This window comes from Sulfitobacter dubius (assembly GCF_027214245.1).
Lineage (GTDB): Bacteria > Pseudomonadota > Alphaproteobacteria > Rhodobacterales > Rhodobacteraceae > Sulfitobacter > Sulfitobacter dubius_A.
On sequence record NZ_JAPWHM010000012.1, the window covers coordinates 1 to 48,515 of the forward strand.

The 48,515-nt window shown below is 56.0% G+C and carries 54 protein-coding genes, 1 tRNA gene and 1 pseudogene; 36 read left to right on the forward strand and 20 right to left on the reverse strand.

The features are described from left to right. The first annotated feature begins 269 nt into the window (after positions 1–269). The 5 genes from O4H31_RS18475 (at position 270) to O4H31_RS18495 (ending at position 5,536) form a co-directional block, all read left to right on the forward strand. Positions 270–755 (forward strand): hypothetical protein, encoded by a 486-nt coding sequence (locus O4H31_RS18475; RefSeq protein ID WP_269348003.1) that lies wholly within the window; start codon positions 270–272, stop codon positions 753–755. A gap of 10 nt (positions 756–765) precedes the next feature. Next, positions 766–1,743, forward strand: a complete 978-nt coding sequence (locus O4H31_RS18480; protein WP_269348004.1) for a FlgO family outer membrane protein — start codon at positions 766–768, stop codon at positions 1,741–1,743. Positions 1,744–1,750: 7 nt separating this feature from the next. Continuing rightward, the gene (locus tag O4H31_RS18485; RefSeq protein WP_269348005.1) at positions 1,751–3,250 is read left to right on the forward strand and encodes a hypothetical protein; all 1,500 of its coding nucleotides are present in this window, start codon (positions 1,751–1,753) and stop codon (positions 3,248–3,250) included. Positions 3,251–3,312: 62 nt separating this feature from the next. Then, positions 3,313–3,795 (forward strand): hypothetical protein, encoded by a 483-nt coding sequence (locus tag O4H31_RS18490; RefSeq protein WP_269348006.1) that lies wholly within the window; start codon positions 3,313–3,315, stop codon positions 3,793–3,795. A gap of 271 nt (positions 3,796–4,066) precedes the next feature. Beyond that, positions 4,067–5,536, forward strand: a complete 1,470-nt coding sequence (locus O4H31_RS18495) for an FAD-binding protein (protein ID WP_269348007.1) — start codon at positions 4,067–4,069, stop codon at positions 5,534–5,536. A 400-nt stretch (positions 5,537–5,936) separates the two neighbouring features. On the opposite strand, the gene O4H31_RS18500 is transcribed toward O4H31_RS18495, so the two are convergent. Continuing rightward, positions 5,937–6,854 (reverse strand): metallophosphoesterase, encoded by a 918-nt coding sequence (locus O4H31_RS18500; RefSeq protein WP_269348008.1) that lies wholly within the window; start codon positions 6,852–6,854, stop codon positions 5,937–5,939. Between the two features lie 173 nt (positions 6,855–7,027). Here O4H31_RS18500 and O4H31_RS18505 point away from each other — a divergent pair, with 173 nt between their 5' ends. Genes O4H31_RS18505 through O4H31_RS18535 form a run of 7 tightly spaced genes read left to right on the forward strand, consistent with a single transcriptional unit; the run spans position 7,028 to position 13,753 of the window. Continuing rightward, the gene (locus O4H31_RS18505; RefSeq protein ID WP_269348009.1) at positions 7,028–8,470 is read left to right on the forward strand and encodes an MmgE/PrpD family protein; all 1,443 of its coding nucleotides are present in this window, start codon (positions 7,028–7,030) and stop codon (positions 8,468–8,470) included. A 3-nt stretch (positions 8,471–8,473) separates the two neighbouring features. Further along, complete coding sequence (locus tag O4H31_RS18510; protein ID WP_269348010.1) at positions 8,474–8,977, forward strand: MaoC family dehydratase; 504 nt, start codon at positions 8,474–8,476, stop codon at positions 8,975–8,977. A gap of 1 nt (position 8,978) precedes the next feature. Further along, positions 8,979–10,250, forward strand: a complete 1,272-nt coding sequence (locus O4H31_RS18515; protein WP_269348011.1) for an acyl-CoA dehydrogenase family protein — start codon at positions 8,979–8,981, stop codon at positions 10,248–10,250. Then, positions 10,247–10,756, forward strand: coding sequence for a MaoC family dehydratase (locus O4H31_RS18520; RefSeq protein ID WP_269348012.1), 510 nt, complete (start codon positions 10,247–10,249; stop codon positions 10,754–10,756). Before O4H31_RS18515 ends, O4H31_RS18520 begins: the two co-directional genes overlap by 4 nt. Further along, complete coding sequence (locus O4H31_RS18525; RefSeq protein WP_269348013.1) at positions 10,753–12,021, forward strand: CaiB/BaiF CoA transferase family protein; 1,269 nt, start codon at positions 10,753–10,755, stop codon at positions 12,019–12,021. Before O4H31_RS18520 ends, O4H31_RS18525 begins: the two co-directional genes overlap by 4 nt. 15 nt (positions 12,022–12,036) lie before the next feature. After that, the gene (locus tag O4H31_RS18530; RefSeq protein WP_269348014.1) at positions 12,037–12,951 is read left to right on the forward strand and encodes an HpcH/HpaI aldolase/citrate lyase family protein; all 915 of its coding nucleotides are present in this window, start codon (positions 12,037–12,039) and stop codon (positions 12,949–12,951) included. Position 12,952: 1 nt separating this feature from the next. Beyond that, a complete protein-coding gene (locus tag O4H31_RS18535; protein ID WP_269348015.1) occupies positions 12,953–13,753 on the forward strand; it encodes an SDR family NAD(P)-dependent oxidoreductase in 801 nt (266 codons plus the stop codon). On the opposite strand, the gene O4H31_RS18540 is transcribed toward O4H31_RS18535, so the two are convergent. After that, complete coding sequence (locus O4H31_RS18540) at positions 13,743–14,552, reverse strand: IclR family transcriptional regulator (RefSeq protein WP_269348016.1); 810 nt, start codon at positions 14,550–14,552, stop codon at positions 13,743–13,745. The two genes, O4H31_RS18535 and O4H31_RS18540, sit on opposite strands and share 11 nt — an antisense overlap. Positions 14,553–14,693: 141 nt before the next feature. Here O4H31_RS18540 and dctP point away from each other — a divergent pair, with 141 nt between their 5' ends. The 3 genes from dctP to O4H31_RS18555 all read left to right on the forward strand — a co-directional run bounded on the left by dctP (position 14,694) and on the right by O4H31_RS18555 (position 18,042). Next, complete coding sequence (dctP, locus tag O4H31_RS18545; RefSeq protein WP_269348017.1) at positions 14,694–15,743, forward strand: TRAP transporter substrate-binding protein DctP; 1,050 nt, start codon at positions 14,694–14,696, stop codon at positions 15,741–15,743. A gap of 117 nt (positions 15,744–15,860) precedes the next feature. Further along, entirely contained in the window at positions 15,861–16,664 is an 804-nt protein-coding gene (locus tag O4H31_RS18550) for a TRAP transporter small permease (protein WP_269348018.1), read from the forward strand. Continuing rightward, positions 16,654–18,042: a TRAP transporter large permease gene (locus O4H31_RS18555; protein WP_269348019.1), complete on the forward strand. Its 1,389-nt coding sequence runs from the start codon at positions 16,654–16,656 to the stop codon at positions 18,040–18,042. Before O4H31_RS18550 ends, O4H31_RS18555 begins: the two co-directional genes overlap by 11 nt. Before the next feature lie 57 nt (positions 18,043–18,099). Here O4H31_RS18555 and O4H31_RS18560 read toward each other — a convergent pair whose 3' ends face one another. Both O4H31_RS18560 and O4H31_RS18565 read right to left on the reverse strand, forming a co-directional pair. Then, positions 18,100–19,605 (reverse strand): 3'-5' exonuclease, encoded by a 1,506-nt coding sequence (locus tag O4H31_RS18560; RefSeq protein WP_269348020.1) that lies wholly within the window; start codon positions 19,603–19,605, stop codon positions 18,100–18,102. Next, positions 19,602–20,558, reverse strand: coding sequence for a hypothetical protein (locus O4H31_RS18565; RefSeq protein ID WP_269348021.1), 957 nt, complete (start codon positions 20,556–20,558; stop codon positions 19,602–19,604). The genes O4H31_RS18560 and O4H31_RS18565 overlap by 4 nt, the downstream gene beginning before the upstream one ends. A gap of 650 nt (positions 20,559–21,208) precedes the next feature. On the opposite strand from O4H31_RS18565, the gene O4H31_RS18570 reads away from it, so the two are divergent. From O4H31_RS18570 to O4H31_RS19700, 5 genes are all read left to right on the forward strand, one after another. Beyond that, positions 21,209–21,299: transfer RNA gene (locus tag O4H31_RS18570), tRNA-OTHER, on the forward strand. Positions 21,300–21,328: 29 nt separating this feature from the next. After that, on the forward strand, positions 21,329–21,646 hold the full coding sequence (locus O4H31_RS18575) for a hypothetical protein (RefSeq protein WP_269348022.1): 318 nt from the start codon (positions 21,329–21,331) through the stop codon (positions 21,644–21,646). Next, positions 21,636–22,139 (forward strand): hypothetical protein, encoded by a 504-nt coding sequence (locus tag O4H31_RS18580; protein WP_269348023.1) that lies wholly within the window; start codon positions 21,636–21,638, stop codon positions 22,137–22,139. Before O4H31_RS18575 ends, O4H31_RS18580 begins: the two co-directional genes overlap by 11 nt. 508 nt (positions 22,140–22,647) lie before the next feature. Continuing rightward, complete coding sequence (locus O4H31_RS18585) at positions 22,648–22,998, forward strand: metallophosphoesterase (protein WP_419723616.1); 351 nt, start codon at positions 22,648–22,650, stop codon at positions 22,996–22,998. A 696-nt stretch (positions 22,999–23,694) separates the two neighbouring features. Next, positions 23,695–24,072: a DUF6634 family protein gene (locus O4H31_RS19700; RefSeq protein ID WP_419723617.1), complete on the forward strand. Its 378-nt coding sequence runs from the start codon at positions 23,695–23,697 to the stop codon at positions 24,070–24,072. 417 nt (positions 24,073–24,489) lie between these two features. On the opposite strand, the gene O4H31_RS18590 is transcribed toward O4H31_RS19700, so the two are convergent. The 4 genes from O4H31_RS18590 to O4H31_RS18605 form a co-directional block, all read right to left on the reverse strand. Beyond that, complete coding sequence (locus O4H31_RS18590; RefSeq protein WP_269348025.1) at positions 24,490–24,807, reverse strand: nucleotidyltransferase family protein; 318 nt, start codon at positions 24,805–24,807, stop codon at positions 24,490–24,492. 27 nt (positions 24,808–24,834) lie between these two features. After that, positions 24,835–25,047 (reverse strand): hypothetical protein, encoded by a 213-nt coding sequence (locus O4H31_RS18595; protein WP_269348026.1) that lies wholly within the window; start codon positions 25,045–25,047, stop codon positions 24,835–24,837. 304 nt (positions 25,048–25,351) lie between these two features. Further along, on the reverse strand, positions 25,352–25,756 hold the full coding sequence (locus O4H31_RS18600; RefSeq protein WP_269348027.1) for a DNA-binding protein: 405 nt from the start codon (positions 25,754–25,756) through the stop codon (positions 25,352–25,354). 161 nt (positions 25,757–25,917) lie between these two features. Beyond that, complete coding sequence (locus tag O4H31_RS18605) at positions 25,918–26,388, reverse strand: MarR family winged helix-turn-helix transcriptional regulator (RefSeq protein ID WP_269348028.1); 471 nt, start codon at positions 26,386–26,388, stop codon at positions 25,918–25,920. Between the two features lie 252 nt (positions 26,389–26,640). On the opposite strand from O4H31_RS18605, the gene O4H31_RS18610 reads away from it, so the two are divergent. The 6 genes from O4H31_RS18610 to O4H31_RS18635 all read left to right on the forward strand — a co-directional run bounded on the left by O4H31_RS18610 (position 26,641) and on the right by O4H31_RS18635 (position 30,422). Next, a complete protein-coding gene (locus O4H31_RS18610; protein ID WP_269348029.1) occupies positions 26,641–27,198 on the forward strand; it encodes a hypothetical protein in 558 nt (185 codons plus the stop codon). Positions 27,199–27,328: 130 nt separating this feature from the next. Beyond that, a complete protein-coding gene (locus O4H31_RS18615) occupies positions 27,329–27,577 on the forward strand; it encodes an AbrB/MazE/SpoVT family DNA-binding domain-containing protein (protein WP_269348030.1) in 249 nt (82 codons plus the stop codon). Beyond that, positions 27,574–27,987 carry a type II toxin-antitoxin system VapC family toxin gene (locus tag O4H31_RS18620; protein ID WP_269348031.1) on the forward strand — a complete coding sequence of 138 codons (414 nt, stop codon included), beginning with the start codon at positions 27,574–27,576 and terminating at the stop codon, positions 27,985–27,987. The genes O4H31_RS18615 and O4H31_RS18620 overlap by 4 nt, the downstream gene beginning before the upstream one ends. Positions 27,988–28,079: 92 nt before the next feature. Then, on the forward strand, positions 28,080–29,261 hold the full coding sequence (locus O4H31_RS18625) for a glycosyltransferase (RefSeq protein ID WP_269348032.1): 1,182 nt from the start codon (positions 28,080–28,082) through the stop codon (positions 29,259–29,261). Beyond that, positions 29,258–29,938 (forward strand): hypothetical protein, encoded by a 681-nt coding sequence (locus tag O4H31_RS18630; protein WP_269348033.1) that lies wholly within the window; start codon positions 29,258–29,260, stop codon positions 29,936–29,938. The genes O4H31_RS18625 and O4H31_RS18630 overlap by 4 nt, the downstream gene beginning before the upstream one ends. Further along, on the forward strand, positions 29,880–30,422 hold the full coding sequence (locus O4H31_RS18635) for a glycosyltransferase (RefSeq protein ID WP_269348034.1): 543 nt from the start codon (positions 29,880–29,882) through the stop codon (positions 30,420–30,422). The genes O4H31_RS18630 and O4H31_RS18635 overlap by 59 nt, the downstream gene beginning before the upstream one ends. 118 nt (positions 30,423–30,540) lie before the next feature. Here O4H31_RS18635 and O4H31_RS18640 read toward each other — a convergent pair whose 3' ends face one another. Genes O4H31_RS18640 through O4H31_RS18655 form a run of 4 tightly spaced genes read right to left on the reverse strand, consistent with a single transcriptional unit; the run spans position 30,541 to position 34,155 of the window. Beyond that, the gene (locus O4H31_RS18640) at positions 30,541–31,299 is read right to left on the reverse strand and encodes an SDR family NAD(P)-dependent oxidoreductase (protein ID WP_269348035.1); all 759 of its coding nucleotides are present in this window, start codon (positions 31,297–31,299) and stop codon (positions 30,541–30,543) included. Further along, positions 31,296–32,612: a TRAP transporter large permease gene (locus O4H31_RS18645; protein WP_269348036.1), complete on the reverse strand. Its 1,317-nt coding sequence runs from the start codon at positions 32,610–32,612 to the stop codon at positions 31,296–31,298. Before O4H31_RS18645 ends, O4H31_RS18640 begins: the two co-directional genes overlap by 4 nt. Continuing rightward, the gene (locus O4H31_RS18650; RefSeq protein ID WP_259986425.1) at positions 32,605–33,096 is read right to left on the reverse strand and encodes a TRAP transporter small permease; all 492 of its coding nucleotides are present in this window, start codon (positions 33,094–33,096) and stop codon (positions 32,605–32,607) included. The genes O4H31_RS18645 and O4H31_RS18650 overlap by 8 nt, the downstream gene beginning before the upstream one ends. Before the next feature lie 54 nt (positions 33,097–33,150). Next, the gene (locus O4H31_RS18655) at positions 33,151–34,155 is read right to left on the reverse strand and encodes a DctP family TRAP transporter solute-binding subunit (RefSeq protein ID WP_269348037.1); all 1,005 of its coding nucleotides are present in this window, start codon (positions 34,153–34,155) and stop codon (positions 33,151–33,153) included. A 134-nt stretch (positions 34,156–34,289) separates the two neighbouring features. On the opposite strand from O4H31_RS18655, the gene O4H31_RS18660 reads away from it, so the two are divergent. The 5 genes from O4H31_RS18660 to O4H31_RS18680 all read left to right on the forward strand — a co-directional run bounded on the left by O4H31_RS18660 (position 34,290) and on the right by O4H31_RS18680 (position 39,128). Then, complete coding sequence (locus O4H31_RS18660) at positions 34,290–35,105, forward strand: IclR family transcriptional regulator (protein WP_259986423.1); 816 nt, start codon at positions 34,290–34,292, stop codon at positions 35,103–35,105. 2 nt (positions 35,106–35,107) lie between these two features. Continuing rightward, the gene (locus O4H31_RS18665; protein WP_269348038.1) at positions 35,108–36,277 is read left to right on the forward strand and encodes an acetyl-CoA acetyltransferase; all 1,170 of its coding nucleotides are present in this window, start codon (positions 35,108–35,110) and stop codon (positions 36,275–36,277) included. After that, positions 36,277–37,842, forward strand: a complete 1,566-nt coding sequence (locus O4H31_RS18670; protein ID WP_269348039.1) for an acyl-CoA synthetase — start codon at positions 36,277–36,279, stop codon at positions 37,840–37,842. Before O4H31_RS18665 ends, O4H31_RS18670 begins: the two co-directional genes overlap by 1 nt. Before the next feature lie 115 nt (positions 37,843–37,957). Continuing rightward, positions 37,958–38,650: a hypothetical protein gene (locus tag O4H31_RS18675; protein WP_269348040.1), complete on the forward strand. Its 693-nt coding sequence runs from the start codon at positions 37,958–37,960 to the stop codon at positions 38,648–38,650. Between the two features lie 190 nt (positions 38,651–38,840). Further along, on the forward strand, positions 38,841–39,128 hold the full coding sequence (locus O4H31_RS18680; RefSeq protein WP_269348041.1) for a hypothetical protein: 288 nt from the start codon (positions 38,841–38,843) through the stop codon (positions 39,126–39,128). A gap of 88 nt (positions 39,129–39,216) precedes the next feature. On the opposite strand, the gene O4H31_RS18685 is transcribed toward O4H31_RS18680, so the two are convergent. From O4H31_RS18685 to O4H31_RS18715, 7 genes are read right to left on the reverse strand one after another with little or no spacing between them, the layout of a single operon-like run. Further along, positions 39,217–39,948 carry a GNAT family N-acetyltransferase gene (locus O4H31_RS18685; protein ID WP_269348042.1) on the reverse strand — a complete coding sequence of 244 codons (732 nt, stop codon included), beginning with the start codon at positions 39,946–39,948 and terminating at the stop codon, positions 39,217–39,219. Further along, entirely contained in the window at positions 39,945–41,093 is a 1,149-nt protein-coding gene (gene menC / locus O4H31_RS18690) for an o-succinylbenzoate synthase (protein WP_269348043.1), read from the reverse strand. Before menC ends, O4H31_RS18685 begins: the two co-directional genes overlap by 4 nt. Before the next feature lie 30 nt (positions 41,094–41,123). Continuing rightward, complete coding sequence (locus O4H31_RS18695) at positions 41,124–41,882, reverse strand: ABC transporter ATP-binding protein (RefSeq protein ID WP_269348044.1); 759 nt, start codon at positions 41,880–41,882, stop codon at positions 41,124–41,126. Continuing rightward, positions 41,879–42,613, reverse strand: a complete 735-nt coding sequence (locus O4H31_RS18700) for an ABC transporter permease (RefSeq protein WP_269348045.1) — start codon at positions 42,611–42,613, stop codon at positions 41,879–41,881. The genes O4H31_RS18695 and O4H31_RS18700 overlap by 4 nt, the downstream gene beginning before the upstream one ends. 1 nt (position 42,614) lies before the next feature. Then, positions 42,615–43,322: an ABC transporter permease gene (locus tag O4H31_RS18705; protein ID WP_269348046.1), complete on the reverse strand. Its 708-nt coding sequence runs from the start codon at positions 43,320–43,322 to the stop codon at positions 42,615–42,617. Between the two features lie 30 nt (positions 43,323–43,352). Next, positions 43,353–44,138, reverse strand: a complete 786-nt coding sequence (locus O4H31_RS18710; protein WP_269348047.1) for an ABC transporter substrate-binding protein — start codon at positions 44,136–44,138, stop codon at positions 43,353–43,355. Then, complete coding sequence (locus tag O4H31_RS18715) at positions 44,128–45,075, reverse strand: MurR/RpiR family transcriptional regulator (protein ID WP_269348048.1); 948 nt, start codon at positions 45,073–45,075, stop codon at positions 44,128–44,130. Before O4H31_RS18715 ends, O4H31_RS18710 begins: the two co-directional genes overlap by 11 nt. A 181-nt stretch (positions 45,076–45,256) precedes the next feature. Here O4H31_RS18715 and O4H31_RS18720 point away from each other — a divergent pair, with 181 nt between their 5' ends. Continuing rightward, positions 45,257–45,682 (forward strand): LysR substrate-binding domain-containing protein, encoded by a 426-nt coding sequence (locus O4H31_RS18720; protein WP_269348049.1) that lies wholly within the window; start codon positions 45,257–45,259, stop codon positions 45,680–45,682. Here the strand turns inward: O4H31_RS18720 and O4H31_RS19665 are convergent. Beyond that, on the reverse strand, positions 45,659–45,967 hold the full coding sequence (locus tag O4H31_RS19665) for a nucleotidyltransferase domain-containing protein (protein ID WP_331283706.1): 309 nt from the start codon (positions 45,965–45,967) through the stop codon (positions 45,659–45,661). The two genes, O4H31_RS18720 and O4H31_RS19665, sit on opposite strands and share 24 nt — an antisense overlap. A 248-nt stretch (positions 45,968–46,215) precedes the next feature. Between O4H31_RS19665 and O4H31_RS18730 the strand changes: the two genes are divergently transcribed. The 4 genes and pseudogenes from O4H31_RS18730 (at position 46,216) to O4H31_RS18745 (ending at position 48,329) form a co-directional block, all read left to right on the forward strand. Beyond that, positions 46,216–46,926: an IS6 family transposase gene (locus O4H31_RS18730; protein ID WP_269348050.1), complete on the forward strand. Its 711-nt coding sequence runs from the start codon at positions 46,216–46,218 to the stop codon at positions 46,924–46,926. 46 nt (positions 46,927–46,972) lie between these two features. Continuing rightward, a pseudogene (locus O4H31_RS18735) lies at positions 46,973–47,176 on the forward strand (SMC-Scp complex subunit ScpB); the annotation flags it as partial. Positions 47,177–47,240: 64 nt separating this feature from the next. Next, a complete protein-coding gene (locus O4H31_RS18740) occupies positions 47,241–47,954 on the forward strand; it encodes an IS6 family transposase (protein ID WP_259985885.1) in 714 nt (237 codons plus the stop codon). Positions 47,955–48,152: 198 nt separating this feature from the next. Continuing rightward, positions 48,153–48,329, forward strand: coding sequence for a hypothetical protein (locus O4H31_RS18745; RefSeq protein ID WP_269348051.1), 177 nt, complete (start codon positions 48,153–48,155; stop codon positions 48,327–48,329). Positions 48,330–48,515 lie beyond the last annotated feature (186 nt).

The window sequence follows — 48,515 nt, forward strand, 5'->3', positions numbered from 1 at the left end:
AGATCAGACATATCACCGCTCCGTTTTCGGACGGTGAATCATGCGGCTCCACGATAATCAATGGGTCCTGAGCCTAGCCCCAGCTTGGGGCGGTGGATCAGGGCAATACACAACTCGTGGCACTCTCAGTATGTGCAAAACCCCCGCCTCTTGGCAAGGGCACCGCGAGTAGAGCTCCTTTCCCTTTTCTCACGCCGAACAGATCGATCTACAAAATACTTGCCTCTGAAGGGAGTATGGGGCGAGAATAGTCGTGTTAGGGGCGGGTCATGGATAAAAAAAAAGCTCATAAAATCGCATCTCATGTTGCGGCGAGCTACGTGTCACGGGAGCTGGACAGGGTCTGGCTTGACCGGTTGATGACAACAAAGGTTGGAAAAAAACTAAAGGCATTGTCCCGAACAGAGCAAAGAGCCTTCGAACTCATCGCATATCTTTCCTCTGCTTACGTGGTGTACCGCGAACCTGATCCGACTGCTCTTCGCAGTTTCTTGAACAGTGTTCTTTCTGACATTCCGCCCGAGCTCGCAAAACGAATGATGTCGGAAGATAAGCCCCCAGACCCCCAAACAGCACTATTGCTGTTAGAGCATCTGGATGACATCGAATTAAAAACGATAAGTGAAGATAAAACAGAAGAAAATAATATCTATTCAGAGAATTCGCTAGCGGTAAAACTGCGGAAGAAAATAGATATGTCTCGAAAGAGCATGGTTCAGAACCGGAAAATAATTGGACGCCACAGTGATAATTAAAGGAATAACTATGAAGTTGTTAGAAGGTAGCCGCGCCATCCTGTTGTTGGTCGCTATAGCGCTTCCCATTAGCGCAAGTTCTCAGAGCATTGACGAAGCTATTGGATCTTTAGCCAAGAAATTGGGGACGCAGCTTGGTGAAGAGGGAACTGAACGCCTTGCAATTTATGGTTTTTCAGACCTGAATGGATTTGAATCAGCGCTTGGTGACTTTATATCCGAAGAATTAACCACATCGCTTTTTGGCGCGGGCGACTTTGATATTGTGGAGCGAAATGAGTTCGAACGGGTGCTCCGCGAGCATGAGCGATATGCATCTGACATCTTCAACTCCGAGACGATTGCGGACCTTGGCGAGTTTTTGGCTATCGAAGCACTTATTACCGGGTCCATTACGCAGTTTGAAGACAGTGTCCGGATCAATGCTCGCGCAATCGATGTAGAAACTGCCCGAGTTTTCGCAGCTGCCTCAATCAGCGCCACCCGAGACAGCATGGTTGATAGCTTAACCAATCAAAGGTCTCGCGCCAACAGCGACGCTTTAAACGCGGTCCCTGGAGTAATTGCCCAACAGGCAGATGTTGGCTTCCAAGACAGTCGATTGCGAATGGATATCACATCAGTATTGCTATGGGAAAATCGCGAAGGCGTTACTGTTACTACCGAACTGCACAATATGACCAATGAGCGAATCTACGTAACAGCAGGAAGTCGCCAAGGCCGAGATTTGTACGCTACGACAAAGCACGGGGACAATTTCCGGTCAGTGACCCTTTCTCAATCAATATACCAATTCGTCAATGACCCAGAAACAGATGAAGTTACAACCCTCGACCCCAACAGGCCACTCACCATAGTTTGGAAGGCGAGTAAAAGGGGGCAGCCAATAGTTGGGAATCGCCTTGTTCTACAAGGTATATTTTACACTCTCATCAACGGGTCTTTTGAAAGATCACAAATAATACTTGATAATATATCCTTGGAATAGTGGTCGTATGAAAAAGTTTGAAGAGTATGTCGATCTTCTGTTCTCCCTTCTCGGTGGATCGATTGATGTCGCAGTTTCGGCTGTGGACAAATATATATGGATAGTCGGGAAAACGTTCAGGTTATCAATAATCGCCTTGGTCGGTGTCCTCGGGTTTGCACTTCTAAATAGCATCAGCGGCGCTTCTGCGTTCCTTGCTTTCGCTGTAATCCTCACCGGAGCGGTTATTGCAGCGTGGTCAGTGCTCGTTTTTCCGATAATCCTTATTATCGATCTAGGTGCCCGCTGGGAACCAGTAAGAAGACAACTTCGCACCTTGGGATTTATTATCGTCGCAACAACCGCTTTCGCCTTCCTTGCATTGCGCCTCCCCGGGGGATTTGGCGGCGCATCAATCCTCTTCTCATTGATTTTGTTGTTTCTCGGTTTGGCTGCATTTGGTTTCCGTCCAACAAGAACGACACTTGGAGTCCAAATGGTCTTAACAGCGGTTTTTTCCATTTTTGCAGTGATTTTTCCTCAAACGTCTGGCCTACTTGGTTCAGTGGCAGGGGCACTAGACACCGAGGTTTCACGGCGGTTCTCACAAAGCCCACCTGAACTAGAAATGTCGATTAACGTGTTGACGGCACAGGGAGAGAACGCGCCTGCCTTGTTTAAATTGCATGATGGATCTCCGAACTGGTGGTGTCGCCCGGATACCATCAGCGCGGCCGGATATCGTTGCTTCGGGCAGCCAGGCCGCGATCAAACTACGCAAAAAGAACTCGTTCCAATCACGCCTGATATCGTGCAAACCGCTATCTTAAATTTGCAAACGGTCGAAAACGCCCGCCTCGGCGAAGCAAAGCAAAGGGAACAAGAGAGGCTTGCAGAGAACGCGGAACGTGTAAGGTTAGAAGCTGAAAAGCTAGCCGCGGAGAAAGCAGAAAGGCAACGCCAAAAAACCATTGCTGAGGAGGCAGAAAGACATCGTCAAGCGGAAGAGGCCCGCCGATTAGCCGAAGAAGCTGAACGCATACGCGTTGCCTACATAGACAAGTACATCGCTGCAGTTGCGGTCTCAGACGCGCCAGTCTGGTCATTTTTTGGAGATCAACCTCGCACAACCAATGATTTGGGGAGGCTCTTAGGTGGTGTTGTTAACGACTATAGGCCGTTTCTTCGCAACGCCGCACTGACTGATGGTGTCTTCGATAGACTTCTTACAGGCAACGCCAACGAGATAGATCGTCTCGATTTATCACAGCTTGCTCCGGTGATCATTCTAGGGCGGATGTCGGAAAGAAATGAGGCCTTGGACGCATTGCAAGATGGCCAAAAATCCATACGCACGCTAACAATTTCCGTGGTCGGCACCAGCGGGCAAGGTGTTCTTCACTCCCAGGTGCTTTCTGCGGAGGCCCTTGGACAGAACGAAAACATAGCGCGCGGACGATCACTAGACCGACTAAATGACCAACTGTTAGAGTTCGTCCAAAATACTGTCTCTACATTGGTATATTAGTTAGTGAAGCATGGTTTACTTCAGCATACCCTTTGTGCCGTTACAGCAATTAGGATAATTAAATGACCGTTGATAAGAGAATTATAGACGAGCAGAAAAAAATCCTTGATAGAAAGATAATTCACCAAAAAAATAAAGAGGATTCTTATAAGTTTGCTTTATCCCAAAAGGATTATATAAAAGAGATTGTTAAAAAGTACAAATTCAAAGTCGATTTAGAAACAATAAATGACGACCATACGATTAAAGTGCGTGACTCTCTTGGAGGTCGAGGCGCCGAAATTGTTTTTTATAAGAGTTTAGAACGAAACTATCTTACTGTAAGTGATGGAAGGCACTATTTCGTATTTAAGGAATTTGACCGATCTGAAGAGGAGATACGGGCTTTTGGAAAAATTGCAAATAAGGCCTTACTTAGAAAAGGCCTAGAGGCGATGATCGTTGAAGTCAGAGCGCGATACCCACAACCTAAGATCCCGAAATATATGGTTGTCTTTATCGTTTTTGTATTGCTAAGTTTTTTTCTACTCGCGAACTTCACTTAGGAATGGGTAAAAATGCGCCTAGTTCTTTGAGTACTGTTCATAGTGCCCTACAGCCCTCACCTGAAGATTGTATGCCTCGAAACAATGATAACAACCAGTAGTGTTAATGAATTACGATGGAATTTTGCGAGCAAACTACGCCATAATCAAGACTACTAGATACAAGCAACCGGTCCGCATGGGCAGGCGATATGCACTTCTCTTAAACCACCGTTTTAGGCCTATTACGCAAAGCTTCCCGTTCATGTTCAGCGCAGCCTAACGCAGGTTTGTGAGCCTTCATGCATCAACTACGCCCAGCCTGCTCCTGCGCTTTCTGGAGACAGGACCGAAGGCGCTTGAGTTCCTAGAAGCTAAAACGCATCTGAAATTCTCGATGCGTCCGGTTGCGCCCGACTATCACCCCGATCAGCCCGGTGGCACCCTTGGCTACCGCGTACTGGACCCGCTAGATTTTGACGCACGGGTGATGGGCGACAAGCTGGCCTTGATCAGACCGCCGATCCCGGAATTCACAGTGTTTGGCGGCATGATGGTAGGTCGCAAGGATATTCCACACATGTTCAGCATGCTGCGCAGCCCGACTTCCGCGCTCCATGCTGCGGGTATTTTGGCCCGCCACGCGCGGGACCGCTTGCTCCATGGCCGCGCCACCCGCCTTGTGCTGGGTTCCGCAATGGCCGGACGGCTCGCCCATTCAGTGTTCCAAGCCGGAATTGAGCTTGTAACAGAGGCCGCCGCCGAAGACCTCTGCGTTGAAGAAGGCCGTGTCACCGGCCTGACCTTGCGTACAAAAGAAGGCACACACCATGTTTCAGCGCGCTGCGGTGTGGTGCTGGCGGCGGGCGGCGCAGCTCGAGCAAGCATACTGGAAGATACTTTGCACCCCCATGGCGACCATTGGTCGATGTCCCCCGAAGGCAGCACCGGCGACAGCCTCGTCATGGCGGCATCGCTGGGGGTCGCGCCTGCACAGGGCAATATAGCGCCGCTGTTCTACGCGCCTGTGTCGTTGCTCCCGCAGCAAGACGGGTCGGTGCGACCCTTCCCACACCTGTTTCTGGGCCGGGCGAAACCGGGCGTATATGCGGTTGACGGTACCGGACAGCGGTTCGTCAATGAGGCGTCCAGCTACCATGACTTCGTGCGCGCCATGCTAGGTCACGGAACCGGGCGCGTGCCTGAGGGGTCGATCTGGCTGTTGGCCGATCACATAACGCTGCGCCGCTATGGTCTGGGCGCGGTGCGTCCGTTTCCGGCCCCGGTAGGTGCCCATGTGCGCTCAGGCTACCTCAAACGCGCAAAGACCCTTGCGGAACTAGCTAGGGCGATCGGAATCCCGGCCGACGCGCTGACGGCTACAGCGGTCCAGGTTACCGGCTTCGCAGCGACGGGAGTGGACGAGGATCAAGGCAAGGGCGGCAACGCTTACAACCGTTATCTGGGCGATGCTTCCGTAGCGCCAAACCCCTGCCTTGGACCTTTGGCGCGAGGGCCGTTCTATGCGATCCAACTTCACCCCGGCGATATCGGAGCCTCCGTGGGATTGCCCATTGACCCGCAAGCGCGGGTTATTACGACTGAAGGTCGCCCCGTTCCAGGACTTTTCGCTTGCGGCAATGACGCGAATTCAATCATGGGCGGCACGTATCCCGGAGCGGGTATTACACTGGGTCCTGCGCTGACCTTTGGCTACATCGCAGCCCATAGTGCGGCGGGCAAAAGCACGGCCGGTGGGTGAAGGCCAACGAGAGCGCTCCCTTTAGTAGGAGAGTGCCTGCGTTATGAGAAGGCCGCCATCGGTGATCCTATATGAACATCCCATAAACATTCACCTATGCTCCCATATCCTTTCACCTTATAGCCCATAAACGTTCACCTAAAGGTGTATAAGCCTTTGGTTTAAAATGTTTTATCGGCTCCTAAACGTATTAAACGTTGTTCTTTTAAACAAATTAAACAACAACAGGAGCCTTTACGCTCTTCTATCAATGCTGGTTGTTGCTCTCTTCAGATTTTGAGAGAGTTAAAGAAAGTTGACTAAAGTCAGTGCTCTCCCCTTCCGGCAAACATGGCTTTAAGAAAGGCATATGCCTCACAGATGATCAACGCTGTAGGTTACCGCATGGCTAGCATGGCCGTTATACGGCTACGCTGCGGCGGTTCTCATCGACATCGATCAAAATCAGATTGTCTGCTGATAGTGCCTCCCCTGGGCGCCAGCGGTAAGCGCATGAACTTGCTGGATAGTCCAAGCAGGCTGCGTTGGGTGCTTCAATGCAGGGAGTGCCATTCATCTTATAGTGCCCCACGAAAACCGGAGGCGCGTCGGCACTATAGAGCAAGGCTGCAGTATCGGGTGGGAGTGCGCCAGTCGGCAGCTCTTCGGGCTTAGGCACCGATAGGCAGGCTTCCTGCCACGTGGTTGCTTCCGGACGCCACCATGCGAGCCGCACTTCATGGCGCTCATGGTTGTTTGTGTCGTGAAACCTGTAGCCTTCGGGGAGCGAAACTTCGGGACCGGAAAGCAGCCTTTCGACAGCGTTGCCAAATGGTGAGCTGGCAGCAGCCACTTCGGGGAGATCCTCGGTGCGCAACCGGCCATCGGGACGTCTGGCCTTGATGATCTTGATTGCGGCCTCGTCCCAGCAGGCGTGAACCAGTCGCAAGCCATCCAACTCGTACCAGAGGGGGAGTGTTAGGAACCAATCTGTCCATTCCTTGGCTTCTTCAGTGCCTACCCCGAAGGCTTCTATGAAGCTTTGATGTTGCTTGGTTTTCGCAGCTGTATGCGAGCGCAGCCAAACACCGTTGGCATCCTTGCGATGGTAGAGGATCGCGTTGAGTTCGTGGTTGCCCATGACCGCGACAGCGCGGCCGTCGATGACCAAGCGCCGCACCCGCGAGAGCACAGCCTCCTCGTCCACCTGCCTCGTCGATTTGCCGGCATCGATGAAGTCACCCAGGAAAGCGACCGGGGTATCTGCAGCAACATCTAATGAACGCTTAAGGCGTTCGATATCGGCGTGAATGTCGGGAATGATTATATATTCTCTCATGTCCGATACTTAGCGTTGCGGAGCATATCACGTCCACCTGCGCTGTGGTGCTCGGACGAACGGCACAGCTGAAAACTTTATAGGACATATATCCCATATGTGATTTCTTGCATCCAAATACAGATTTGGACTTGGTTGGACAGAAAGCTGGGCGATATAAGAAAACTGTCTTTATGAGATGGAAATTTGCCTTGCCCCGCTTGAAAACTGTACCCTTCCCCGCAAAATCAGCAGATTTTACTAGGTCTGCGGCCATGTGGGTCGCACGATCTCCGGACATCGACATACCGGATCCGGTGATGCGACTGGCGGGTCAATGTCTCCTTGACTGGTTTGCCGTGACTATTGCTGGCACCGCCGAGGAACTGGCACCAATAATAACCACCGTTACAACCGAGGGTGAAACCTACCCGCAGGGTGTGGCTCTCGTCGGGCAACAGGGGCGTGCATCAGAACAACGGGCAGCAAGGATCAATGGCACGATCAGTCATGCCCTAGACTTCGATGATGTAAACTTGCGTATGCATGGGCACCCCACCGTAACCCTAGCACCCGCTTTGCTGGCGGTTGCCGAACGGGAAAATCTCTCGGGCGCAGCGATTTTACGCGCTTTTGCAGTGGGCTATCAAGTGGCTGGGCGTCTAGGATATGCCATGGGCGACACCCATTATGCTCGCGGTTTCCACGCCACAGGTACAATAGGAGCGGTGGCAGCGGCTGCAGGCTGCGCGGCCCTGTTAAATCTAAATGTAGACCAGACTGAAGCGGCATTAGGGTTGGCGGCGACACAGGCGTCTGGTCTCAAGGCGATGTTTGGCACCATGGCGAAACCGATGCATGCCGGAAACGCCGCGGCCAACGGGATCATAGCGGCACGGTTGGCACAGCGTGGCTTTACAGCGCGCGCGGGGGGCCTCGAGCACCGCCAGGGCTTTGGCGCGGCCATGTCCGATGACAGTCAGTTCTCTGCGGACGATTTTCAATCGACACCTCCCGGCGCCCCGGATTGGGAGATCACGCGCAATCTCTTCAAGTATCACGCGGCCTGCTATCTGACTCATTCTACAATCGAAGCCTTGGCCCGGCTCCGGATAGAGCACGGGGTAATCGATCCTGTTGAGATATCTGCGATTACATTGCACGTGCCCGAAAGCCACCGCACGGTGTGTGATGTGCTCGAGCCACGCACTGGTCTCGATATCAAGTTCTCGATCCGCCACCTTGCGGCTCTGGCGCTTACCGGCGCTGATACTGCGGACCTTTCACTTTATTCTCAAGCTACGGCGCTTAAACCTGAGTTGGTCGCCCTTCGCGAAAAGACCCAGCTATCGCATCAGAGCGATCACGCCCATCGCTACGGTGCTGATGTCGTTGTGAAGCTTGTCGATGGCACAGAGCTTAACAGCTCCTGGGACGTCTCTGCACCGGTAGAGGACTTGGACGCGCAGGAGGATGCGCTAAAGGCCAAAGCGGCAACTTTGATCGATCCAATCTTAGGAACCGATGCGTCGAAGGCGCTCTTCGCCGCCGTGGCCGAACTGTCCGCCGCGGCCAATCTAACCGGGTTGCTGGCTTCAACGTCCCCGGGTTCAAAAGATATAACTAAAACTGGATAACTTATGGATATGGTCACAGACCTGAAGTCCCGGGCTAGGCTTTGGCCGCGCGGAAACACGTTCGAGGATTTTACTATCGGTCGAACTTTCACCCACCACTGGGGGCGGACGTTGGGCGAAATAGACAACACGCTCTTCACGACGCTGACGATGCATTACAACCCGCAATACCTTAACGCGAAGGTCGCCTTGGCGAACGGATATGACCGTGGACGTCCAATCAACCCGCTTTTGGTTTTCAATACGGTTTTTGGTCTCAGCGTCGAGGATCTATCTGAGGGCGGTGGCCCGTTCTTAGGAGTGGACGAATGCGTCTATGGCGTGCCGGTCCATGTGGGCGACACCCTTACAGCCACAAGTGAAGTGATCTCAGCGCGGGAAAGCGACAAGCGTCCCAATTTTGGCATCGTGACCTGGGCCACACGTGGTCTGAATCAAGATGGCGAAGAAGCTATCCGGTTCCGGCGCTCGAACCTAGTGCGCCGCCGAGATATGCAAGGAGAGTAAAATGGATATGAATGACGCCCCTTATTCGGACGACGGGCGCGGGTATTTTACCGAAGAGCGTAAGATGATCCGCGACAGTGCAAGACAGTTCACCATGAACGAGGTGCTGCCAATTGCCAATCAGTTGGACGGCCCAGATGCAGAGATCCCCGATGCCCTGAAACAGAAGATGGCCGACATGGGATACTTTGGCATTATGATCCCTGAGGAATATGGCGGTCTCGGCCTAGGCGCCTTTGAATATTGTCTTGTGGCCGAGCAGCTTGCGCGCGGCTGGATGTCGGTCGCTTCGCTGATGGCCCGCGGTCAGGGAGGTTGGATTCGCAAGGCGATGTCGCCTGAGATGCAAGCCGAATACCTACCGCGCGTGATGCGAGGTGAGTTCCTCAACGCGACTTCGCTGTCCGAGCCTGGTACCGGCTCTGACTTGGCCTCGATTTCTTGTCGCGCAGAGCGTGATGGCGAGGATTGGGTTCTTACCGGCTCAAAATACTGGTGTACCTTTGCCGATGGGGCCGATTACCTGACAATCTTCGCGCGTACCGCGCCGCCACCCTCTTCGGACAAGCGGTGGATGGGGATTTCATGCTTCATGATAGAGAAAGAGCGCGGCTCCTTGCCCAAAGGAATTGCCGGATCGCCCATTCCAAAGATCGGCTATTTCGGCTGGAAGACCTTTGAACTTTCCTTTGACGGGTTCCGGGTGCCCGCCAGTCACTTGATTGGCGAAGAGGGTAGGGGGTTTCTGCTGATGGCCAAGGGGCTGGAAACTGCTCGTGCCCATACAGCCGCGCGCTCAATTGGCTTGGCGCAGGGCGCATTGGAGGATGCGATTTCCTATGCCCAAGAACGCGAACAATTTGGGATGCCAATCGCGGAGTTCCAAGCGATCCGCTTTAAGATTGCTACCATGGCAACTGAGGTAGAGGCGGCGCGACAGCTTCTCTATTCGGTTTGCAATAGTATTGATACCGGCGCGCGCTGCGACATGGAGGCATCGATGGTTAAGTATTTCGCTTCCGAGATGGCCGAGCGCGTAACCTCGGAAGCTATGCAAATCTTTGGTGGGGCGGGATATACCAAGTTGCACGCCGTCGAACGCCATTGGCGCGACGCGCGGCTAACAAAGATCTTCGAGGGCACTTCGGAAATCCAGCAGCGCATCATTTCAGATAAAATTTTGGGCAAATCGCTTCTCGACAAAATCGTCGCTGACCGGGCCTTTGACAAAAAATGGGGCACAGACCCAAATCTTGGAGCGGCGGCCGAATGACGGTGGAAACGATCAACACAGCGGCGCTGACCTCTGCTAGCAACTATTACGAGGACTTTAAGGCAGGCGATGTCTGGCGCCATGCCCGCGGCAAGACAATGACCGAGATGGACAATGTCTTGCTGACCAATCTGGTACTGAACACCGCCGAAGGTCATTTTAACGAGGACCGGATGCAGAAGGCGGGCGGGGGGATATTCTCGCAGCGTGTGGTGTTTGGCGGCATCAACCTGTCCTTTGTCATTGGACTTGCAGCGCAAGATACAGGTGAGCAGGTGCTTGCCGAGCTGGAAATGGACAAAGTGCGCCTGCGTCACCCTGTATTTCATGGAGACACCCTCTATGCCTTTACCGAAGTAATGGAAAAATCCGAGAGCGACCGTCCAGATGCAGGTCGCGTGCGGTTTCGCCATTACGGCATCAATCAAGACGAAAAGCTCTGCGTCGAGGCCGAGCGTCTGGTGCTGATTAAGAAGCGGGCCGCCTGGGCTGGTGGACGCGCGTGAGCGAACCGCTAGATCATGGCGCCAACCCCCTTGTGCCCGGCGGCGCGCTCGAAGGACTGCGTGTCATCGACCTGACTATGATGTTGGCAGGCCCCTATGCGTCGATGATGCTGGCGGATCAGGGCGCGGATGTAATTAAGGTCGAACCTCCTGGCGGTGACAGCACCCGACGCATCGGCCCCTTTTTGCCGGGCGGGTTGACCCAAGATCAAGGTGGATATGGTGGCTATTTCGCCTCGATAAACCGCAACAAGAGGTCGGTCGTACTAGATCTCAAATCTGCTTCGGGTCTTGCCGCACTCAAGAGAATGGTGGCCGGGGCCGATATTCTGATCGAGAATTACCGCCACGGCGTAATGGAGCGGTTGGGTCTGAGCGACGCGGCGCTCTGGGCTGCTAATCCGCGACTTGTCCATGTGTCTATACGCGGTTTCGGAGATGCTGTCGGTGGTGTCAGCCCCTATGCTGACTGGCCTGCCTATGATCCGGTCAGCCAAGCTATGGGCGGCGTAATGAGTATCACGGGGGCACGGGACGGCACACCCACTAAGGTGGGTCCTGGAGTGGGCGATATCGGTCCTGCTATGTTCGCCGCCTTTGGGGCGCTGGCGGCGACTTTCCGCGCTCACCGGACTGGCCGGGGAGAGCGCGTAGATATCAGCATGGTCGACAGCGTACTGGCCATATGCGAGCGCATCATTTTCCAACATTCCGCAACCGGCATCTCACCCGTCCCAGAGGGTAATGGTCATCCGCTGCTGTGCCCCTTCGGCTTGTTCGAGGCCGCAGACGGGTTCGTTACCATCGCCATCCCCAAGGATGATTTTTGGGCGCGCTTTGTGAGCCTGATCGGGCGGCCCGAGCTGGCCCGTGATCCCGATTTCGCCACCAACGCCGCGCGGCTGGAAAACGCCTCCCGCACCGAGGCGCTAGTTACCGAGTGGACGCGTGCGCGCACTCGCGCCGAGATCAGCAGCGTGATTGGTGGTCAGGTCCCCTTTGGCCCTGTGATGACGGCTAGTGATATTTTTGCTGACCCGCACTTCCAAGCGCGTGGGATGCTGGCTGAGGTCGCTATGGCTGGGGCGGATCGGCCATTGCATGTTGCCAATACTCCGGTCCGTATGGCCCATGCTGCTCATGGCGTGCATCAGTCCGCGCCGCTGACCGGCGAACATGGTGCCACAATTCTGGCGGAGTTCGGCTTCGCACCCGAAGAGATCGCACAGATCTGCTCTGATCCGATGCAGAATACTACAAGTTAACAAGGAAAATTCGATATGAGCCAACCTAAAAGACTTCGCCGCTGTCAGTTGTCCGTTCCTGGATCCAGCGAAAAAATGATGCAAAAGGCCGCGGGCTTAGACTTGGATTATGTTTTTCTGGACCTTGAGGACGCTGTAGCTCCATCGGCCAAGCATGAGGCGCGAGGCAAGATCGTCGGAGCGCTGAATGATCTCGACTGGGGTCGTACCACCCGGTGTGTACGGATCAACGATTTAACGACCGAATACGCCTATGAAGACATTATTGAGGTGGTTGAGGGTGCAGGCGAGAATATCGATGTCATTATGCTCACCAAATGCTTGGGGCCCGATGACATCACCTTCTGTGACAAGCTGCTGAGCATGATGGAAAAGAAGCTGAAGCTGAACAAACGGATTGGCCTTGAAACCTTGATTGAAGAGGTTGAGGCCATGCAAAAGGTTGATGAAATCGCCGCCGCGTCGGACCGCCTAGAGGCATTAATTTTCGGGATGGGGGACTATTCGGCCAGCCAAGGCGTGTCGATTAACGATATCGGCGGCGATACCGGCTATCCCGGCGATATTTGGCATTATCAGCGTCAAAAATTGACCATAGCGGCTCGGGCCAACCGGATTGACGCGGTGGACGGCCCGTTCGCCGACTTCCGCAGTCCTGATACCTATCGCGAGGAATGCCGACGGGCGATGATCTTAGGTATGGTAGGTAAATGGGCAATCCATCCTTCACAAATTGAAATCGCACAAGATGTGTTCTCACCCAAAGCCGAAGATGTGGCGCGTGCCCGCAAGATGAAGGCGGCTTATGAAGACGCTTGGTCTCAAGGCTTGGGCTCAGTCCAATTCGAGGGCCGGATGATTGACATCGCTTCTATCCGCATCGTCGACAACACGCTGCAAAAAGCCGATATGATTGGAGGGTACTCTTGATATGAGCAACGCGAACACACGAGCCATTCCTGATGCGACCGGCCTGCATCCACAGCGTTTAGACGGAAAGGTAGCCTTGGTCACCGGTTCAGGCCAAAATATCGGACGCGCCATTGCTCTTCGTCTTGCCGAAGCTGGCGCTACAGTGATCGTCAACGGCGCGCGCAACCGCGACAAGGTTGATGAGACCGTTCGCCTGATCGAAAAGGCGGGAGGTCAGGCGCACGCAATTATGTGTGATGTCTCCGACCCGGACGCAGTAGGCGGAATGGTAGCCGAGGCAGTGGAGGCCTTTGGTTCTGTCGATATCTCGGTCTCAAATGTGGGGCGTCGCCTACACAAGCCTTTTGAGGAGATCACGATAGATGACTGGGACGACTCAATTCGTATCAACCTTTCTGCTTCCTTTTACTTAGCTCATCATGTCGTACCGCTGATGAAAAAACGGGGCTGGGGCCGGATCATCCATGTCTCCGGTTATGACGGGTTCACAGGTCATCTAATCAACCGCGCTTACAACATCGCAGCGAAATCCGGAATGCACGGTTTATCCAAAGCCATAGGCAAGGAACTAGGACAATATGGCATCACCGCTAACACCTTGGTTCCTGGAGCAATCGATACCGACCGCGACTGGAGCCAGTACCCGAACACCACGATTGATACGGTCCGGGAGCGCATTCCTGTGAAACGATGGGGCCATATCGACGACCTCGCCTATGGGGCTGTATATCTATGCACCACAGGCAGTTTTATGAATGGCCAAGCACTGCATCTCAACGGCGGCGAATTTATGTTCTGATTATGCTGCCGCCGTCTGACACACGGTTGGCGGCGGCACGCTGTTGATCTTCAATAAAGGCTCGGGCTTGGTCCAGAAGAATCTCGCGGAGCCATTCGCGCTTCGGGTCGAGCCGTGCAAGGGGACCACCCAACCCTACCGCCAACGCACGGCCTTCGTGTGGAAGTTCGAGCAGGGTGGAAATGGTCCCGACATCTTCAGTGACCATGCCAAAGGTCTCAAAGTATCCCTGCCTGCGGGCGACCGCTACGTTTTCCAGCACCTGCGCTTCCGTCATATTCGTAGGCTTAGTAGTGAACTCAGCATTGTAGTTGCGCACCATAGCGCCGATTTCTGAATCGCCGAACCGCGTTAAAAGCATAACACCCAAACCGCACCCATGGATTGGCCGTGTCTGGTTTGGCCTCAGGGAGAAACGCAAAGAATGTGGAGAGTCCAGCATCGAGACATAGCGCATCTGCAAGCCGCTTTGCGCACCTAAGAGTACCGCCTCGCCAGTGCGTTCAGAAAGATGTGTCATCAACCGGTTGATGCCGGCCATGCCACCGGGGGCACCAAGCGCCCAATGCCCAACGAAAGCTAACCTTTCCGATGGAAGATAGCAGCGTGTATCACGCTGGCGTGTCAAATACCCTTCGTTCACCAATGTCTTCAGCAAAGAAGAAATGCTTGATTGCGGCATACCTAATGCGTCGACAATATCTTGTACGCTCAGAGCGCGGCGCTCGGCTTCAAAGAGTTCAAACACGCGCACCACCCGGACCGCAGATTTCACGGCTCCGTCATAGTCTTTATTCATAAAGTCTCCAAATATCACATACGAGATGCAATTCATCAAGATTGAGATGGACTATGATTTATCCCTCTGAAATCATCAACAGACAATAGATCGGGCGCCGCCGGGGGGGCGATTTGCCTAACTTTTTTCGGGAGGACCATAATGACCTACTTCAACAGAATTTTCCTAGGCGCAGCATCTATAATGCTAGCTACCACCTCGCTCGATGCGAAAACCCTAAGTTTTTCGAGTTCTTCTCCGCCAAGTTCGGCTACTTCACAGGTTCTGAAAAACTGGGCGGTCTCGCTCGAAGAGGCTACTGGCGGCGAGCTAGAAATTGAATTCTATTGGCAGCAATCTCTATCGAAGTTGGGTGACAATTTGGATGCCGTGGCCAGCGGGTTGGCTGACATGGCTGTCGTTGTGCCAGCCTATTCGCGCCAAAAACTACCCTTGAATTATCTGTCGTCGACCTCGACCGGTACAGGTGACCCCTGGGTGATCTCAAAAGCATGGCGCGAAACCCGCGAGGCGTTCCCTGCCATTGCCGAAGAGGAGGCGCGCGAAAATGTTAAGTTTTTGGCGATCGAATCTATCGGACCAGTAATCTTCGTTGGCGACCGGGCATACAAATCCCCCGAGGATCTGAACAATGCCACTATGCGCCTATCTAGCCATTATGCCTATGCGGCTCAGAATTCGGGGTGGAATGTGAATCCGGCGCGGATCCAGTCGCCCGAAACCTATACATCTCTTGAGAAGGGCACCATTTCCGGCGCCACCACTTATGCCAATCAGCTACTTCCGTTTCGCCTAAACGAGGTGGCCGATTTCGTAACACGACCTGATCTGGGTCAGCATTCTAACATTTACTATATCAATCTTGAGATCTGGGAAGACCTTTCGGATGATCATCGTACCGCAATTGAAGCATCTCTGGATGACCTCAACTTAGCCTTCGCCAAAGCCGAAGTGAACGAAGCCGTAACCGTGTTTGACGAAATCCAGAAAGACGCAACCTATCCGATGCAGGTTTACGAATTATCTGAGGAAGAACGGGCTGTCTGGGCTGAGGCGCTAGAGCCGTCTTATGACAATAACGTGTCAAAAGCTGCTGAGGTGAACCCGGCAGCGACAGAGATTGGTCAAGCCTATAAGGTTAATCGTGAAGCAGCTTCGCAAGAGTTGGAGCAGGGTGGCTATCCCTGGTGAGATAACGGCGGCGCGCCCATTTCGGCGCGCTGACCTTGAAATGCCAATCCTGTCCAAATTTTAAATCTCACCGTTCTTGCGCCTGTCGTACGAATGGCAGAGACCTAAGGGGCGCCCGTGTTCACTTTTATCATCTATCAACAGCTGATCTCATCAGCCGACAGCTTCTGGTCGGAACAACATCTAATGTCGTTGTGGCTGTTGGGTGTATTTTTTGACCTGATGGGCATTTTGCTGCTCTATGTCATCTTTTTGTCCCTCCAAGCAGTTGGAGCCGGCCCACGTGCCGAACGTGCCCAGGGCTCCCTTGTTCTTCTTGCTGCGCGGGTCCGACGCTTAGATCAGGGGGTGCTTTGGATTGCGGGTGGCGTGCTCGCAGTAATGGTGCTGATCACCTTCGTTTCAGTCGTCGGACGCGCCGTCTACAAGCCACTGCCTGACGACATAACCTTTGCAGAATGGGCATTGGTATTGCTGGTATCACTGATGTTGGGCACTCTTCAGGGCCGCGAGGATCATATCGAGGTCACTGCGTTATCAGATTCTCTTTCTTTTCGCTGGAACCTGTATTTGCGGGTCTTTGGTTGCATCATTGGTCTGGCGGCAGTCGCTCGTCTGTGCATGGTGTCCTTCGAGGAGGTGCCTGACAGTTTTCTCGAGATCACCTACGGGTCGATCTACGAGCTGCCGGCATGGCCACCACGTCTTTTCTTAATGATTGGGGTAGCATGGTGGCTGACCCGAATTGCGATCCAATTCGTGATGCTACCTATCTTGATCAGTCTGAGTGCACGTGATGCCTTAGGAACTTTTGGTCCGACGCCACTGCTATCGCAGACCGGCACCGGCGAAGGTGAAGTAGACCTTTCGGACTCAGGGGATCAACAGTCAGAAAAATTCGGAGGCGCGCGTGGAACGTGAACTGATTGGTGGGATTGGGGTCATCCTGATGATCCTACTGCTATTCTTGCGAGTGCCGGTGGCTTTCGCCCTGCTTGGGGTGGGTTGGGGCGGGGTAGCCGTTTTACGCTCGACCGGGGCCGCCGACGCGGTGCTGTCAGCAGATACGTTTGGCAGCCTCCTAAACTTCGACCTAACCACGATCCCTAGCTTTATGCTCATGGGCTACATCGCCTATGTCGCAGGATTCACGCGGGAGGTTTATGATGCAGCGCGTATGTTGTTCGGGCGTCTCCCGGGGGGACTGGCGGCCGCGTCCACTATGGGTTGCGCCGCCTTCGCAGCAGTTTCAGGGTCGAGCCTAGCAACGGCAGCGGCAATGGGTAAGATTGCCGTGCCCGAGATGTTGCGGCGCGGCTATGACAAGGGGCTTGCGACCGGCGTTGTAGCCGCCTCGGGAACCTTGGGCTCGCTGATCCCGCCGAGCGTGCTGATGATCCTTTATGCTGTGTTCACTCAGCAATCCATCGCACTTCTGTTCATCGCGGGGATCTTGCCGGGCATTTTGTCGGCAGGCATTTACATCGCGATGATCCTGATCCGCGCACGTCTCAACCCATCGCTCGCGCCAGGAATGACCGAACGGATCACCTTCCTCGACAAGTTGCGTTCCCTCAAGAGCACTTGGGCAATCACGTTGCTGTTCGCAGTGGTAATGGGCGGCATCATGATCGGGTTCTTCACTCCGATGGAGGCCGGTGCCATCGGCGCATCCGGGGCGTTTTTGATTGCTCTGGCAGCAGGACGCTTAACGAGAGCCAAGCTTGGCCGCGCCTTTCTGGACACGCTGCGTCAAAGCGGGTCAATTTTCGCGATCATTTTTGGCGCGCATGTCTTCACCAGGTTCATGGCACTGTCGGGGCTGGGGCAATGGTTGGCGGATATCGCCACGAGCTATAGTGACCAGGCTATTCCGGTCGTGATCGCGCTGTCGGTGATTTATATCATACTAGGCACCTTTATCGGTCCCATAGAAATCATGCTGATCACTCTGCCGATCGTTGTTCCGGTGGTTCAGAGTTACGATATCTCGCTGCTGTGGTTCGGGATTATTATGATCAAGTATCTCGAAATCGGGCTAATTACGCCACCATTAGGTTTCAACGTTTTCATGATCAGCTCTGTGGTCGGGCGATCCGTTCCGATCACCAAGATCTTCCGTGGAGTAATGTGGTTTTTGGCGATGGACGTAGTGACCCTCGCGCTATTGATTGCGGTCCCTGCAATCACTTTGTTTTTGCCGAACCTCTATACAGACTGGATGTCCTACCTCCGTAATGCCGATCTTGACGCGGGAGCGGCCATTTGGCTTTGGGTAACTGGCCGCGGTGCAGGCTAACTAAAACACCTTGGCTGCGCCGCTATGAAAGCCGGCGCAGCTAAGCTTGACGCGAAATCAATCTCGTATCAGTGCTACCTGATAGCAATATGGGGCACTTTCGGTGAGCTCCACGATATCCCCCGGACGTGCGGCATTGCGCTCGAAGAAACTCTTCACCCAGGATCGATCGCGAAAAATCTTCTTCTTGCCATCGATGTCAGTCGAAACAGGTGCTGAGCCTCCCCAAGTAATGCTGACAGTACGAGAAGCGCGGCTTGTGCGGTTGTCGCCACCAATAATCTCAGCCGGAAAAGCTGATATCAAATCGCGTAGATAGAAATGGCTGTTGTTGATATTGCCCTGGGTGAGCACACTACGTCCCACAACGCTTCCCGTGGCGGTGGCACCTAATAAGTGTGAGTGGGCTGGAGGAGCAGGGGCGGTATCTGCGTCATCTAAGACGTCATCAGAGGTCTTTGCCATGCTACCGCCCCACCGTTCGGCCAGAAGGACAACCTGCGCCGCGGCGCGCGCATCTTCACCGGCGTCGTGGTGTTCGAATTCCAAGCCCAGAAATGCCTTCAGTGACGCGAGGCCGTGCCCGCCATTCCCTTTCAGCTCAGGCCAGGCCGCACGCGCGACACTAACACTGTTCTGCCAATCCCAATCAGGCTCTGCACGGCCGAGTTTATTGCAGGCGGCACGAATGGCACTCCGGTCAAAGCCCGAGTGCTGATAGACGGTTCGACCGGTAAGATGCATATCAATTGCTTCTATCACCTCACCGATAGTAGGTGCGCCCTGGACCATGCCAGGCGTAATGCCGTGCAGATCACTGAACACCCAGCGGTCAGTGCGAGGATCAACCAAGGTTACCCACGTTGAGATACTGTTGTCCGGGCGAACACAAGCCACACCGACCTGACAGATGCTGGCGCGATCATTGTTGGCGGTCTCGACATCGAGCGCAAAGAAGCGGAACGGGCCAATAGGCAGTTCAGCCATGGTGCCGGCACTCTTCTTCTGAAGCGCACTGCCGAGAAAACGCTCCCTCTGGCGGCCAATCGCGGCACGTTCATAAGGACTGAGAGCAAGGCTTTCGATCAATTTATCGACCAAAGTGGTGGGCTCTTCGTAAGCCTCCATACCCCAGCGGTTCCAAGCAATCATTTCGGCAGGTGCCCTAGCAATGACTTCAGCCTCCAGGTCGGCAATGGGAGCATAATCCGGCAAAGGAACCCAAACCGCGCGGCAGTGCTGTTCGATAAAGACATTACGCAGACGTTTCGCGATGTCCCCATCAGCCTTGGTGACTGGGTCATTACGCAGGCGCCACATCCGTCCGGTGTTATACATACGCGAGAAATAGTGGCTCGAAGTTTCCGACCCGGTCCGGTGGCGGTGATGTATCCGCTTGTAGAAGGTTTCGTTCTCTGCCGAGGTGGAGCCGATATAGCGGAAGTTTCCGGAATGATCGAAGAGCCCATAGATACCGCGGCAATCGCGCGGAGCTTCGGACGTCGGGCGGGGCAGGGCGGCCTTTAAGGCGTCGAGGACTTCTGCTGCTGTAGGAATATTCATGCCAAGTCTGCTGCCTTCTCAATACGCTGCCATGCGATACCACTAACGATCCCCCACAGGCCCTTTTCATTCGGGCGACGCCAGCGTGGAACGGCCATGCTGTTCAGCCGTGTTAATGCATCGAAGAAGTTGGAGACATTCTCTTCGTCACCCTTCGCGCCGATCTGGTAGGTGCCGTTGCGCATGAGGTCAGGGGTGAACAGTGATCCGTCCCGAGCAACGGGAACAAAGATTACCCTTTCAGGTGCAATGGCAGGCCCCTCATCGATCGTCTCGATAGTGGCATCTTCTTCCTGCCAGATGGAGGCAAGGAAGCCCTTCTTCTTCTGCAACCATGATGCGGCGCTCATGGCCACTATGCCTCCCTGGGGGCCACGCTCCAGTACGCTGTTCGCCCCTGAAAGCAGGTTGCGCACACTCCCTTCGGCAATGCCGCCAAGAACTGCCATGGAATGAAGATCCACTTCTCCCCGACCAAGGTCGATCGCATACCGCGATGCGGCGAGACGAGAAATTCGCAGCAAAGTATTGTTTCCGTGGCCAAGCTTCTGAACATCGCTGCGCGCTGCAAATTCAGTGATCTCGTTTACAAGCGTGCCCATCCAATCCGCGCGGTCGCCGACGGGCACCTTCTCTGGGGTAACGCCGTACAAGCCATATAGCACTGCTTCGTAGAACCGGGAGGAGATGGGCAAAACGTCGAAAAACGCCGACACATCCTCCATTGCATCGCGCCAAGTATCAGCATCGATACAGTTGATGTCAGCAACAGGCTGGACCAACTGACGCAACGGGGCAGAAGCAACGCCAGATCCCAAGAGACCTTCGACGTGTTCCAAGGATTCCATGGTCAATACGTGAAGCCACTGGGCATAGTCCCAGTCGTGATCGGCTAGATAAACAGTGTCCTGGCATGCGTCACGGCGTTCGGCAGCGGTCATTATCTCGCTCATCGTAGTTTCCTTTTAGCGGTGCAGACGACGAACATCACTGCGGACATTCATCATATTGCGGTGGTTGGAGGGCGTCGACGCTGCGACAACAAAACCGGTTTCGAACACGAGGCGGCAATGCTTGTGACCCTTTTCAATACAAAGAAGGTCTACTCCTTCTTGCAAACACATCTTCCGATAGTCCCTGAATTGGCGCATAGGTTTTAACCTTGATAAATTTTTAACGACATCATCTTTTTGCCTTATCAGTTCTGCACCAAAGCTTGGAGATCTGTCATTAGGTATAATCTATATATTGTGATAATTCCTTTCATGATTCTACCTATGTTTGACGACGAGCAAGGTAAGGAGAGGACGAAGCTCAACCGCTCCTAAGCAACGGAGCCGAGAGGGGCCGAGGGGGCCGGAAGGGCACCCGGAGGGGCAGAGCCACCAATGCGGCCAAAGGTATCGGATGCCAAATACTTCCTGTTACCTTCGGTTAAGTAATTGATAATTAAACTTATCTAAAACTCAATAACTTGGGGTAACCGCTGCGACATCACAAAGAGCTTGCCTGTGCAGATCATTCGCAGCAATCTGCGAGCATGACTTCCACCCAGATCACAACTGCCGACTTCCGAATACCAGGCTGACTGCCTAGTATATTCGGGAGTGCGCTGGTGCGGCGATGGGATTTATACACCCGTTGAGCAGTAGATGACTGTCAGAGCGAGAGTTCGATCCTCTCCACTCCTACCATCCCCACCTCCTCCTCTCGCGAGGCAGCCATGACACAAGCGATCGCATTAGCTGCAGTTCAAGACGCGATTGTCGTGCAGCATCCCAACCTGTCGATCGATCTGGTTGCACAGGTGCATTACGTCCGCCCCCGGGAGATCGCGCATATCGACGTCTATGGATGTGATGATGCACCAACGCGACGAGCAATCAGAGCTGCTGCAGTGCGTCTGCTGCAGCAGATCGGTATCGATGTCCGGCTGGTCGGGGGGCATGACGTATATACCGTATCGCCGGATTACTCTGACCCCACAACACTGCACGACTACGCCAGCAGAATGCATATAGCAGAGCTTGATGATGTCTAATCTGTCCGAACGCCACGCTGCAATGCACGCTGATATCGATCTGGCGCTGCTGACTGATCCGAGAACGGTGGGATGGGTCTGCGTGGACCTCGAGGGCATCAATCCCCGCATCATCACTCACACAGAAGACCGAGAGACCTTCATTGCATACACGGAACGTCTCCGCGCTATCTTGCGCGCGCTCTATGGAGAGTTTCGCGCAGATCCATCCGTCAGTATGCGTGGCATGAAATTTCAGATCAACACCGCTGCTTTTTTGGACGAGCAAAGATCTGCAGCCCGCCCCGCTTTGCAGGCCCGGCTTGCAGAAGCCGGCTGCTCAGACGATGAGATCGAGCAGCTCATCGGTCCCTCAGCGGTCGATGAAACGATCTCAGAGTACGCAGCGCGGGTGATCGGAGATGACCCCGTTCCGGCAGCGCGCATCCCCAGGCCGAGAAAGCGTCAACCACCTCCGCGGCCAGCAATCGCCGAGAGTGACGGCGATGACTGATGATCTGTTCGCGCCGGGCGTCACCTATATCGAAGTGAAATGTTGGGCGTGCGGACATACTGTCACGTGCAAGCCTGAAGGCGTCCCGCAGGGGATAACTCAGCATGAATTTGAGCGCCGCTCTGTAGCTTCCAATAAGTTAGCGCTAACTTATTGGAAGCTAGATAACTTGGGGTAACTTCGATTCAAAGCGCAAGCATCGATGGGCGGATCACTCAGGCTGGTTTGCGAAAAACAAAACTACTCTGTTTTCCCAAAGGTCTCAAAATTGACTTTGCGCCATTCCAGCATGGCGCAAAGTCATCTCAAACTTTAATTTTTCGCAATAAAATTTCATGACCAAAAGTATAAATCCTTTATAACCAGAAGGTTAGATTGACCTTTTATTCAAATTTTCTTCTAAATATAGGCGATTCTTTGATGCGTGAAGGGCAACGGAATGAATTGCAGAATACCCTACCGGACCGGCCGGGTCGCAATTTTGTCGGACTTGCATATCGACTGCTATATGAGCGCCGGTCGTGATGTGATCACTTCGCTTGGCTTTGAAACCGTCATCAAAGATGATCTCGATGCCCTCATAATTGCGGGAGACCTGAGCGATGGGCCTGCTGCCAGACGGGGTGTTGCACTAGGTCAGCTGACGCCACATATCGCGCCCAGCCGAATTTACATCTTTCCGGGAAATCACGACTATTTCGGCGGCATGCTCGAAGACGACAACTTGCTCGCGCAACAGGCTCAATCCGTCGGCGCCCATTGGGCTCAAAGACAGAGGTGTACCACGGGAACACTCGATTTTTGTGCTGCACTCTGTGGACAGATTTCGAGCTTCTTGGCGATCGAAACAGAGCAATAAATATCGCGCATCGTACCATGCGAGACTACGAGCGGATCCGAAAAGGCCGTCCTGCAACCGACGGTTCCGGGATACAGTTGCGATCCTATAGGCCGCTGATCGAACCGTCAGATACGGTAACTATTCATCGCGCCCATAAATTTTGGCTCGAAGAGAAGTTGATAAGACGGCACCCCGCGGGGGATGCAGGGCAGACTGTAGTCGTGACGCATCATGGGCCTCATCTTTCCACTGCGGGCCCTGTCGACGGCCTTACGCCATCGTTCCATTCCGACATGACGAATTTGATCGAAAGATTTGCCCCCGATGCTTGGTTTTTTGGGCACTCCCACCGGCGGCTACGCGGCACCGTCGGGCAAACAGACCAGCGCAATGTAAGCGTGGGATACTGCAATGAATCTCATCGCTCAGAGAACGGATATTTCATCAAAACTTGTATCTGTGAGAGCTGACATGGACCCAAACGAAAACGATCTCCATATTTTGAACGCAGCGAGCCAGACGAAACCGAATGTAGTCCGAGATGCAGACCGCACCCCTTACGTTCTTGTCGCATCGCTCCCATCCGCAGTGCTCATAGAAATTGACGCTCTGCCTTCCAATGTCCCCTTTGTAGAAATCGGAGGATACCCGTGCTTGGCCTGGCTGGACTGGCACCGGTGCAGAGCGCAGTTGATATCGACGTTAATGACACGGATGACTTTGCGGTCTCTCCGTCTTGGCCTGCGTGGCCCCGAGCCTATCGACCTTGATCAGGCGCCCTCTCTTTCGCCATGGTACCCTATAAGAGATCCTGATCTTGGTGGCGCGATCCTAATCGGCATCCAAACGGGCCACCCAACTTTAGAAGGTTATCTCATTAATACCTCACGTCTCTGTGGTATGTGCTCAGAAGGAAAATGGGCGCGCACTAAAACCCGCTGGTATCAGCTAGGCGAGCGCGCCGGACCTTCCGATCTGAGGCGACTGCCTCAACAGTATGCATCATGTCTCAGCGCTCTCGGGCTCACTTTACCGGAAGTCCAACAAGATATTGCAACTGATCGGGTTTCCGCAGGGATGAGTCATGTTTGACTTCCCCGCTCTGTTACCTGTCCATTCTTGCTCTCCATCTCTCAACGATGCTGCGCAGGCTACGATTGCCATCATCGGAGGGATTTTTTGTATTGTGACTGTCCTAGTTGCGAGACGCGCGTATCACCAATCATTCAAAGCAACAGAGATCGACGATGAACATATCAGGCAGTTTGTTGAGTCAGCACCGCTATGGCGCTTAAGAGCCCTTCAGCGCACTGAGAGTGAGGGTGCCAAAGAACCAAAAGATCCACGTTCGTGAGATGCGTATGGCATTGGTGCGTGTAACCACATGTATAATGCAAACGATTTCTTCACAGGCGACGTCACCTCAGTCATGCCGTCCTTGGACGTCCGAAAGTGGTATAGTAATATAGATTCGTTTGGGCCTACGTCCTTTGCACAGGGAGTGCTCTATCACTGCATCCAAGTAGCAAAGAAGGTCTCCAAGTCAGACTGCGTCAGGTCTTCTTCGAACAACAGATCAACCGGGATATCCGGTGATGCCTCGTTGACGATACGTTCGACAGCGGACCTAGACATCCCGCTATCACCCAACCTAACCATCAGATCGATATCGGAATGGGTCCGAAAGTCTCCTTTCGCCAAGGAGCCAAACAGTTTTACCTCCAGACCTGCAGCTTGAAGCTCTGACTTGATTTCATGCCACGCCGACAGCGCTGCCTCATGGCGACTGGCGGCTCTGAATTGGATGATATCAGTCGATTTACACATACCCTCGGCCCTTCAGAGCTAGCGACATCATACGAAAACGCCAGCATCAACCGCATCAATGTAATCGATGACTTGCTGGGCCTTACCTGCTTCCACCATCTGCATCCATGACTGATGATAGCAGTTTTTGAAATCAGCGTAACTCACATCGATGTTGATTGCTTGCGCGGATATCGTGTCGCCTGAAGCCAGCCCGTCCCGCATTTGCTGACAGACCGGTACATCATCTGGCTTGCGCACATCCGCATGCCCCCATCCAATAGGGCAACGATTAAAGGCAGTACTAACGCCTTTTCCGTACCAAACCCTTCATGTCGCTATTGTCCACTTAACCATACAGCAGGGTCAACATGGGCTAGTAAAAGACGTCCATTACCGTGGTTTACGAGACCAGAATTTCTTCTGGTTGACATGACGGCGACATCTAAGTCAGCCCGCCTATTTCTACTATCTCAATATACTAAAATTTTGTCAAAGGATGAGCCACCCGAGGGCAGGCTCTTCAACACTTGATCCTTTTAATGACATTCTGAAACTCCATCACTCATCGCGGAGGGGCTGATAACCTCTCGACCTCATTCTTCAGCCTCTGAATTTCATCTTGCTGGTCGCCAATGATCCCATGGAGCTGCTTGATCTCTTCCTGGGCATGAGCTTCGAGCAGGTCGATCTCGATTTTAACTTCCTGCCGCATCTCCGCAAATGCCAGTTCCATCGCAGACCAAAGACCCGTGACTAGGTCACTTCCCATAGCCGATATATGATCAGGCATGGCCAGCGAGGCTGAGGCAATCTCTCGGGCGCGTCGCCGATGCCACTCCCGTAGAGCAGCCGCAATATCCCTGCGGGACCCCCGCCCCCTCGCTCTGAGGATCGTATCGTAACTTAGCTTGATACCCGATGCATGGAGCTCGGTACACAACGCCAATATCTCCTCTTGGACGGCCATGATTGGTACTCCGGTATAGTATGAGTACCACTTTAACCACTATGATTGAGGGTACCTATTTGTAGAAGTCGTACCATTTCCTGGAGCAGCAGCAATGGTACTGTTGCTGAATAACCGGTACCATTTACCGAAACCGCTGACAGTACCATTTATGGGTACTTTCAAGGAGGGTCGCCATCAAGGTTTTTGAGGATGCCTTGGAGCAGCTCAACCAACCGAATCCGATCAGCATCTGTTATCCCTTCTGTCAGCTTTGCTAGTTCTGCCTGTGTGATCTGCTCCGCCTGCTCCCCCAGTTCCCTCGCACGCGGCGTCAGGTGCAACAGCATCGCCCTTTTATCTTTTGATGAAGGCTCTCTCACAAGGAGCCCGTCTCGCTCCAAACGGACGGCAAGAGCACTTAGGGTGGCGGTCTCTACACGCAATACTTTGGCAACGTCGGACAAAGTCATGTCCTCACGGTCACCGACGGCACGTATAAAACCGGCAGCGCCGGCCGAAAGCCCGACGGCCCCGAGCTTTGCTTGACTTTTCTTCGCCATCGATCGGGAAATCGCAGAGCACAGTACATGGATGCGGCGGCCATGAGCCACTGTATCCGGCGCTTCACTAGGTTCCGGTTGGTTAATCATCCTACAAGTACCTTCCAAGTACCATATCTGACTGGTCCATGATGAAGCGCTGCCCAGCATGAAGGTTCCTGCCAAAAACTTTGGTTGCTTCCTATTCTTTTGCAACTCGAGCATCAACGCTGCGCAGGGTCAAACCCATTGTAGGCCTCAGCATTTGCTGAAGTCTGCGTACGGACCCGCGAAAAACTTCTTGTATTGCGAATTTGGCCCCATAATTAGTTAGGTAGCAACCTACCTAGTTGGAGCCAGCACATGCCTACCCTCGTCGCCTATACGCCTCCTCTCGACCCCATCGAACTTCGCTTCCCGGTCGTCATGACAACCGCGGAACTCGCTGCTTGGTGTCAGGTGGGGAAAAATACCGTCCCCTACATCGTCAGCTACTTTCGCCTCAACGAACTGTCTGGCGCTGCGAAAAACCATCGGTTTAGCGTGCATGAGGTCATGCGCAAAATCATCGGCGTGACACCTCTCGGCGACCCGGAGATCAAGGCTCTCCTCTATCCGCTTCAGAAGGCCTCCTGGGTGTCTGAGCGCACTGGTTTGGGCGTTTCTTCGATCAATGCAGCCATTTGCGAAAATCGTTTATTGATGCCGGCGCCGATCGCGGTGACGCCCACGCAGCCTGGCCGCACGGCAGCGCGCGGGAGGCGGTGGCTCCCCGCTCAGATCGAGGCTTATGTCAGGTGTGATCCGATCCCGTTCCAAGCAGAACGGGCGCCTCGCCCAGACCCAAAATCCCGGTCAAAACCCACGTTTGGTAACGCGTTTGAGGCAATTTGCTCCGATAACGCCGAGGCTTCCCCTTAACGCCAGTTGTAACGAACAGTCCCAAATTTCCGATTGACGGAAGTTTGCAGCGGCGCGCGTAGTGGAAACTTGAAAAGAAACCGAATAAGTAATACTCTGGATATGCCACTCCTTACCAAGGGCGATTCCGATGCAGACCACCGTGACATCCAAGGGCCAAGTGACCATCCCCAAGGCCGTGCGCGACCTTTTGGGCCTGCATGCGGGCAGCAAGGTCAGCTTTCGCCGCACCCGTGATGGCCGGGTGGAACTTGTCCCGCAAGAAGAGGGGCCGGCCAAGAGCAGTTTTGCCAAGTTTCGCGGCCATGCAGGGGCAGGGATGGATACCGACGCCATCATGGCGCTGACACGGGATTTGCCAGCGGAGCCAGATGCTTGACGCTGGTTGATACCAATGTGCTGTTGGATTTGGTGACAGACGATCCGCAGTTTGCGGATTGGTCGATTGCGCAGCTCGAAGCGGCCTCGCTGGTCGGTCCGCTGCTGATCAATGACGTGATCTATGCTGAGCTTTCGGTGCGTTATGACAGCAAAGAACAGCTTGATGCCTTCATCAGCGGCATCGGATTAAAGCGTGAGCCCATTCCTGATGCGGCGCTGTTTTTGGCCGGAAAGGTCTTTCGCAAGTACCGCAAGGCGGGCGGTACGCGCAGCGGTGTCTTGCCCGATTTCTTTATCGGTGCCCATGCGGCGGTGCGTGGTCTGCCGCTGCTGACCCGCGATCTGGGGCGCTACCGCAGCTATTATCCGACTGTCGAGATCATCGTCCCGGTTAAAGGTAAATTATAAGAAAATCTCCTTGGTTAATGATCTGGTAAGAATTTAGGCCTGAAGTTGGCAGCGTTCGAAATGGGTGGGAGCCCGAGCTTCGAGGGATGCCGATGCATATCGTTCACCTGCTTACACGCCTCCTGCGGGCCGGTTCCGAAGAGAATACGCTTGAGACCTGTCGTTGGCAGATTGCGCAGGGGCATCGGGTCTCTCTGATCCACGGTGCAGCGCCCGATCCCTATTGGGAGGATCATTTGCCGCGGGGGCTGACCCGGATCCTCCTGCCGGAAATGGTTCACCAGATCCATCCGGTGCAAGACATGCGTGCCGTGCTTCGCCTGCGCCAGATCTACCGCGCGTTGCAGCCAGACGTGATCCATACCCACCAAAGCAAAGCCGGGATTCTTGGCCGCCTCGCCGCGCGGACGGTGCCGGAGGCAGTGGTGGCGCATGGGGTTCATATCATCCCGTTCGAAGGCGTCCCCCCCGCAAAACGCAGGCTATATCTGGCGGCAGAGCGGCTGGCCGCGCGGCAAACAGACGTGTTTATCGGCGTCTCCGAAGCGGTGGGCCGGGCCTATGTCCGGGCGGGGATCGCGCGGCGCGGACGGGTCCATTGCGTGCGTTCAGGCATGGATGTCGCGCGGTTTCGCAATCCGGCGCTGCCTGCCGATTGGCGGAACTTGCTGGGCGTTACGCGCGGCAATGCGCGGCCCCGTGTGGTGCTGATGATGGCGGCGTTTGAACGGCGTAAGCGGCATATGCCTTTCTTGCAAAGCTTCGCTCGGGTGGCGGATACGTTGCCTGAACTGAAACTGCTTTTGGCGGGGGCGGGCCCTGAAGAGGCGCCCATTCGCGCGGCGGTGGAGAGCCTTGGACTGCAGGATCAGGTCGTATTCTGCGGTCATCGCGCAGACCCCGAAGCGTTGTTTGCCCTGGCGGATCTGTCGGTGCTGACTTCCGCCCGCGAAGGTCTGCCACGGGTCGCTGTCCAGTCGATTGCGGCGGGATGTCCGATGATTGTGCAGAACCTGCCGGGGATTGATGAGATTATCGATCACGGGCGCAACGGCTTGATCGCAGATGCGGGGAATATGGACGATGCGGTGCGGCGGATGTTGGAACTGCTACAAGATGATCAGCGGTTGCAGCAGTTGCGGGAGGGGGCGTTGGCCACAGATGTAAGCGCTTGGTCAGTCGATGCGCTCGGACGGCGCACCACGTCGCTTTACGGACTGCCGGTGCGTCGATCCCCCTTTGCGGCGGCTGGTCACGAAGTGGAATTGGCATGACGATCTATGTCAATGGACGGTTTCTGACGCAGCCCGTTTCAGGGGTTCAACGTCATGCGCGCGAGATATTGGGTGCCTTAGACCGCGCGCTTAGCCGATCCGCTGACCTGCGCGACCAGCTTGGCACGATAGAGGTGTTGGTGCCAAAGAGGGTCGATACGCCGGGCTGGCAGCTTTTGCGTCTGCGTCATGTACCGGGCGGGAGCGGGCTTTTGTGGGAGCAAGGCGCGCTTTGGCGGGCAAGCCGGGAGGGCGTTCTGATCAGTCTCGGCAATAGCGGCCCGCTGATTCACCGCGCCCATGTACTGTGCCTGCATGACGCTAATCTTTGGGACATACCAGACGCCTATGCTGCGCGCTATCGGCTGGGCCATCGCTTCCTGCGCCCCCGCCTTGCCCGCCGCGCGGCGGCGTTGCTGACAGTGAGCCACCATTCGGCAAAGATGTTGGCGCGACGTTTGAGCATTGACGAAAACCGCTTTCGCATCCTGCCCAATAGCGCGGATCATATGTTGCGCCTGCCACCTGCGCCCGGTGCTCCGGCACGCTATGGGCTGACGCCGGGGGGGGTACTTCCTGAGCGTTGGCAACCGCAGCCCAAACAAGAACCTGCGCGCCTTGATCGCGGCACATGCCGCCTGTGGCACCAAGGTGCCACCTCTGGTCCTCGTAGGTAGCGATGTGCCGGGTCTTGTGGCCGAGGAGGTGGGCGATACTGGCCGGGTCAGAGCGCTTGGCCGGGTGCCGGATTGCGATCTGCGAGGGCTCTATGAAGGAGCGTCTGCGTTAGTATTTTCCGCATTGCATGAGGGCTTTGGCATCCCACCGCTTGAAGCGATGCGCCTTAACGTGCCGGTGATCTGCGCGCGTAGCGGGGCGATGCCGGAGGTTCTGGGGGATGCGCCGCTTTGGTTCGATCCGCGGGATGAACGGGATATTGCGCGGGCGATGAGGGCTTTTGCGAGGATGGGGGAGCCGCAGCACGCAGATATGATCCGCCGCGGGACGCTCCGTGCGGATGGGTATGGCTGGGAGGCAAGCGCGTTGGCCCTTGTGGAGGTCTTGGGGGATGCCCGTAGGGGGCGGATGCGGAATGAACGGGTTTTAGAAGTAAGTAGCATCAGTGATAATCAGCATGTCGATCATGGCGGAGCCGCATAGATTTTCGCGCGTAGGTGAAGAGTTGCCCTAAGATGAAAGGGCACGCTAGGTTAAGCGTTCAAGGCGATAAAGGTCGCGAAGGGGGCTCATCTGATTAATTACTGCGGCCTAGTGTGGCTTAGCTTGACCCCCTCAACGCAGGCAGTCCGACACCGGTGGCGTCAAACCCTCCGTCGGAGGCGACCACCTGCCCGGTGACATAGCTCGCGCGGTCGCTGGCGAGAAAACATATGACATCCGCGATCTCGCGTTCTGTTCCATAGCGGTTGAGGGGGATCGCGTCATGGTAGGCCGCGCGTATTTCCGGGGAATGAACCGCCAGCGCAAGTTTCGTGTCTACGGGGCCGGGGCAGACGCAGTTTGCACGGATTCCGAACTCGCCGAGTTCCGCCGCCTGCTGTTTGGTGAGATGGATAACCGCGGCTTTGGATGTTCCATAGGCGATACGCAAGGTAGAGGCGCGCAGGCCCGAGATTGATGCAATGTTAATGATAGCGCCGCCTCTGACAGACAAGAGCTGCAGACAGGCTTGGGACATCAGAAACACGCCATCAAGGTTGGTTTCCATAACGCGCCGCCAGCGGGCGAAGTCGGTTTCTGCCAGCGGCCCGAAGTCAGCGACGCCTGCGTTGTTCACCAGAATGTCGAGGCGTCCGCATGTCTGTTCGACTTCCGCTACGGCCTGCGCGACTTGCTGGGGGATCGACACGTCACAGATGATGGCCAGCGCCCCGGGGAGGGTGGCCGCCGCATTCGCAAGCTCCTCCCCATCGCGGTCGAGCATGACGACCCGCTTGCCTTCTGCGTGAAAGAGGGTTGCGGTTGCGAGACCGATGCCGCGTGCGGCACCTGTGACGAGGGCAACGGTATCGTTCATTTTAGAACCTCAGGCAGGAACAGAGACAATGCAGGGACCGCCGCCACGATGGCAAGGCCGATGACACTGACCAGCAGAAATGGCAGAGCGGCGCGGGCGATGCGCTCTAACGGCTGCCGCGTGATGTTTGCAGCGACGTATAGATTGATCCCGACCGGCGGCGTGATGAGGCCGATGGCAAGGTTTACCATCACCAGCACTCCAAACCACACCGGATCCCAGCCAAGCTCGCGTACCACAGGCATGAAGATCGGCAGCGAGATGAACATGACCGTAACGGGGTCCATAAACATGCCCGCAATCAGCAGGATCAGCATGATCACCATCAAGATCACCCCACCATTGTCCGACAGGCCAAGCAGTTGGCCGGAATATTGCCCGACGAGGTCTTCGACAGTTACGACCCATCCGAACAGGCTTGCATAGGCCACCACCAGCATGACCACTGCAGAGGAGGACGCGGCTTCGGTCAATGCATCGTAGAGAGCGCGGATTGTCAGCGTGCGATAGGCGAAGGCCCCGACAGCTATGGCGTAAACAGTGGCGACCAAGGCAGCCTCGGTGGGCGTGAAGATACCTGAATAGATTCCGCCGAGGATGACGACTGGCGTCATCAAGCCCCAGAAGGACTCGCGAAAGCTCTGCCCAAGATCGCGCCAATATCCGTTGCTGGAAGGGACGGGGGAAAGCTTGTCCAGCCCCTCACGGTTGGTCGACTTGATGAAGGGCAGGACGACCAGCATCAACACCCCCATGAAGAGGCCGGGTATAATCGCCGCGATAAATAGGGCCGAGATCGAAGTCTCGGCGATAACGCCATAGATCACGAGGCCGATGGACGGAGGGATCACGATAGAGAAGGCCGCACCCGTGCAGACCAGAGCGGCAGCAGCGGCGCGGGGGTAGCCGTCTTCTTGCATGCCTTTGATGATCATAGGGCCGATGGCCGCCACAGAGGCAGGGCCGGAGCCTGAGACAGCTCCCCAAAAGAGACAGACGACTGTGCCGACGACTCCCATGCCGCCGGGTAGATTGCCGATCAGGATGCGGAAAAAGCGGATCATCCGCTCAGCGATGCCCAATGTCCCCATGAGCGTTCCTGCGAGGATGAAGAAGGGGATGGCCAGCAAAGCGTATTTGGCAATGCCGGTGGCAATCAGGTCGCCTGCAAGGTCAAAACCGAACCCGATTTGCCACATCGCATACATGGCCGAGAGACCAAGCGCAAAGGCCACGGGAACGCGCAGCGCCATGAGCAGGAAGAAGGCTACAATCATCTGGGTGCCCGCACCCATATTCAGAATATCAGACACTGGGGGTCGCCTGTGGTTCTTGCCGTGGCGGGTGCCATGTCTCTGCCGCATGTTGCAGGTAGCGGATAATGATGAGGGCAAAGCCAAAGGGCAGGCCGATCTGATACCACCAGGCAGGCACGCCGAGGGCATAGCTGCGGATGCCGCTGTCGATCTGGTTCATCAATGTGGCCCAAGAAAACCAAGCGGAAGCGGCAAGGAGCATGACTGAAAGGATGACCGACAACACGAAAACCACACGGGCCGCTGGCCGGGGTAGGAAGTCCTGCACAATGGTTACTGCTAGATGCTGGCCCCGCCGCGCGGCAATCGCAGCGCCAAAAACGGTCAGCAGCAGAAAGCCGTTGGTCAGCAGCTCTTCTGATGCCGCAAAGGAATAATGCGTGGCATAGCGTACCACAACGTTGATGAAACCGATAAGCGTCATGCCAAGAAACAGCAGGGCGCAGACGATCTTTTCGAATTCTTGCAGCAAAAACCGCATGGCTTTGACCCTCCCCGGATCGGCACAGCCCCTGAACAGGGCCGTGCCGTGGCCTTAGTTCGCGGGTGTCGCGGCTATGGCGTCTTGGAAGCTCCCGACGATTTCGGTGCCGACCTTGGCAGCCCAAGTGTCAAACGCTGGCTTGGTCGCTTCGCGGAAGGCGGTCAGTTCGTCTTCGGATGGCTCATAGACCTCCATGCCTTTGTCGCGCAGGAAGGCGACGCCCTCGGCGGTGCCTTTACGGGTGATCTCGCGCTGATATTCCATCGCCTCGGTCGCTGCCGCACGCATCTGGTCTTGGGTGTCCGCATCCAGATCACCCCAAACCGCGCTTGAGACGCCGAGGAAGATCGGGTCATAGGAGTAGTGCCAAGCAGTCAGATGCTTTTGTACCTCAAAGACTTGCTGGGGAATGATCACGGCCCCGATCGGGTTTTCTTGCCCGTCGACAACTCCCTGTTGAAGGGCGGTCATTGTCTCGCCCCATTGCATCTGTTGGGGATTGGCACCGAGGGCGTTCATCACATCGATGTACATCGGCCCGGCGACGCGCATGTTGAGGCCCTTCATATCCTCGGGGGTCTTGATCGGGCGGACGTTGTTGGTGACTTCGCGAAACCCGTTCTCACCCCAAGCCAGCACTTCGATGCCCTTTTCGCGCAGAATGTCCTCAAGCAACTTTGCCGGCTCGCCTTGGGTGGTTGCGTCTACTTGATCGTAGTTGGCGTAAAGATAGGGTAGCGAGAAAACAGCCATCTCCGGCACCAAGGGCGTCACATTGATTGCCGAAGTGACAACGACATCAAGTGCCCCGCGGCCCACCATCTCGGCCTGCTTCATTTGGTCGCCGCCTGACAATTGCGCATTGGGGAATACGCGGACGTCATAGGCTCCGTCTGTTTTCTCGGACAAGAGCTCACCAAATTTCTCGGCACCCTTGTGCCAAGTCGTGGTGTCGCCGGTGTTATGCGACAGGCGCAAGGTTTCAGCGCTCGCGGCGCCGGACAATATTGTGGTGGCTAAAATCGCGGCCCAGGCGGTCTTTGAAATCATCATCATAATAGTTCCTCCCTCATTGAACCATAATGTGGAACAGAGTTCGACGCTTCGAGCAAGATATTTCTTGCAATCATGGATAGAATGCGCAGATCTTTGTTGTGAAGCCTGCAAAATTGCTGAAAGAGGTCCATATTATGAACGGTGGCGATCACATGACCCCCGCCAGCGGCAGCCAAGCGGTGGACCGCGCTTTGGCGCTGTTGCAGATCACCGGGCGCGGTGCTGGGCGGGGCGTAGCGCTGTCGGAATTGATTGCTGCGTCTGGTCTGGGCAAGCCCACGGTGCGCCGTCTGATGCTTGCATTGATCCGGCGCGGACTGGTCGAGCAGGACAGCGCCACCCGGCTCTATTTTCTGGGAGAAGAGAGCTATGTCCTGGGGACTTTGGCAACTCCGCGCCATGGGCTGCTGGAGATTGCCGCGGATGCGGCTGTGCGGCTTGCCGAAGTGAGCGGCGACACGGCTTTCGTCAATATGCGCCGCGGTTCTGCCGCCGTTTGTCTGCACCGTGAAGACGGGGCCTTTCCGATCCGCACACATGCGCTCGAAACCGGGGCCCAGCATCCGCTTGGGATCGGTGCAGGCTCGCTCGCTATGCTAAGCGCTCTGCCGGATGCCGAGGTCGAAATGGTGTTGAAGGACAATGCCGAGAGAATGGCTGCGGATTACCCGGATTATGACGCGGAACTCTTGCGCAGCGATGTGGCGACGACACGGGAGCGGGGGTTTGCATTGAACCCCGGGCGGATCGTGCCGGGCAGTTGGGGTGTTGGCGTCGCGCTGCGCCGCCCCGACGGGTCCGTTGCCGGGGCCATGTCAATTGCAGCGATTGAAAGTCGAATGCTCCCGCCGCGCGACACTGAGCTGGCGGCTTTGTTAAAGCGCGAGGCGCGGGAAATTGAAATTCGGTTGGCGCGAAGACTGCCGCAGCCAGCTCTACAGGAGGACTAAGAATGACGGACCCCTATATCGTGGGCTGGGCCCATAGCGCCTTTGGCAAAAGCGAAGCCCCAGACACAGAAGCGCTCATGGCCGAGGTTACAGGTCCGGCATTAGAGCATGCAGCTGTGACGGCTGAGGATGTCGATGGCGTCTTTGTCGGGGTGTTCAACAACGGGTTTTCAGATCAAGATTTCCAAGGTGCGCTGGTGGGCATGGGGAATGAAGCCCTGGCCCGCGTACCCGCGACGCGCTTTGAGAACGCCTGCGCAACGGGGTCTGCTGCGCTACATGGGGCAATGGATTATATTGCCAGTGGGCGGGGCAAGATCGCCCTCGTGGTGGGCGCTGAGAAGATGACCGCCACACCGGGGGTGGAGGTAGGTGATATCCTGCTCGGTGCCTCTTACCGGCGCGAAGAGGCTGATGTGCGCGGCGGTTTCGCCGGGTTGTTTGGGCAGATTGCAGGTAGCTACTTCCAGCGCTACGGCGACCAATCCGAGGCCTTGGCGATGATCGCTGCCAAGAACCACCACAACGGCATGCAGAACCCTTTCGCCCATATGCAGCGGGATTTTGATGTGGCCTTTTGCAATACCGTGTCTGACAAAAACCCTCTCGTTGCGGGCCCATTACGGCGCACGGATTGTTCGCTGGTGTCAGATGGCGCGGCTGCAATGGTGTTGGCCGCTCCCGACGTTGCCGCCCATTTGCAGCGCGCGATCCGCTTCCGGGCCCGCAGTCATACCAATGAACCGCTGGCCCTGTCGCGCCGCGACATCACCCGGTTTGACGGCGCGCGGCGGGCGTGGGAGCAGGCTTTCGCGGCGAGCGGCGTAACGCTGGACGACCTGAGCCTTGTAGAGACCCATGACTGTTTCACCGTCGCAGAATTGTTGGAATACGAGGCGATGGGGCTGACCGAACCGGGGCAGGGGAGCCGCGCCATTCGCGAAGGTTGGACCGCCAAAGACGGACGGCTGCCGGTGAACCCGTCAGGGGGGCTGAAGTCCAAGGGGCACCCGATTGGGGCCACGGGCGTGTCGATGCATGTCATGGCCGCGATGCAACTGATGGGCGAAGCTGGTGGCATGCAGATTGCCGACGCAAAGCTTGCCGGGGTGTTCAATATGGGTGGGGCGGCGGTGGCATCTTATGCGTCGATCCTTGAGCGGGTGGCGTGATGCAGCCTGTTTCTACCCGCGTTATGAACCTTTCGCAGTTTCTGACCGAGTCTGCGCGGCGTTACCCTGAAGACATCGGCCTTGTTTGGGGAGAGGAAACTTGGAACTGGTCTGAGTTGGAGACCCGTGCGACCGCCTTTGCCGCTGCGCTGCGCGACCGCTATGGGCTGCGCAAAGGGGATCGCCTGTTGGTGCAATCGGCCAATTGCAATCAAATGTTCGAGGCGGCCTTCGCCTGCTGGAAGCTCGGTTGCATTTGGGTGCCCGCAAACTTTCGTCAGACGCCGGAGGAAGTTGCTTGGCTCGCCGCGTCTTCGGGTGCCAAAGGATTGTTAGCGGGAGCTGAATTTGCCGAGCATATCGCGGCATGTGACGTTGTCGCCTTCACCGTCTCAATTGGCGGTACCGGAGAGGATGACTACGAGACGCTCGTCATGGCATATGCGGATGTACCGGTCCCCGTCGTTACGGTAGACCGCGACGATCCTGCGTGGTTTTTCTTTACGTCCGGCACGACGGGGAAGCCTAAGGCTGCCGTTCTGACCCACGGCCAGTTGGCTTTTGTCATCACCAACCACCTTTGCGACCTGATGCCGGGGACGGGGCCGGATGATGCCTCTATCGTCGTAGCACCCTTGTCCCACGGCGCGGGCATCCATCAACTGACCCAAGTGGCGCATGGGGTGAAAACCATTCTCCCCGGCGGGGCAAAGTTCGACCCTGCCGAGGTCTGGCGGTTAATCGCTAAATGGCGTGTCACGAATGCCTTCACGGTGCCGACAATCGTGAAGATGTTGATCGAGCATCCTTCCGTGCACGAGCACGATCATTCCAGCCTACGTTATATGATCTACGCTGGCGCACCGATGTACCGCGCCGATCAGATCCGCGCGATTGAGGTTCTGGGCCCGGTTCTGGTGCAGTATTTCGGCTTGGGTGAAGTGACCGGCAACATCACGGTTCTGCCCCCTGCGCACCACTCTGCCGATGATGCGGCGATGCGGATCGGCACATGCGGCTTTGCGCGGACCGGGATGCAGGTTCAGGTGCAGGACGCCGAAGGGCAAGAACTCGCGCCCGGTGAGACTGGCGAAGTTGCGGTCATCGGTCCCGCCGTCTTTGCGGGCTATCACAACAACCCTGAGGCAAATGCCAAGGCGTTCCGCGATGGCTGGTTCCTGACCGGCGATCTGGGTCATATGGACGCTGAGGGGTTCCTCTATCTCACAGATCGGGCGTCTGACATGTATATTTCGGGCGGCTCCAACATCTACCCTCGCGAGATCGAAGAGAAAATTCTGCAGCACCCCGCAATCAGCGAATGCGCGGTGCTGGGAATGCCTGATCCGACATGGGGCGAGGTCGGGATCGCGGTCTGTGTGGCGCAGGGTGACACGCCAGAGGCCGCAGATTTGCTAGAGTGGTTGGGGGCCAAGGTGCCGCGCTATAAGATGCCAAAATCCGTTGTGTTTTGGGACGCTTTGCCCAAGTCCGGCTATGGTAAGATCACCAAGAAGCTGATCCGAGCAGAATTGGTCGCCCGCGGAGAGCTTGCGGGTGTCTGACGTGCCGATGGTGCAGCATCCCGGCCCGGTCTCGGCAGAACGGGTTGTCGCGATACCCTGCCAGGCAACACATCGCCGGGTCAAGTTGACGGCAGGGTTGCCACTTTTGCAAGCTATGACCGATGCCGTTGGCGGCGCGGGTGCGTGGTTTGATTTGTCAGATGTGCCCACCAAGACGCTGACCTTCGTCCGGCCCGCGCCCGCTTTGGATGATCACCATGTCGCGTGGTACAGCAGCGAAACGGTGTTGCAGGATGCCACGATCCGAAAGGCTGGTGCGCATTTGGGTCGCCGCGACGGAGAAGTATTCGCGCATGTCCACGGGCTCTGGTCTGAGGAGAACGGAACCCGCCATGCCGGGCACCTATTGGCGGAGAAAACTTTCCTGTCGACCGATCACACGGTCGACATCTGGGTGATGGAAGGGGCGATGTTCGAAACTGCGCCGGATGCCGAGACGGGGTTCACCTTGTTTCGTCCGGTTCGCACGACGCCGGTTGGCGCTCCAAACGCAGTGCTCGGAGCGATCCGGCCAAATGAGATTATCGAAGAAGGCATCGCGAAATGTGCAGGCAAGGCGGGATTGCCCGTAGCTGTCGTCAAGGGCCTCGGAAGTCTGGTTGGCGCCCAGCTGGAAGGTGAGACCGCGCTGAGAGATATTGCGACAGAGGTTCTTTTGACCGATGCCGAGCCAGAAAGTGCGATTGCAGTAGGCTTTGCGGGCTCGCCTATCTCTGGGGTTATGATCACCGGTAAGAACCGGGTGTGTGTGACCTTCGAAGTCCTTTTGCTTCTTTCTCCGACGTGAAGGATGATCAGAAATGTTAAAAATTGGCGGTGGTAGACTGAATTGACCGTGAAAACTCGCGGCCCGAAAGGAGCGCGACGTCCTTTAGTTCAGTCTGACGCGAGGTCACCTCGTGCAGGTCCTCGCGTTCTGTCTCTAAATACAACTCTGCGTTACAACAACGTTTCGTAAGAAGGTAAAAGGCGCGCCCATGCAAGTTTGGAAAATTGCGATTACGTCCCCCACCGGCACCTTCGATGCCACACTTAATATCGACGCAGAGTGTTCCCCACTTGTCGGAGAGATGCGCGCGAAAAACGGTTCAGGCCCGATGAACGATCTGAAGCTCAACTCTGACACGATCGAATGGGCCACAAAAATCGAGCGGCCCATGCCGATGAAACTTGCGTTCAAAGGTAAGCACGATGTGCAGGAGATGTCGGGGACAGTTAAGTTTGGTATCTTTGCCTCGGGTACGTTTTCCGGAGTTTTGGCGTAAACGTCGCGCGGGTTTGGGCTGCTTAGGAACTGATTAGCGGTCTGGTACCTAATGCCATTCTTGCCCTCCATGATCGGCGCACGCCAGCCTAAGTGCGCCCGCTGAGCTCATAGGCGTTGATCGCTGAGTTGAACCCGGTGATCCAGCAGCCCTTATTGAAAGCGGTCGTCATCTCATCGCGCACGCGTTTTCTTTCGGAAAGCGCCTGATCGAGATTGTTTGAAAGCAGGTCGCCGATGTTTTCAGGGATTTTTATGTGGAGAGCCACGGTTGTATCTTCACTCTCGCCGTTCGATCCTTTGGCGAGGCCTGTCACTCGCTTAGAACCCAAAGTCCAATCCGCTACGATACGGTCCGACGCGACACCTGCGTTGATGCCCTCCATTTTGCCATAGTAATCTAGCAAATAGGTGTTCGCCGTCGCACCAAGCCGCGCGATGTTGAGGTTGGCGTTGATGCGGCGCAGAGGGTCGAAGGTCCAACGGACCGAGGTGATACCGCGCGCCAGACACCAGTCGCGTTGATACCATTTCAGTCGTGCGCCCAGCCCCATCCCCCGGCTGTCGGGGTGGACGGCGAGGCGGTGGGAATGCTGCACCTGCGGATCCTTGGTCGGAAACCCAAAGAGAAACCCGAGCATCCGCCCTTCGACAAAGGCTCCTGCGACCAATCCGCCTTCGTGTTGGATCGCAAGCATCAGGTCGGAATTATCCGCCGGGTCATCCGCCCCCCAAACGGCGCGCTGGAAATCCTCAGCGCGTTTGAGTTCGGCCACGCCGTCAAGTTCACGCAGTTCAACCTCGGTCTTCACGGCAGTCATGGGCAGATCATCTCGAAATGGCTGGTGACGGTCTTCATGTAGTCCCGATCCAGCGTGACCCCGATCCCCCCGCCATTTTTTGGCACCGGCATTTCGCCATAGGCGGCCTCAAGCGGTTCGTTCACGATGTCGCGTTTGAAATAGCGGCTGGCGCTGGAGGTGTCCCCCGGTTTGGTGAAATTTGCGAGCGTGGCGAGATGGATGTTATGCGCCCGACCAATCCCGGCCTCCAGCATGCCACCACACCAGACCGGCGCTCCGAAGGCGGCGCTGACGTCATGGATCGCGCGGGCAGCGGCAAAACCGCCGGCACGGCCCACCTTGATATTGATGACCCGCGCCGCCCGCATCTCAAGTGCCTTGCGGGCATCGACAGCGTTGCGGATGCTCTCATCAAGACAGATCGCCGTTTTCAGCGCCGCTTGCACCTGTGCGTGGTCGTGGATGTCGTCGAAGGCGAGCGGCTGTTCGATATAGTCGAGGTCGAATTCGTCGAACCGGCGCAGTAAGGCGAGGTCTTCAAGCCCGTAATCGGTATTGGCGTCGACCGTCAGCTTGATGTCGGGGTAGCGCGCACGCACGGCGTCGAGCAGTGCCACGTCATGGCCCTTGGCGATCTTCAATTTGGTGCGTTTATAGCCCGCTGCCTGCGCCTCGGCGATCCGTTCGAGTGTGACCTCAACGCTACCGATGCCAATACTCACACCCACATCCACCGCATCGCGCACCCCGCCAAGCGCCGCCTTGAGCGGAAGTCCGAGGCTCTTTGACCAGAGATCCCAAAACGCCATTTCCACGACGGCTTTGGCCATCCGGTTGCCGCGCCATGGGGCGAGGATCGGCTCCAACTCATAGGGCGAGGCGAACCGCTTGCCGACGATCCGGGGCAGCAGGACATCGCGCAGGAAGGCCATTGCGGCGGGGATTGTCTCTTCGAGGTAGTCGGGAATTTGGTCCATCACCGCTTCGGCGATGCCTTCAATCCCCTCGCCCTTAAGCACCAAAAGCGGGAAAGTCTTGTCGGTCAATGTCTGGTTGGAGATCACAAAAGGGGTGATGAGCGGCAGGCTGACGATATGCAGCTCAGCCGCTTCGATCAGGATGCCGCGGCCGGTAAATGCGGGGTTTGTATTGTGCTGTGACATGGAAACTCGCTGGATCAAAAGGGCAGGGCGCTACTTCACATTGGCGATGAAACGCTGAAAAACTTCGGTTTGCGGGTTGGTGAACATCTGCTCGGGCGTCCCGCGCTCGGCGATGCGGCCCTCGTGCAGGAACACCACGTTGGAGGAGACATCGCGGGCAAAGGCCATCTCATGGGTGACAACGATCATCGTGCGCCCTTCGGCGGCGAGCGACTGCATGACCTTCAGCACTTCGCCCACCAGTTCGGGATCAAGCGCGCTGGTCGGCTCATCGAAGAGGATCGCATCCGGCTCCATCGCCAGCGCCCGCGCAATGGCCACGCGCTGCTGTTGGCCCCCGGAAAGCTGGGAAGGGTACATGTCCATCCGGTCTTGCAGGCCCACCCGCTCCAAGAGCGCTTGGGCGGCGGCGCGGGCTTTGGGCTTTGGCGTGCCTTTGACCTGCACCGGGCCTTCCATCACGTTTTCCAAGGCGGTGCGGTGGCTCCACAGATTGAACTGTTGAAACACCATGCCCAAGCGGCTGCGCACCGTTTCGATATGACGCGCACTCAGCGGCTTGCCATCGCGCACCTGTATTTCCTCACCATGCACTGTGACCGTGCCAGAGGTGGGGGTCTCAAGGAAATTCAGACAGCGCAGAAAGGTGCTTTTGCCGGAGCCGGATGAGCCGAGGATCGAGATCACATCGCCTTCCCGCGCCTCAAGTGAGATGCCCTTAAGCACCTCCACTGCGCCGAAGGATTTACAGATATCCTCGGCTTTCAGGATGATGTCGGCCTCGCTCATGGCTTTGGTCCTTCCGGGGGAGAGAGTATGGAGCGGCCCGTGCTGCGCGGCCCGATGTGGCGGCTCAGGCGTGTCTCGCCCTGTCGCCAGAGCAACACGAAGATCGCGGTGATGCAGAGGTAGATCAGCGCCGCCCAGAGATAGATCGAGAAGTCGAAAGTGCGTGAGAAGATCTGCCGCGTACGGCCCATGATGTCGAAGACGGTGACAACGCTGGCCAGCGCGCTGGCCTTCATTAGCAGGATGATCTCATTGCCAAGCGCTGGCCATGCGATGCGGTAGGCATGGGGGAAGGTCACGCGGCGCAGGATTTGCGGACGCGTCATGCCGATGGCCTTGGCCGCCTCAATCTCACCGCGCGCCACGCCCATGATCCCGCCGCGCAGGATTTCTGTCTGATAGGCCGTCGAGTTCAGCGCGAAGGCCAATAGGGCACAGTTGAACGGGTCGCGGAAAAAACTCCACAGCCCCCATTCCTGCAAAAACGGGCGGAATTGGCCGGAGCCGTAGTAGATCAAGAACAATTGCCCCAAGATCGGCGTACCCCGCATAAAGGAGATATAGAGCCGCAGAGGCGCCTGGGCGACGGGGCCGGTATTGGCGCGGATCAGGGCAAGGCCGGGGGAAAAGAGGGCGGCGATCAACGCCCCCAGAAAGGTGAGCTTGAGGGTCATCAAAGTGCCATCAAGCAGGCGCGGCCAATATTCCACCATGATGTCAAACGGGTTCATCTCAGACCCTCCGAATGCCGCGATTGGCGCGGCGTTCCATATGGGCCAAGACCACTTCCGACAGGACGCAGAGCACCCAGTAGATCAGGCAGGCCAGCAGGTAGAAAGTGAAGGGCTGCTTGGTCACGCCAACGGCGACTTTGGTCATGCGCATCAGGTCGTCCAGCGCGATGATCGACACCAGCGCCGTGTCTTTGAGCATGTTGATCCATAGGTTTCCAAGACCGGGCAGCGCAAAGCGCCAGACCTGTGGCAGACGGATGCGAAAGAAGATTTTGCCCGGTGACATGCCAATGGCGCGTCCCGCTTCCATCTGCCCTTCGTCGAGCGATTGGAACGCGCCGCGCAGCACCTCGCCCGCAAAGGCGCCAAAGACCATGGCAAGCGCTGTCACCCCGGCGGCAAAGGGGCTGAATTCGATATTGGTGCCGCCCGGATTCCACCAGACGGCCAGTTTGTTCAGCAATAGCCCAACGCCGTTGTAAACCACAAAGAGCGTCAGGATTTCCGGCAGGCCCCGCATGATCGTGGTGTAGCCAAAGCCAATGGCCCGCAACCCCGCGTGGCGGGACATGGAGGCAAAGGCCGCGACAAAACCGATCAGCAGACCCACGGGAAGCGTCACGATGGCAAGCTGCATCGTGATCGCCAAACCCGCGAAGATTTCATCCCCCCAGCCGGCATCGCCGTAAGAGAGCAACTCAAACATAAAAGGCTTCCGATTGGGGGGAGGCTGTCATCATTTCATCGTGTAGACGTCGATGTCGAAATACTTGTCGTTGATGGTTTTATAAGTCCCATCAGCGCGCATCTCGGCCAAGGCGGCGTTCAGCTTTCCACGCAACTCGTCGTCCTCCTGACGCAGCGCGATGCCCACGCCTTCACCGACAAAGGCCGGATCGGTGATCGGATCGCCAGCCAATTCGCAGCAGGCGCCGTCTTCGGTCTTGGTTGTCCAGTCCAGCATCGGCAGCATGTCACCCACCTGCATGTCGATCCGTCCGCTGGCCATGTCGAGGTTGACCTCATCCTGCGTTGGATAAAGCCGCACATCCGCATCGGGGTAAGTCGTCTCGATATAGTCGGCCTGCGTGGTGCCGGACTGTGCGCCGATGACCTTATCGGCAAGGGCTTCATTGGTGAATTCAGTGATGTCAGACCCTTTCGGCACGACATTGGTCATCGCGGCGAGGTAGTAAGGGTCGGTGAAATCCACCTGCTTCTTACGCTCTTCAGTGATGAACATCGACGCGATGATGAAGTCGTATTTGTTCGCCAACAGACCCGGAATGATCCCATCCCAATCCTGTGCGACGACTTCGCACTCCTCGCCGATCCGCTTGCAAAGTTCCTGACCGATCTCGACATCGAAACCGGCGATCTTGCCGTCCGCTTCAATGTAGTTGAACGGAGGGTAGGCGCCTTCCGTGCCCAAGCGCAAAGTCTCGGCAAAGGCGCCGGTAGAAAGGCTGGTGGCAAAGGCCAGCGTAGAAAGCGCCGTGGCCAGTTTGAGTTTAGGTGTCATCGTGTTCACTCCTGTTGGGTTTTTCTGTGTCGTTTCTCCGTTTGGCGCCCTGTCGCGCAGGGCGGTCGACATGGCCGGTAAAGCGACCATAGAGATCGGCAATCCGGTTAAGCCTGCCCTCTACCTCGGACCCAAGCTGTAGAAAGACGCTGTGGATCAGCAGGTTGGACAGGCTCGCCATCTGGGCTGTCGAATCCCAGAATTGGTTGAACTGCGTGGGCACCGCGAACACCAGATCCGCCACCTCATGGCCCCAGTCACAAAAGACATCTGTAATAAGTGTGACCGTCACCCCCGCCGCGCGGGCCTCTTCGGCGAGGCTTTTGGCCAAGACCGAATAGCGCCGCGCCTCGAAAATCACGAGGTGGGCAGGGCGGTCGGTCAGCAGGACTTCGGCAAAGTTCCCGCCTGCGAGGTCAAGCAACGTAACCCCGTCGCGGATATATTGCATCTGGTTGGCGAAATACTGAGCAAGGCCGCGTTCCGTCTGAAAACCGGCGACGAAGACATGCGCGGTCTTCGCCAAGCGTTCCGCCTCTTGGTGCCATTCGGCACTGCCTGCCAATTCGTAGATGCCGACGAGTGCCGCAATCTCAAGCTGCAGGCCGTGATTGAGCTGAGCACTGTCTACATTGCCACCCTTACGCATTTCTTGAAGCCGTTCAGACATCAACCAAGGGTCGTCACCCATATCGTGCTTGAGGTGATCCTTCAGGTCGCGAAAGCTATCATAGCCGATGGAACGGCAGAACCGCCCGACGGTGGCTTCGCTCACCTTTACCGACCGCGCGATGCTTGCGGCGGTTTCAAAAGGCAAGCCTCCCCAAGAATCCAGCATGTAGCGGGCCAAAAGGCGGTCTGCTTTGGTCCCTTCTTCGAAGACACCTTCTAGTTGAGCTCTGATTGAGGTGTGCAACGGGGCCTCCGAAATTCTCATTACGGAAAGAATGAAAGTAATCTTTCATTATGTCAATAATGATATGTATCGCTCATTGAGGTCGTGGTTTGGGGGCGGATTTGTGTGGGTCAACGTTTGATTGAGGGGCCTTTGTCGGGAGGGTGGAGATTTCCCGCGTTATTCAAAACATCCGAGACTTTCGAATCAGCAGCCTGCTGATTTGCACACAAAAAGCTCCCATACGGTGCTGCGCCACCTTTGCTCACGGCAATTCGACCTTGGGTTTGCTGCATTGGACAAAGATCACCCTGCCGTAGTGCGCCGCGCTCTGTTCTCTGCGCCGATGTTGGGCGTGCTTCCCCTCGGCTATGAGTTGGAACAGAAAATCCTGCTTGAGCCGGGGGATTTTGATCAGCGTTCGTTCATCGCACTGGCGCAGAAATCGGAACCTGCTCTGAAACAGGTTTGTCGATCAACTGACCCTTGGCTAGTAGCCCCCTCGCCGATGACAGAGATTAATCGTATTCGGCGAGCTTACACATCGTCGTCGGTTTCTTGCTCGGAAATCGCGTCACTTGAGGCCGACCGGTACCGCATCTACAAACTGAGTGGCGAAAGAAATTCAGATACCAACGAAAGACTCTAGGTCTGACTGCGTGAGGTCTTCTTCGAAAAACAGATCAACCGGGATATCACCTGATGCCTCGTTGACGATACGCTCGACAGCGGATCTGGACATCCCGCTGTCCCCCAATCTGACCATTAGATCGATATCGGAATGGCTTCTAAAGTTCCCCTTGGCTAGGGAGCCAAACAGTTTCGCATCCAGACCTGTAGCTGCAAGTTCCGACTTGATCAAAAACCACGCCGATAACGCCGCCTCATGGCGGCTGGCGGCTCTGCGCTGGATGATATCGGCCGATTTACACATAACCTTGGCCCTCCCGATTTGACGACATCATGTGAGAGCGCTAGCATCAACCGCATTGATGATTTGCTGGGTCTTACCTGCTTCAACCATCAGCATCCTCGTCTTTTCATCAAAGCCTGGCGAAGCACTGAGAAATATTATGCGTGAGCTAATGCTTGGCTCTCAACAGGTGCTTCGATCTTTGCGAGCACATCATTTGCGATCGTCAAGTTGTTGCCCAGCCAGCTGACTGATTGTAGCAAGTGCCGATGATCAGCCAAACCTCCCAACCCCGCTTAAAAGGCTACCGCTTCCCACGGTCCATCGTTTCCTACGCTGTTTGGGCATACCATCGCTTTGCGCTCAGCTTGCGGGACGTTGAGGACCTCCTTGCCGAGCGCGGTGTCACTGTAATCTATGAAACCATCCGGGCATGGGTCGGAAAATTTGGGGCGCAGATAGCGAAGCGTGTCCGAGCGGCACGCAGACAACCCACCGACAAATGGCATTTGGACGAAGTGGTGATCACGATCCGGGGCAAGAAACATTGGCTTTGGCGCGCCGTCGACAGCAACGGTGAAATACTCGATATTCTGGTGCAAACCCGCCGAAATGCCCGTGCTGCCAAGCGGTTTATCTCCAGGCTGATCGCCCGCTGGGGCATGCCGCGTGTCATCATAACCGACAAGTTGCGTAGCTACAGTGCCGCCCTACGCAAGCTTGGGTTGGCCGTGGACCATCGAGCGCACAAAGGGCTGAACAATCGCATCGAAGGGTCGCACAGGCCGACACGGAAACGAGAGAAGATCCAGGGCCGGTTCAAATCCGCCCGCCAAGCGCAGAGGTTTCTGGCTGTCCATGATGAAACCGCGAACCTGTTCCGCCCTCGTCGCCATACAATGACCGCAACAACTTTCCGCCAGAAACGAGCTGACGCATTTTGTGAATGGGCTGGATGCGCCAGTGAGATCGCGGCTTGAACTGGAGTAAACCGCCAATTTCTTAACATACGGCAACAACTTGACGATCCCGGACCAACTGCTCGACTTGAATGAATTCGACGTCGCGGTGCTGGCGGCCATTGCTTACCATCAGCAGATCACACGTGACAGACTGAAGGATATTTTTGGGAAAGAGATCAGCCGCGATTTAATTGGCCGTTTGCATGCGCGCGATTTGATTGGAACGGGCCCACGAAGCCCGCAGCGGGGCGCGCCATACACCTTTGTGGGGTCCGTTGCATTAACTGCCCGACCACCGCAAGTTCCTTGGGTTGGTAATGATGGGGGGTCCGATGGCACAGCGCAAGAATCCGTTCAAGCGGCATCGTTTCCCTCGGGAGATCATCCTTCTAGCGGTGCGCTGGTACTGTCGCTACCCGCTGTCGTGCCGCGACGTCCGCGATTTGCTGGCCGAGCGCGGGGTGACGGTCGATGCCTCCACGATCCACCGCTGGGTCAGGAAGTTCGGCCCCGAGATCCGCAAACGGGCCTATGGTGGCCATCGTTCCTGGCGAGGGCTGCAATGGCATGTCGATGAGACCTACATCCGCGTCGGTGGTCGCTGGTGTTATCTTTGGCGCGCCGTCGATCAGCTCGGCCAGTTGATCGATTTTCGGCTGACGGCGCGGCGAAATGCCAAGGCTGCAAGGGCGTTTCTGCGGCAAGCCCGAGAGACCGTTCGCCTGTATCAGCCCCTGACCATCGTCACTGACAAGGCGCACAGCTACGCCAAGGTGATCGGCGAGATCAACGACCGGCTCGGGCCAGAGCACACAATCCGCCATGTCGATCGTAAGTACCTGAACAACCGGATTGAGAGCGATCATGCTGCAATAAAACAGCGGCTGCGACCGATGCGTGGCTTCCAGACCATGGCTGGCGCAAAGGCCGCGCTCGCCGGGATCGAAACCTTCCGCACCATCCGCAAGGGTCAGTTCGTAAGCTGCAGGACCGGAGTTGAAAACGAGATCGACTTCGTCGCCAAACTCTTCCCGGAAGCCGCTTGATGATCGCAGTTCCTGCTCTTACTGCGCCGAAGCGGCGTTAATGCAACGGACCCCTACAAGCAGATGATTACGGAATGCGGTGCGTCCGATATCATTTACTCAGACCAGTTCACCGGGGTTTGGGGGAACTACCTCAAGCCGTCACTTATCGCCGCGGGGCTCGACCCCGACAACCTAACGCAGACGGGAGCAGCGGATATGAACTTCGATACCGGTGCAGATAGGCCCAAGCGATGGACAGACATCTGGGGCGCCGGCCAAGGCATCGGCGCAGTAAAGAAGGTCGTGCCAGCATCCAATCTGATAGATAGGATCGCCGCAGAGTATGTCGCTGCGACCGATCGTCTTTCTGCACAGGTTGCTCGTTTTGGATGAGCGGATCGATATAGCCAGATGTGACAATTTGACATGGTCGGCACCCGGTCGGATGCCGCCGGTGTCCGAAATCGCGATGGAAGGCGCTAGCGGACGATAAAGAAAATAACACATAATTCATACTATAAGCGATCTTTCTGTAGCTGGGGCGCGCGCTACCCCCAAGTGCGACTCTTGTTAGAAAAC

Coding starts and splice junctions, on each gene's coding strand:
- O4H31_RS18475 (WP_269348003.1), top strand. CDS start 270: ATGGATAAAAAAAAAGCTCATAAAATCGCATCTCATGTTGCGGCGAGC.
- O4H31_RS18480 (WP_269348004.1), top strand. CDS start 766: ATGAAGTTGTTAGAAGGTAGCCGCGCCATCCTGTTGTTGGTCGCTATA.
- O4H31_RS18485 (WP_269348005.1), top strand. CDS start 1,751: ATGAAAAAGTTTGAAGAGTATGTCGATCTTCTGTTCTCCCTTCTCGGT.
- O4H31_RS18490 (WP_269348006.1), top strand. CDS start 3,313: ATGACCGTTGATAAGAGAATTATAGACGAGCAGAAAAAAATCCTTGAT.
- O4H31_RS18500 (WP_269348008.1), bottom strand. CDS start 6,854: ATGAGAGAATATATAATCATTCCCGACATTCACGCCGATATCGAACGC.
- O4H31_RS18505 (WP_269348009.1), top strand. CDS start 7,028: ATGAGATGGAAATTTGCCTTGCCCCGCTTGAAAACTGTACCCTTCCCC.
- O4H31_RS18510 (WP_269348010.1), top strand. CDS start 8,474: ATGGATATGGTCACAGACCTGAAGTCCCGGGCTAGGCTTTGGCCGCGC.
- O4H31_RS18515 (WP_269348011.1), top strand. CDS start 8,979: ATGGATATGAATGACGCCCCTTATTCGGACGACGGGCGCGGGTATTTT.
- O4H31_RS18520 (WP_269348012.1), top strand. CDS start 10,247: ATGACGGTGGAAACGATCAACACAGCGGCGCTGACCTCTGCTAGCAAC.
- O4H31_RS18530 (WP_269348014.1), top strand. CDS start 12,037: ATGAGCCAACCTAAAAGACTTCGCCGCTGTCAGTTGTCCGTTCCTGGA.
- O4H31_RS18535 (WP_269348015.1), top strand. CDS start 12,953: ATGAGCAACGCGAACACACGAGCCATTCCTGATGCGACCGGCCTGCAT.
- O4H31_RS18540 (WP_269348016.1), bottom strand. CDS start 14,552: ATGAATAAAGACTATGACGGAGCCGTGAAATCTGCGGTCCGGGTGGTG.
- dctP (WP_269348017.1), top strand. CDS start 14,694: ATGACCTACTTCAACAGAATTTTCCTAGGCGCAGCATCTATAATGCTA.
- O4H31_RS18560 (WP_269348020.1), bottom strand. CDS start 19,605: ATGAATATTCCTACAGCAGCAGAAGTCCTCGACGCCTTAAAGGCCGCC.
- O4H31_RS18565 (WP_269348021.1), bottom strand. CDS start 20,558: ATGAGCGAGATAATGACCGCTGCCGAACGCCGTGACGCATGCCAGGAC.
- O4H31_RS18575 (WP_269348022.1), top strand. CDS start 21,329: ATGACACAAGCGATCGCATTAGCTGCAGTTCAAGACGCGATTGTCGTG.
- O4H31_RS18580 (WP_269348023.1), top strand. CDS start 21,636: ATGATGTCTAATCTGTCCGAACGCCACGCTGCAATGCACGCTGATATC.
- O4H31_RS18585 (WP_419723616.1), top strand. CDS start 22,648: ATGAGCGCCGGTCGTGATGTGATCACTTCGCTTGGCTTTGAAACCGTC.
- O4H31_RS19700 (WP_419723617.1), top strand. CDS start 23,695: ATGACTTTGCGGTCTCTCCGTCTTGGCCTGCGTGGCCCCGAGCCTATC.
- O4H31_RS18590 (WP_269348025.1), bottom strand. CDS start 24,807: ATGTGTAAATCGACTGATATCATCCAATTCAGAGCCGCCAGTCGCCAT.
- O4H31_RS18600 (WP_269348027.1), bottom strand. CDS start 25,756: ATGGCCGTCCAAGAGGAGATATTGGCGTTGTGTACCGAGCTCCATGCA.
- O4H31_RS18605 (WP_269348028.1), bottom strand. CDS start 26,388: ATGATTAACCAACCGGAACCTAGTGAAGCGCCGGATACAGTGGCTCAT.
- O4H31_RS18610 (WP_269348029.1), top strand. CDS start 26,641: ATGCCTACCCTCGTCGCCTATACGCCTCCTCTCGACCCCATCGAACTT.
- O4H31_RS18615 (WP_269348030.1), top strand. CDS start 27,329: ATGCAGACCACCGTGACATCCAAGGGCCAAGTGACCATCCCCAAGGCC.
- O4H31_RS18625 (WP_269348032.1), top strand. CDS start 28,080: ATGCATATCGTTCACCTGCTTACACGCCTCCTGCGGGCCGGTTCCGAA.
- O4H31_RS18630 (WP_269348033.1), top strand. CDS start 29,258: ATGACGATCTATGTCAATGGACGGTTTCTGACGCAGCCCGTTTCAGGG.
- O4H31_RS18640 (WP_269348035.1), bottom strand. CDS start 31,299: ATGAACGATACCGTTGCCCTCGTCACAGGTGCCGCACGCGGCATCGGT.
- O4H31_RS18650 (WP_259986425.1), bottom strand. CDS start 33,096: ATGCGGTTTTTGCTGCAAGAATTCGAAAAGATCGTCTGCGCCCTGCTG.
- O4H31_RS18655 (WP_269348037.1), bottom strand. CDS start 34,155: ATGATGATGATTTCAAAGACCGCCTGGGCCGCGATTTTAGCCACCACA.
- O4H31_RS18660 (WP_259986423.1), top strand. CDS start 34,290: ATGAACGGTGGCGATCACATGACCCCCGCCAGCGGCAGCCAAGCGGTG.
- O4H31_RS18665 (WP_269348038.1), top strand. CDS start 35,108: ATGACGGACCCCTATATCGTGGGCTGGGCCCATAGCGCCTTTGGCAAA.
- O4H31_RS18670 (WP_269348039.1), top strand. CDS start 36,277: ATGCAGCCTGTTTCTACCCGCGTTATGAACCTTTCGCAGTTTCTGACC.
- O4H31_RS18675 (WP_269348040.1), top strand. CDS start 37,958: ATGACCGATGCCGTTGGCGGCGCGGGTGCGTGGTTTGATTTGTCAGAT.
- O4H31_RS18680 (WP_269348041.1), top strand. CDS start 38,841: ATGCAAGTTTGGAAAATTGCGATTACGTCCCCCACCGGCACCTTCGAT.
- O4H31_RS18685 (WP_269348042.1), bottom strand. CDS start 39,948: ATGACTGCCGTGAAGACCGAGGTTGAACTGCGTGAACTTGACGGCGTG.
- menC (WP_269348043.1), bottom strand. CDS start 41,093: ATGTCACAGCACAATACAAACCCCGCATTTACCGGCCGCGGCATCCTG.
- O4H31_RS18695 (WP_269348044.1), bottom strand. CDS start 41,882: ATGAGCGAGGCCGACATCATCCTGAAAGCCGAGGATATCTGTAAATCC.
- O4H31_RS18700 (WP_269348045.1), bottom strand. CDS start 42,613: ATGAACCCGTTTGACATCATGGTGGAATATTGGCCGCGCCTGCTTGAT.
- O4H31_RS18705 (WP_269348046.1), bottom strand. CDS start 43,322: ATGTTTGAGTTGCTCTCTTACGGCGATGCCGGCTGGGGGGATGAAATC.
- O4H31_RS18710 (WP_269348047.1), bottom strand. CDS start 44,138: ATGACACCTAAACTCAAACTGGCCACGGCGCTTTCTACGCTGGCCTTT.
- O4H31_RS18715 (WP_269348048.1), bottom strand. CDS start 45,075: ATGAGAATTTCGGAGGCCCCGTTGCACACCTCAATCAGAGCTCAACTA.
- O4H31_RS19665 (WP_331283706.1), bottom strand. CDS start 45,967: ATGTGTAAATCGGCCGATATCATCCAGCGCAGAGCCGCCAGCCGCCAT.
- O4H31_RS18730 (WP_269348050.1), top strand. CDS start 46,216: ATGATCAGCCAAACCTCCCAACCCCGCTTAAAAGGCTACCGCTTCCCA.
- O4H31_RS18740 (WP_259985885.1), top strand. CDS start 47,241: ATGGCACAGCGCAAGAATCCGTTCAAGCGGCATCGTTTCCCTCGGGAG.
- O4H31_RS18745 (WP_269348051.1), top strand. CDS start 48,153: ATGAACTTCGATACCGGTGCAGATAGGCCCAAGCGATGGACAGACATC.